This window comes from Scytonema sp. HK-05 (assembly GCF_963872035.1).
In the GTDB taxonomy this organism is placed as follows: domain Bacteria; phylum Cyanobacteriota; class Cyanobacteriia; order Cyanobacteriales; family Nostocaceae; genus Kalymmatonema.
Window position 1 is genome coordinate 57,672 of the sequence record NZ_CAWMYC010000002.1, and the last position, 57,671, is coordinate 115,342.

General features: G+C 44.2%; 60 protein-coding genes and 1 pseudogene (2 of these 61 cut by a window edge). 29 read left to right on the plus strand and 32 right to left on the minus strand.

The genetic code is table 11. From position 1 onward, the window contains the following. The 5 genes from AACT52_RS01280 to AACT52_RS01300 form a co-directional block, all read left to right on the plus strand. On the plus strand, positions 1–833 hold the 3' portion of the coding sequence (locus AACT52_RS01280; RefSeq protein ID WP_198940857.1) for a helix-turn-helix domain-containing protein. 22 nt of this gene lie to the left of the window's left edge; the window shows 833 of its 855 coding nt (coding positions 23–855); its start codon lies beyond the left edge, outside the window; it ends in the stop codon at positions 831–833. Positions 834–941: 108 nt separating this feature from the next. Then, complete coding sequence (locus tag AACT52_RS01285) at positions 942–1,535, plus strand: hypothetical protein (RefSeq protein WP_073629040.1); 594 nt, start codon at positions 942–944, stop codon at positions 1,533–1,535. Positions 1,536–1,976: 441 nt separating this feature from the next. Beyond that, a complete protein-coding gene (locus tag AACT52_RS01290) occupies positions 1,977–2,546 on the plus strand; it encodes an LOG family protein (RefSeq protein ID WP_445263913.1) in 570 nt (189 codons plus the stop codon). 161 nt (positions 2,547–2,707) lie between these two features. Next, complete coding sequence (locus tag AACT52_RS01295; RefSeq protein ID WP_073629044.1) at positions 2,708–3,499, plus strand: Rpn family recombination-promoting nuclease/putative transposase; 792 nt, start codon at positions 2,708–2,710, stop codon at positions 3,497–3,499. Positions 3,500–3,523: 24 nt separating this feature from the next. Further along, positions 3,524–3,715 carry a hypothetical protein gene (locus AACT52_RS01300; protein ID WP_073629046.1) on the plus strand — a complete coding sequence of 64 codons (192 nt, stop codon included), beginning with the start codon at positions 3,524–3,526 and terminating at the stop codon, positions 3,713–3,715. Positions 3,716–3,770: 55 nt separating this feature from the next. Here AACT52_RS01300 and AACT52_RS01305 read toward each other — a convergent pair whose 3' ends face one another. From AACT52_RS01305 to AACT52_RS01315, 3 genes are all read right to left on the minus strand, one after another. Beyond that, positions 3,771–5,009, minus strand: coding sequence for a DUF445 domain-containing protein (locus tag AACT52_RS01305; protein WP_198940863.1), 1,239 nt, complete (start codon positions 5,007–5,009; stop codon positions 3,771–3,773). Between the two features lie 75 nt (positions 5,010–5,084). Then, entirely contained in the window at positions 5,085–5,777 is a 693-nt protein-coding gene (ubiE, locus tag AACT52_RS01310) for a bifunctional demethylmenaquinone methyltransferase/2-methoxy-6-polyprenyl-1,4-benzoquinol methylase UbiE (RefSeq protein WP_073629050.1), read from the minus strand. Between the two features lie 109 nt (positions 5,778–5,886). Then, positions 5,887–6,873: a response regulator gene (locus tag AACT52_RS01315; protein ID WP_073629052.1), complete on the minus strand. Its 987-nt coding sequence runs from the start codon at positions 6,871–6,873 to the stop codon at positions 5,887–5,889. Between the two features lie 348 nt (positions 6,874–7,221). On the opposite strand from AACT52_RS01315, the gene AACT52_RS01320 reads away from it, so the two are divergent. The 3 genes from AACT52_RS01320 to AACT52_RS41140 all read left to right on the plus strand — a co-directional run bounded on the left by AACT52_RS01320 (position 7,222) and on the right by AACT52_RS41140 (position 9,539). Continuing rightward, positions 7,222–8,301, plus strand: a complete 1,080-nt coding sequence (locus AACT52_RS01320; protein ID WP_073629054.1) for a RuBisCO accumulation factor 1 — start codon at positions 7,222–7,224, stop codon at positions 8,299–8,301. A gap of 203 nt (positions 8,302–8,504) precedes the next feature. Beyond that, complete coding sequence (locus AACT52_RS01325; RefSeq protein ID WP_233153841.1) at positions 8,505–9,143, plus strand: DUF1963 domain-containing protein; 639 nt, start codon at positions 8,505–8,507, stop codon at positions 9,141–9,143. Between the two features lie 273 nt (positions 9,144–9,416). Beyond that, complete coding sequence (locus tag AACT52_RS41140) at positions 9,417–9,539, plus strand: hypothetical protein (RefSeq protein WP_445263912.1); 123 nt, start codon at positions 9,417–9,419, stop codon at positions 9,537–9,539. Positions 9,540–10,097: 558 nt separating this feature from the next. Here AACT52_RS41140 and AACT52_RS01335 read toward each other — a convergent pair. After that, complete coding sequence (locus tag AACT52_RS01335; RefSeq protein ID WP_073629058.1) at positions 10,098–12,566, minus strand: ATP-dependent Clp protease ATP-binding subunit; 2,469 nt, start codon at positions 12,564–12,566, stop codon at positions 10,098–10,100. 608 nt (positions 12,567–13,174) lie between these two features. Further along, entirely contained in the window at positions 13,175–13,708 is a 534-nt protein-coding gene (rimI, locus tag AACT52_RS01340; protein ID WP_073629060.1) for a ribosomal protein S18-alanine N-acetyltransferase, read from the minus strand. A gap of 90 nt (positions 13,709–13,798) precedes the next feature. Here rimI and lysA point away from each other — a divergent pair, with 90 nt between their 5' ends. From lysA to AACT52_RS01355, 3 genes are all read left to right on the plus strand, one after another. After that, positions 13,799–15,343 (plus strand): diaminopimelate decarboxylase, encoded by a 1,545-nt coding sequence (gene lysA, locus AACT52_RS01345; protein WP_073629062.1) that lies wholly within the window; start codon positions 13,799–13,801, stop codon positions 15,341–15,343. A 203-nt stretch (positions 15,344–15,546) separates the two neighbouring features. Beyond that, complete coding sequence (cdaA, locus tag AACT52_RS01350; RefSeq protein WP_073629064.1) at positions 15,547–16,473, plus strand: diadenylate cyclase CdaA; 927 nt, start codon at positions 15,547–15,549, stop codon at positions 16,471–16,473. Beyond that, positions 16,470–17,219, plus strand: a complete 750-nt coding sequence (locus tag AACT52_RS01355) for an isoprenyl transferase (protein WP_073629066.1) — start codon at positions 16,470–16,472, stop codon at positions 17,217–17,219. Before cdaA ends, AACT52_RS01355 begins: the two co-directional genes overlap by 4 nt. Before the next feature lie 189 nt (positions 17,220–17,408). Here the strand turns inward: AACT52_RS01355 and AACT52_RS01360 are convergent, their stop codons facing one another. From AACT52_RS01360 to dnaK, 4 genes are all read right to left on the minus strand, one after another. After that, positions 17,409–17,681 (minus strand): DUF3143 domain-containing protein, encoded by a 273-nt coding sequence (locus tag AACT52_RS01360; RefSeq protein WP_073629068.1) that lies wholly within the window; start codon positions 17,679–17,681, stop codon positions 17,409–17,411. A 54-nt stretch (positions 17,682–17,735) separates the two neighbouring features. Beyond that, on the minus strand, positions 17,736–18,260 hold the full coding sequence (locus AACT52_RS01365; protein ID WP_073629070.1) for a J domain-containing protein: 525 nt from the start codon (positions 18,258–18,260) through the stop codon (positions 17,736–17,738). Positions 18,261–18,427: 167 nt separating this feature from the next. Continuing rightward, positions 18,428–19,423 carry a J domain-containing protein gene (locus tag AACT52_RS01370; RefSeq protein WP_073629072.1) on the minus strand — a complete coding sequence of 332 codons (996 nt, stop codon included), beginning with the start codon at positions 19,421–19,423 and terminating at the stop codon, positions 18,428–18,430. Positions 19,424–19,653: 230 nt separating this feature from the next. After that, complete coding sequence (gene dnaK / locus AACT52_RS01375) at positions 19,654–21,810, minus strand: molecular chaperone DnaK (RefSeq protein WP_073629074.1); 2,157 nt, start codon at positions 21,808–21,810, stop codon at positions 19,654–19,656. Positions 21,811–21,926: 116 nt separating this feature from the next. Here dnaK and AACT52_RS01380 point away from each other — a divergent pair, with 116 nt between their 5' ends. Then, entirely contained in the window at positions 21,927–22,772 is an 846-nt protein-coding gene (locus AACT52_RS01380; RefSeq protein ID WP_073629076.1) for a M28 family peptidase, read from the plus strand. 28 nt (positions 22,773–22,800) lie between these two features. Here AACT52_RS01380 and AACT52_RS01385 read toward each other — a convergent pair whose 3' ends face one another. After that, a complete protein-coding gene (locus AACT52_RS01385; protein WP_073629078.1) occupies positions 22,801–23,739 on the minus strand; it encodes a bestrophin family protein in 939 nt (312 codons plus the stop codon). Between the two features lie 642 nt (positions 23,740–24,381). Here AACT52_RS01385 and psb34 point away from each other — a divergent pair. Further along, positions 24,382–24,552: a photosystem II assembly protein Psb34 gene (gene psb34, locus AACT52_RS01390; RefSeq protein ID WP_143172729.1), complete on the plus strand. Its 171-nt coding sequence runs from the start codon at positions 24,382–24,384 to the stop codon at positions 24,550–24,552. Between the two features lie 295 nt (positions 24,553–24,847). On the opposite strand, the gene AACT52_RS01395 is transcribed toward psb34, so the two are convergent. The 3 genes from AACT52_RS01395 to AACT52_RS01405 all read right to left on the minus strand — a co-directional run bounded on the left by AACT52_RS01395 (position 24,848) and on the right by AACT52_RS01405 (position 25,811). Then, a complete protein-coding gene (locus tag AACT52_RS01395; RefSeq protein ID WP_198940858.1) occupies positions 24,848–25,099 on the minus strand; it encodes a hypothetical protein in 252 nt (83 codons plus the stop codon). Positions 25,100–25,245: 146 nt separating this feature from the next. Continuing rightward, positions 25,246–25,464 carry a hypothetical protein gene (locus tag AACT52_RS01400; RefSeq protein ID WP_143172730.1) on the minus strand — a complete coding sequence of 73 codons (219 nt, stop codon included), beginning with the start codon at positions 25,462–25,464 and terminating at the stop codon, positions 25,246–25,248. A 131-nt stretch (positions 25,465–25,595) separates the two neighbouring features. Then, on the minus strand, positions 25,596–25,811 hold the full coding sequence (locus tag AACT52_RS01405; protein ID WP_198940859.1) for a hypothetical protein: 216 nt from the start codon (positions 25,809–25,811) through the stop codon (positions 25,596–25,598). A 268-nt stretch (positions 25,812–26,079) separates the two neighbouring features. Here AACT52_RS01405 and AACT52_RS01410 point away from each other — a divergent pair, with 268 nt between their 5' ends. Together AACT52_RS01410 and AACT52_RS01415 are read left to right on the plus strand one after the other, a co-directional pair. Further along, entirely contained in the window at positions 26,080–26,295 is a 216-nt protein-coding gene (locus tag AACT52_RS01410) for a hypervirulence associated TUDOR domain-containing protein (protein ID WP_073629082.1), read from the plus strand. Positions 26,296–26,304: 9 nt separating this feature from the next. Beyond that, positions 26,305–26,634, plus strand: a complete 330-nt coding sequence (locus AACT52_RS01415; RefSeq protein ID WP_073629084.1) for a DUF3140 domain-containing protein — start codon at positions 26,305–26,307, stop codon at positions 26,632–26,634. Between the two features lie 130 nt (positions 26,635–26,764). On the opposite strand, the gene AACT52_RS01420 is transcribed toward AACT52_RS01415, so the two are convergent. After that, a complete protein-coding gene (locus AACT52_RS01420) occupies positions 26,765–27,832 on the minus strand; it encodes an NAD(P)/FAD-dependent oxidoreductase (protein ID WP_073629086.1) in 1,068 nt (355 codons plus the stop codon). Between the two features lie 110 nt (positions 27,833–27,942). Between AACT52_RS01420 and AACT52_RS01425 the strand changes: the two genes are divergently transcribed. The 3 genes from AACT52_RS01425 (at position 27,943) to AACT52_RS01435 (ending at position 31,489) form a co-directional block, all read left to right on the plus strand. After that, positions 27,943–28,785 carry a YaaW family protein gene (locus tag AACT52_RS01425; protein ID WP_073629088.1) on the plus strand — a complete coding sequence of 281 codons (843 nt, stop codon included), beginning with the start codon at positions 27,943–27,945 and terminating at the stop codon, positions 28,783–28,785. After that, a complete protein-coding gene (locus tag AACT52_RS01430; protein WP_073629090.1) occupies positions 28,767–30,146 on the plus strand; it encodes an O-antigen ligase family protein in 1,380 nt (459 codons plus the stop codon). Before AACT52_RS01425 ends, AACT52_RS01430 begins: the two co-directional genes overlap by 19 nt. A 158-nt stretch (positions 30,147–30,304) precedes the next feature. Then, the gene (locus AACT52_RS01435) at positions 30,305–31,489 is read left to right on the plus strand and encodes a serine/threonine protein kinase (RefSeq protein ID WP_073629092.1); all 1,185 of its coding nucleotides are present in this window, start codon (positions 30,305–30,307) and stop codon (positions 31,487–31,489) included. Positions 31,490–31,535: 46 nt separating this feature from the next. On the opposite strand, the gene msrA is transcribed toward AACT52_RS01435, so the two are convergent. Then, positions 31,536–32,195, minus strand: a complete 660-nt coding sequence (gene msrA, locus AACT52_RS01440; RefSeq protein ID WP_073629094.1) for a peptide-methionine (S)-S-oxide reductase MsrA — start codon at positions 32,193–32,195, stop codon at positions 31,536–31,538. A gap of 446 nt (positions 32,196–32,641) precedes the next feature. Beyond that, positions 32,642–34,981, minus strand: coding sequence for a hypothetical protein (locus AACT52_RS01445; RefSeq protein WP_073629096.1), 2,340 nt, complete (start codon positions 34,979–34,981; stop codon positions 32,642–32,644). An 87-nt stretch (positions 34,982–35,068) separates the two neighbouring features. On the opposite strand from AACT52_RS01445, the gene AACT52_RS01450 reads away from it, so the two are divergent. The 3 genes from AACT52_RS01450 to AACT52_RS01460 all read left to right on the plus strand — a co-directional run bounded on the left by AACT52_RS01450 (position 35,069) and on the right by AACT52_RS01460 (position 39,196). After that, complete coding sequence (locus tag AACT52_RS01450) at positions 35,069–36,388, plus strand: proton extrusion protein PcxA (RefSeq protein WP_073629098.1); 1,320 nt, start codon at positions 35,069–35,071, stop codon at positions 36,386–36,388. Between the two features lie 105 nt (positions 36,389–36,493). After that, positions 36,494–37,789 (plus strand): murein transglycosylase A, encoded by a 1,296-nt coding sequence (gene mltA / locus AACT52_RS01455; protein WP_096549305.1) that lies wholly within the window; start codon positions 36,494–36,496, stop codon positions 37,787–37,789. 954 nt (positions 37,790–38,743) lie between these two features. Next, positions 38,744–39,196 (plus strand): PIN domain-containing protein, encoded by a 453-nt coding sequence (locus AACT52_RS01460; protein WP_073629100.1) that lies wholly within the window; start codon positions 38,744–38,746, stop codon positions 39,194–39,196. A gap of 216 nt (positions 39,197–39,412) precedes the next feature. Here AACT52_RS01460 and AACT52_RS01465 read toward each other — a convergent pair whose 3' ends face one another. The 7 genes from AACT52_RS01465 to AACT52_RS01495 form a co-directional block, all read right to left on the minus strand. After that, positions 39,413–40,138 carry a hypothetical protein gene (locus AACT52_RS01465; protein WP_198940860.1) on the minus strand — a complete coding sequence of 242 codons (726 nt, stop codon included), beginning with the start codon at positions 40,136–40,138 and terminating at the stop codon, positions 39,413–39,415. Between the two features lie 254 nt (positions 40,139–40,392). Then, complete coding sequence (locus AACT52_RS01470) at positions 40,393–40,758, minus strand: hypothetical protein (protein ID WP_073629102.1); 366 nt, start codon at positions 40,756–40,758, stop codon at positions 40,393–40,395. A gap of 16 nt (positions 40,759–40,774) precedes the next feature. Further along, positions 40,775–41,143 (minus strand): hypothetical protein, encoded by a 369-nt coding sequence (locus AACT52_RS01475; protein WP_073629104.1) that lies wholly within the window; start codon positions 41,141–41,143, stop codon positions 40,775–40,777. Between the two features lie 299 nt (positions 41,144–41,442). After that, a complete protein-coding gene (locus tag AACT52_RS01480) occupies positions 41,443–41,772 on the minus strand; it encodes a hypothetical protein (RefSeq protein WP_073629106.1) in 330 nt (109 codons plus the stop codon). 116 nt (positions 41,773–41,888) lie between these two features. Beyond that, a complete protein-coding gene (locus AACT52_RS01485) occupies positions 41,889–42,245 on the minus strand; it encodes a hypothetical protein (protein ID WP_073629108.1) in 357 nt (118 codons plus the stop codon). 111 nt (positions 42,246–42,356) lie between these two features. Further along, a complete protein-coding gene (locus tag AACT52_RS01490; RefSeq protein WP_073629110.1) occupies positions 42,357–42,707 on the minus strand; it encodes a hypothetical protein in 351 nt (116 codons plus the stop codon). A gap of 114 nt (positions 42,708–42,821) precedes the next feature. Next, positions 42,822–43,196: a hypothetical protein gene (locus AACT52_RS01495; RefSeq protein ID WP_073629112.1), complete on the minus strand. Its 375-nt coding sequence runs from the start codon at positions 43,194–43,196 to the stop codon at positions 42,822–42,824. Between the two features lie 421 nt (positions 43,197–43,617). On the opposite strand from AACT52_RS01495, the gene AACT52_RS01500 reads away from it, so the two are divergent. Continuing rightward, complete coding sequence (locus tag AACT52_RS01500) at positions 43,618–43,956, plus strand: helix-turn-helix transcriptional regulator (RefSeq protein WP_073629114.1); 339 nt, start codon at positions 43,618–43,620, stop codon at positions 43,954–43,956. Positions 43,957–43,987: 31 nt separating this feature from the next. Here the strand turns inward: AACT52_RS01500 and AACT52_RS01505 are convergent, their stop codons facing one another. Both AACT52_RS01505 and AACT52_RS01510 read right to left on the minus strand, forming a co-directional pair. Then, entirely contained in the window at positions 43,988–44,731 is a 744-nt protein-coding gene (locus AACT52_RS01505) for a polysaccharide deacetylase family protein (RefSeq protein WP_233153842.1), read from the minus strand. A 169-nt stretch (positions 44,732–44,900) separates the two neighbouring features. Further along, a complete protein-coding gene (locus AACT52_RS01510; protein WP_073629116.1) occupies positions 44,901–45,683 on the minus strand; it encodes a nucleoside phosphorylase in 783 nt (260 codons plus the stop codon). 309 nt (positions 45,684–45,992) lie between these two features. On the opposite strand from AACT52_RS01510, the gene AACT52_RS01515 reads away from it, so the two are divergent. From AACT52_RS01515 to AACT52_RS01530, 4 genes are all read left to right on the plus strand, one after another. After that, positions 45,993–46,370 (plus strand): ion channel, encoded by a 378-nt coding sequence (locus tag AACT52_RS01515; RefSeq protein ID WP_073629117.1) that lies wholly within the window; start codon positions 45,993–45,995, stop codon positions 46,368–46,370. A 35-nt stretch (positions 46,371–46,405) separates the two neighbouring features. Continuing rightward, entirely contained in the window at positions 46,406–47,989 is a 1,584-nt protein-coding gene (locus AACT52_RS01520) for a Na+/H+ antiporter (protein WP_073629119.1), read from the plus strand. A 73-nt stretch (positions 47,990–48,062) separates the two neighbouring features. Further along, positions 48,063–48,740, plus strand: coding sequence for a potassium channel family protein (locus AACT52_RS01525; protein WP_073629121.1), 678 nt, complete (start codon positions 48,063–48,065; stop codon positions 48,738–48,740). A gap of 9 nt (positions 48,741–48,749) precedes the next feature. Next, entirely contained in the window at positions 48,750–49,319 is a 570-nt protein-coding gene (locus AACT52_RS01530; protein WP_073629123.1) for a DUF3124 domain-containing protein, read from the plus strand. 4 nt (positions 49,320–49,323) lie between these two features. Here AACT52_RS01530 and AACT52_RS01535 read toward each other — a convergent pair whose 3' ends face one another. The 3 genes from AACT52_RS01535 to AACT52_RS01545 form a co-directional block, all read right to left on the minus strand. Then, positions 49,324–50,877: a cation:proton antiporter gene (locus tag AACT52_RS01535; RefSeq protein WP_073629125.1), complete on the minus strand. Its 1,554-nt coding sequence runs from the start codon at positions 50,875–50,877 to the stop codon at positions 49,324–49,326. Positions 50,878–51,387: 510 nt separating this feature from the next. After that, entirely contained in the window at positions 51,388–53,784 is a 2,397-nt protein-coding gene (locus tag AACT52_RS01540) for a S9 family peptidase (RefSeq protein WP_073629127.1), read from the minus strand. Between the two features lie 150 nt (positions 53,785–53,934). Beyond that, positions 53,935–54,408 carry a hemerythrin domain-containing protein gene (locus tag AACT52_RS01545; RefSeq protein ID WP_073629129.1) on the minus strand — a complete coding sequence of 158 codons (474 nt, stop codon included), beginning with the start codon at positions 54,406–54,408 and terminating at the stop codon, positions 53,935–53,937. A gap of 273 nt (positions 54,409–54,681) precedes the next feature. On the opposite strand from AACT52_RS01545, the gene AACT52_RS01550 reads away from it, so the two are divergent. From AACT52_RS01550 to AACT52_RS01560, 3 genes are all read left to right on the plus strand, one after another. After that, positions 54,682–54,951, plus strand: a complete 270-nt coding sequence (locus AACT52_RS01550) for a GlsB/YeaQ/YmgE family stress response membrane protein (protein WP_073629131.1) — start codon at positions 54,682–54,684, stop codon at positions 54,949–54,951. 653 nt (positions 54,952–55,604) lie between these two features. Further along, positions 55,605–55,778 (plus strand): hypothetical protein, encoded by a 174-nt coding sequence (locus tag AACT52_RS01555; protein WP_198940862.1) that lies wholly within the window; start codon positions 55,605–55,607, stop codon positions 55,776–55,778. A gap of 208 nt (positions 55,779–55,986) precedes the next feature. After that, the gene (locus tag AACT52_RS01560; RefSeq protein ID WP_073629133.1) at positions 55,987–56,322 is read left to right on the plus strand and encodes a DUF760 domain-containing protein; all 336 of its coding nucleotides are present in this window, start codon (positions 55,987–55,989) and stop codon (positions 56,320–56,322) included. Between the two features lie 111 nt (positions 56,323–56,433). Here the strand turns inward: AACT52_RS01560 and AACT52_RS01565 are convergent, their stop codons facing one another. The 4 genes and pseudogenes from AACT52_RS01565 to AACT52_RS01580 form a co-directional block, all read right to left on the minus strand. After that, complete coding sequence (locus tag AACT52_RS01565) at positions 56,434–56,748, minus strand: threonine dehydratase (protein ID WP_073629135.1); 315 nt, start codon at positions 56,746–56,748, stop codon at positions 56,434–56,436. Positions 56,749–56,921: 173 nt separating this feature from the next. Next, on the minus strand, positions 56,922–57,260 hold the full coding sequence (locus tag AACT52_RS01570) for a hypothetical protein (protein ID WP_073629137.1): 339 nt from the start codon (positions 57,258–57,260) through the stop codon (positions 56,922–56,924). Between the two features lie 108 nt (positions 57,261–57,368). Beyond that, positions 57,369–57,464: pseudogene (locus AACT52_RS01575) on the minus strand (nuclear transport factor 2 family protein); the annotation flags it as partial. A 168-nt stretch (positions 57,465–57,632) separates the two neighbouring features. Further along, positions 57,633–57,671 carry the 3' end of an RNA-guided endonuclease InsQ/TnpB family protein gene (locus AACT52_RS01580; protein ID WP_073629139.1) on the minus strand. The gene runs 1,050 nt beyond the window's last position, so the window shows 39 of its 1,089 coding nt (coding positions 1,051–1,089); its start codon lies off the right edge, out of view; the stop codon is at positions 57,633–57,635.

Here is a 57,671-nt window from a genome sequence, read left to right on the forward strand (position 1 = left end):
AGCATTTACACTTATTAGAAAGCTTTGAGGCAGGATGGGATGGCTTGCACCTCATTTATGAGCTAGAACCCGCTGACGAAATACCTGAAACTCAGTTTGCTCAGCATCTTATTATCATCGCTCTTGATGATTTTCGTGGCAGCTATACGCTGAACGGACGTTGGCAGCATATAGATTATACCAAGGGTGATATTGGCATTTTCCCAGCTAGCCAACCTTTCCCCAAGGCACAGGTTGATCGCGAAGTCCCAATCATCGATTTGTTTGTTGAAAAAGCAACGCTTACCGGTGCTGCTCACGAATTTGTGAATCCAGACCAAATCGAACTTGTGCCGCAGTTGAAGTTACGCGACCCGTTGATTGAGCACATGGGTTTGGCACTCTTAGCTGAGCTAGAAGCAGGAGGCGCAGACAGTCGGCTATACGCAGAGTCAATGGCAACAGCACTCTCCGTGCATTTACTACGGCGATACTCGTCACGCGAACAGCATTTCAAGCACTATACTGGGGGATTACCTAAATATAAGCTCAGGCAAGTGGTCAGCTACATCCATGAAAATTTAGACCAAAACTTGACCTTAGCTGAACTAAGTGCGGTAGTGCAGATGAGTCCACATTATTTTGCAAGTTTATTCAAGCAATCCACGGGACTGACTCCTCATCAGTATGTGACGAAAAGCCGAATTGAGAAAGCAAAACAGTTGTTGGTTAGGCGAGATTTGACACTTGTAGAAATCTGTCAGGAAGTTGGCTTTGAAAGTCAGAGTCATTTCACAAGGGTCTTTCGTCAACATACCAAAACAACACCAAAGATATATCGAGACAGGCTGTGAAGTTTAAAGGAAGATTAGGACATTTTTCGGAAGAATAGGCAAGACAGCGATAGAGGGCGATCGCTAATTTAGTACCTGTCAGCAATTTTCTCCAAGGAGTAGCAAAGTATGGCAGGTGCTAAATCTTTACAAGGATGGAATATCGTTGGTTTTTCAGCAGTAGTCATTGGCACGATAGTTGCTGTTATTTGGCTTGTTCATGGAATCGATGAGCAAGGAATGCGGATGGCAATTCGAGCAACTGCTCGTACCTCATGTGTCCTGTTTCTTTGTGCGTTTATGGCTTCACCACTTCACAGAATTTGGTCAACGCCTCTAACGCCGTGGCTTCTGAGGAATCGCCGCTACCTGGGGCTATCCTTTGCGGTGTCGCATACTTATCATGCGATCGCGATTCTCGGCTTATGGTTTGTAACCTCTGGATCTGCTCTCAAATTTGACCCTTTGGGAACATTAGGGTATATTTTCCTCATTGCCATGACTGTGACCTCGTTTAAGCGCCCAGCCGCCTGGATAGGTCAACCTGCCTGGAAGATTTTGCACACTACCGGAATGCACTATTTCTGGCTAGGTTTTACCCTGGAATTCAGTCTGAGGATTTCCCAGTCAATGTTGATCTATTTGCCGCTTTCGGTTTTGCTAGTTGTAGCAATGATGCTTCGCCTAGTAGCTCCCAGAATGCAGAGGAAGTTAGCCAGTTAGAAACTCAGTGTGCTAGCTTTTTTACCGAAAATTTGGGTTTAAAGCCCCGCCCATAAGAGTGCGGCTTTTTCAAGGTTGACAGCGCATCGCTCATCATGAGATTATACCATTGCCCGTAGTCTAAAAGACTCTTGTGTTAGCGTTCGCGCAGCGTGTCCCCTTGGGACTCAGCGGGACGAAGTCCGGCAAGATTGGGTACTCCCCAACTACAATGCTCAGCTGAGTGCGACATACTGTAGGAAAGAGACAACAGCAATTAATAAATCGTTTCAAACGCGGTCGGGCAGTCCGTGTACGCTTGTGGACGTATCCAAACGGGGATATTTGAATGCTTGCATTTGGGTATTTAGGGAGGACGGTTGAAGCAAGAATCCTCATGCATCGACGGCTGAGGAGTGTCAAAGTATCAAGGAGGCTAGCTGAACAGTGAAGTACGTCTGCGTGTTTTGCGGTTCTAGTATGGGTGTACAACCAGCTTACCAACAAGCGGCTCTTGCAATGGGCGAAGCGCTAGCACGACGGGAGTTGGGTTTGGTGTATGGGGGTGGCAATGTTGGGTTAATGGGTACAATTGCTGATGCCACCTTAGCAGCTGGTGGTGAGGTCATTGGAGTGATTCCAGATTTTATGGTGGCAAAGGAAATTGCTCACGCTGGACTCACACAACTCCACATTGTCAAATCTATGCACGAACGTAAAACTATGATGGCGCAACTGTCCGATGCTTTTGTAGCACTTCCTGGAGGCTACGGAACGCTGGAGGAATTTTGCGAAGTCCTGACTTGGGCACAATTGGGGTTACATCAAAAGCCTTTTGGTCTACTTAATGTCAATGGCTACTATAGCCCACTACTGAAATTTTTTGACCAGGCTGTCACTGAAGAATTTTTACGTCCTATCAATCGCTCTCTGGTATTGGAAGCATCCGAACCAGAAAATTTACTTGATTTATTAGCGAATTATCAACCTCAATACGTTGATAAGTGGATAAGGAAAGAGGTTAAGCCTTGATAGATAAACCAAGATTAAAAGAATAATTTCATTGTAGGCAAGGATTACATTGTCATTTTGGAACAGTACCAAATATTGCTTTTGAAACGGTTGCAACAACCAGAAGCCGGATATTCGAGCATTCAAGGTGGAGCAAACGTATCAAATGGTAGGATTTTGGAATGTTTGATAACGTCTGTAAATTCCTTGCCGAAACTTTCTCCACCGACTTTGCCACTTGGCTATTAGGAGAACCAATTGCCTTAACAGAGTTAAGTCCAAATGAACTGTCGCTAGAACCCATTCGAGCCGATGCACTAATTTTGCTGCAATCATCAGAGGTTGTGCTTCATCTAGAGTTCCAAACTCAACCTGATGCTGATATGCCATTTCGCATGATTGACTATCGACTGCGAGTGTACCGTCGCTTTCCCCACAAGCGGATGCGTCAAGTGGTGATTTATCTTAAACAAACAAGCTCAGAACTCGTGCAGAAAAATATATTTGCCATTCCTGGTACTCGCCATGAATTCGAGGTGATTCGACTGTGGGAGCAGCCAACAGAAATATTGTTACAGTATGCAGGTTTGTTGCCGTTGGCAGTGTTAGGTGCCACAGAGGACCGTAGTAGGATATTACGGCAGGTGGCACAGGAAATAGAAGCGGTTAATGACCGACGGCAACAGAGCAATGTGGCAGCGGCAACATCTATTTTGGCTGGTTTAGTATTAGATCAAAGGTTGATTCAAAGAATATTGCGGCAGGACGTTATGAAGGAATCCGTGATTTATCAAGAAATCAAGGCAGAAGGTCTAGCAGAAGGTCGCGCTGAAGGTCTTCAACAGGGCATTCAAGAAGGGATTAGGCGGGTTGCTATGAATTTGCTTAAAACTGGTATGCCTGTGGAAGAGATAGTCAAGGTGACTGGGTTATCTGTTGAACAGATACAGTCTTTGCAGCAAGACACAGAGTGAGCTAAAAATTCCGTACCCTGGAATATGAAGGAATCCGTGATTTATCAAGAAATCAAAGCTGAAGGTCGCGCTGAAGGTCTTCAACAGGGCATTGAAGAGGGTATTAGGCGAGTTGCTGTGAATTTGCTAAAAAGCGGAATGGCTGTGGAAGAGGTAGTAAAAATGACTGAGTTATCTGTTGAACAAGTACATTCGTTGCAACAACAGACAGAGTGAGCCAGAAGGCGTATTTGAATTGAATTGCGTACCCTGGAAAAGCCAAGGTACGAGTTTATAACGATTGACTAAAGAACAAAAACGTTACTTGCACCAATCCCACAATAAAGCCTAAAACACCGCCTAAATTCACAATTGCCTGCAATTCATTTTTGACAATTCCCTCAATTGCCGCTTCTAAATCAGCAGGTGAAGTTGATTTTACGCGGTCAACAATCACTTGATCAATTGCCAAAATTGGAATTACCTGAGTCACAATTGCTTCTAAGTCTCTTTCCAAATACCGCTCTAAAACAAGAGCCAGTTCCTTGCTGACGACTTCCAGCGAACTAGTTACAACGGGTGACGTGCTGAGGCGATTCACCAGCAACATGGCAGTATTCTCCCAGTCAACGGAACCACTTAATCCTTGGAGTAAGTCGCTACCGCGTGTTTGCAGGTAATGGCGGACGCTATCGCGTGTCGTCTTTCGCAGTTGCCGTACTGTGCCTATTGGTAAATTTTGTAAAGATAAACTTAGCAGAAATCGCTTGATGCGATCGCGTACCTGCAATTCTTGTATCAATTCCTGCAAGCGTGCATTGGTAGCGTCTTTTTCATCCAAACAATAAGTCCGCAGCCGACTCAAAGTATTGCGTAAGCCTAAGAGATTAGCCACCACCCAATAGGTACCGCTGGTTTTTTCCCGAAAACTTTCGTCAATAGTTTGAATCGTGCGATCCGTCAAAAAGTCAATAACTGCTTGTCGCAGCACATCCGGCGGTACAACGACTTGTAGCAGCCACTCAGCAAGACGACCAGCTTGTTCTTCAGTTAGTTGAAAGTCCAGTAATATTTGGTCAAAAATTTGATTGACCTGCGCCTCTAAAAAGTCTTCTCGCCGCGCTAAAACCTTCAGAAGACGTGGCAAGGATTCCCCTAACAAATCCCGCAATATTCCCGCCAAAATCTTGGCAGTTTTCTGCTCTTTATCGGATTTTAACTGGTCAAGGGCAAGTCGCAATATCCAGATAATTGCTCCTTGCACGCGTTCGGTTTGCAACAATCGCCGCGCCAATTTTTGCAACTCATCTGGTGTCAGCAGCGACCCCATGATGGTATCTGAGACATTCTTGGCAAGCCGTTCCTGATTACGGGGAATCAATCCAGGTGTAAAAGGTACTCTTCGTCCACTGATGTAAATTGCGCGGTAGGGACGAAATAACATTTTGATGGCTATATCGTTAGTGAAATAGCCAATAACTCCACCCACTATCGGGGGAGACACATAAAGCCAAAGGTGAGACCAATCCACAGTCATTAATTATTAGTTATTAGTCATGAGTTATCAGTTATCAGCGAACGACTTATAACTAATAACAAACAACTACTAAGCTTTCGTTATCACTAACACTCCCATCATACCGTTCGCAATGGGGTAGTGTGTTGCTGCTGCAAAACCAACTTGACGAGCTATCTGTACTTGCTCATTTCCTGTGGGAAAGCGGTCTAAGCTGGGACTAATGTAGGCGTATTCTTCCTTGAGACCTAGGTTATTGGCGAGTGGGACGACAAGATTGTCCAGATACCACTGCTGAAAGGCACGGAGTTGGGGATTGCTGGGACGATGAAAATCCAAAATCGCAGCTTTAGCACCCGCTTTCAGAATGCGGTGTAACTCTTTCAAACTACGCTTAATATCTGTTACATTTCTTAAACCATACCCCATTGTGGCGGCATCAAATTTATGATCCTCAAATGGTAAGGAAAGAACATCAGCTTCCACCCAAGTGATCTTAGGTTGGGCATACTGAGTTTGAGAACGAAAGCTGGCAATTTCTAGTAATTTTGAAGAAAAATCCACTCCATACACCTGTCCGGTTCTTCCTACACGTCGCGCTAACCGAAAAGATAAGTCTCCACTACCGCAACACAAATCAAGAGTTGTATCTCCCGGTTTAGCTGCACTCCATTTCACTGTCATTTCCTTCCATACACGGTGTTGTCCTAGACTCAACCAATCATTTAACTGGTCATAAACAGGAGCAATGCGGTTAAAAATAGTGCGAATGTTATCAGTCATTAGTCATTAGTCATTAGTCATTAGTCATTAGTCATTAGTCATTAGTCATTAGTCATTGGTCATTAGTAAACAGGTATTTGACAAACGACGAAGAACAAATAACCAATGACTATTTTCTAGGTTGATAGTAACGAGTGCAAGTAAGCGCGATCGCCACCAGTTGAGCTGATAAATCAATGAGTTTCAGTTCATCTTGACGCAAAGTGCTCTTTTGTTTCCACTGTATTGACAACACCGCCAACACTTCGTGACGATAGGTTATTGGAACAATGAGATGTGCTTGAACTCCGTGAGCTGGGTAGTGAGCAACACCAGCCAACTTTTGGTCGTTAAGTATATTACCTGAGACTTGCATTTGCTGAGTAGCGATTGCGCGGAGCGCAGCGCCCTTAAGGGCGATCGCCTCTGTTGTCAGTGGGTCTTGAGCCAGCCAGTTTTCTACTGTACCTGAAATACTGTAAGTCCCTTGATTGGCAACTAAGGCATTACCTTCTACTAGCTGTAATATACAGCTATCAGCGGCAAAACCTTCACCAAAAGCCCTAGCGATGGGGTTGAGAGTTGCCTCCAAACAGGTAGATTCTTGAGCCACCTGCACTAGAACCCTCAGCAGCGCCATTTGAGCATCAGCACGGCGCAATTCTTCTGTTGGTTGCTTGAGCAAATCGTAGGTTTGAGCCGCTTGCTGCACCACCGCTTTCAATTCCCCTGGGTCCCAAGGCTTGGTAATATACTTGTACACTTGTCCTGTATTTATAGCCTCTACTAAGTCTTCAATATCAGTAAAACCAGTGAGGATAATTCTTACGGTATCCGGAAACTGAGGCACAGTCTTGCTGAGAAACTCAGTTCCCTTCATTTGTGGCATCCGCTGGTCGGATATAATAACAGCGACTTCTCCTTCTGCTGCCAACACTTCTAGAGCGTTCATGCCACTCTCTGCTTTCAAGACATTAAAGTCGCGGCGGAAGGTGCGGTAAAGCAAATCCAGATTATCTTGTTCGTCATCAACTACCAAGATTTTCTGCTTTTTTGGTTTCTCTATTGTCATTAATTGACACCGAATCTTATCTAGTTCCGGAATTTCATTATTCATAAAAGCAATGCCGTGAACTACCCCGCCGCTCCCGGCGGACGGGGCTTCTGTACTCGCGGGGGAATGCCTCAACTTGGACTTTCGCCAACTAACATATATTGACTCTCTAAACCTTTATTTGTAATTTATACAACAAAATAAGAGACTATTTCAAGTTTTTTTTAAGTGTTATTACGTAAAAACAAGGACGAGAAACTGTTTTTTTATTGAGAACTGAAAAATCGGCTTCACAATAGACTATTGAAACCCCATCTGTACTTGAAGAGTCAGGTGCGGGAAGATTCATAATACAATGAGATTTGCTGCATAAGTATTAACCGCCTTCTGTTGAAGCTCGAACCGTGAATTATGACTGACCTACCACCCAATGCTCAAAATTCTGATAATAACGATGTGGCACCAGAGTTGCTGCGCAAGCTGAGACAAAAGCAAGGCACCTGGGTGGAATGGGGAGCTGCTATAGCCCAACTGCAAAAACTCGGTTACGATCCCCAAGCCATTTTTGAGGCAACTGGATTTGAGCAAATACAACAAAATCAGGTCGTTGTTGGCTCTCAAGTTTACAATTCTATAGAAAAGGCTGGTGCATCTGTTGCAGTGCGATCGCATTACGCCACGCGCGGAAGTGATGTTTTGTACGAACTGCGGCTGCTCACCCAAGAAGAACGCGCCGCTGCTGCAGAACTCAGCTTCCAACACAAAATTGATGTTGATGAGGCGCGGGAAGTCGCCAAAGCAATAAAAGATTTTTCCCGCTTTCGTACCTTACCTGAGGGGTTTGAAAATCATCCAGGAGACGCAGTTGCCTATCAATGTTGGAAACTAGCACGCCAAAACTCAGACTTACAACAACGCTCGCGCCTGATAGCCAAAGGTTTGCGTTTTGCTCACTCACAAACAGCAAGGAAACAAATCGAACAGTTATTGACTGATTTTACGGTCGTACCTAAACGTCCTGCCCCTATTTTACCCTTTTACCGCCTAGACTCAGAGGAAGAATTGCCTCGGCTCGTGCCAGTGGTCGGTGAGTTGCCATTGGCACCAAAAGACCTGCAAGCAGTACCCGTAATAGAAGAGATAGAACCATTTCGCATGGTCAAGTTTGCAGGAGAGCAAGCTTGGGTACCATTACCAGGTTGGCAGGTTTTGTTGAATGCCGAAGAACCAGTGGTGATTTTGTGCAAGAGCGATCGCTTTCCCAACCAAACACAAAATGTTTCACAACCGGTGTTGGTTGTTATAGATCGGCAACAGCGAGAATGGGACGCTAATAGTTATTTTGTGGTTGATAACTCTGGGGAGTTAGACTTTCAATGGTTTGAAACCGCACCGGAAATTCCGCTACTTGGGCGAATCATTGTGATTGTGCGACCGAAGAAGATTTTGGATGAAAATGTAACCAAGGATGTTTGGCAAATAGACGAATAGATATTAGCTATCAGTAAAAGTTTTCTTATCAATGAGGAAATGTTTACGTATCCTCAGTATCTCGGCTTTGTTTTTGCAATACTGCTCATTTTCTGTATAGAAACAAAGATAACAAGAATAATCAGGAGAGGAACGAATAACCTAAGAACTATAGTAAGATACTTGCCTACATGGATTTGATTCCTGCATCCATAAGACCGTTCATGCGTGCTGCTTTTTTACCAAAAGTGAGTGAGGGTGACGGTGCGCTCAAAGCCTCCAAGTTTTCGGGAAAACCGTGGTTGAACAAGAACGAACACTGGCCCGTCTGTCAACATTGCGGTAAACCTATGCAACTGTTTTTGCAACTTAATCTCAACTCTTTGGCAGAATCCATACAGGGAGAGTTCGGCACCGGATTACTCCAACTGTTTTACTGTACAAGCACAGATACTGATTGTGAAGCCGAGTGTGAAGCTTGGTTACCCTTTGCTAAAAGCACGCTTGTCCGAGTTGTTCAACCTGACACGGAAGCGCTAGATATTGAAATACCGGACATAGAGAATTACTTTCCCCCAAAAGAAATTGTAAGCTGGGAGGAAATACAAGATTATCCCGGCTCTGAAGAACTCACAGAACTTGGAATAGACTTAACTGATAATGAGTGGGATAACATCGAGTTGGAATATCCGCACTACTCCGGCGACAAACTCTCAGGTTGGCCATGCTGGGTTCAAGGAATCGAATATCCCAATTGCCCAGTATGCAATCAAAGAATGCGGTTAGTGTTTCAGCTGGACTCATTACTAGAAAACACAATTTCGGAGTTAAATGGAGTGAGTCATACTATTTTTTCACCCTGATGTATTTATCTCCGATTCAAGTTCAAAAACGATTTGGGTATCATCCGAAAACATTAGCTGACTCGCAGAACAATCTGCCGTTTATGTTTGGCGATGTCGGGTGTGGTCACATCACACAGTGTAAGACGCACAAAACCCAGGTCGCCTTTGGTTGGGCTTGTGGTTAATCAGGTAGGTAGTGCACCTACTTGGGGTGTTTGTGATGTTTGAATCCCAGCATTCAAAACACTAGAAGTCGTAGAAAAGCGCTCTCAACTCGATATTTTAAGCGATTTGCTGACATCAGTGCCAAATTTAGAAATTCAGAGAATGGTGATTGAAGTTCCATCCGATGTCACTGGCTATATCACCTTGATGAGCGTTGTCTTAGGGACACTTCGTCAACTCGTAGGTTAAACAAGTTGCGGTCATATGCAGCAAGTAAAGATAAGACGATTACCCAAATTGTTGAAGACGCTTGTTGACAGGTTACCCAACACGGAGATTAACAAAAACGAGGGTACCCCACTCCCGCATTAACCGACGGTCAACATAGGGAGGCAGCGCGTTGGACGGGTTCCCCGGCTTGAAGCGCCTGCCGTTCGGGGCGGGGGTCTAACACGAAGAAATTGAGCCAGCCCTTGTAATGTTTATCTGTCTTCCAAGTCGAGTATTCGTTGTAATAGGGCTGGCTCAATTTCTAGGGGACAATGCGTCGGGTACGCCTCGTTTTTGTCCGGCTATTCATCCCGACACCAAGCTTTCAGCGGGCGGTGCGGGATGAATAGCCGCTCAAGCTAAAAAATCCCCGCAACTTTAGTCTGTTAGGGTGAAGGACAAACTTCCAAGCCGTGGAAATTGTTGGACAACAAAAAAGGTAGAGCAATTGTCTACTCTACCATTTATTAAAAGAGTGAAGAGTGAAGAAAGAAAAGAGAAGAATTATTTAATCTTCTTTCTTTTTCTTCTTTCTTCCTATTCAACGACAGGGGTTAACAATTCCCGGCGCTGTTCAGATCTGACAACCACATTGCCAGTGTCATCGACATCAACGATCGCTGTATCACCATCCTTAATGCGACCAGATAGAATCTCTTCAGCGAGGCTATCTTCTAACAAGCGCATAATTGCCCGACGTAATGGTCTTGCGCCGTAGCTGGGGCTGTAACCTTCTTGGATGAGGCGGTCTTTGAATTTGTCGGTAACTTCCAGTGTGATGCCTTTTTCTGTGAGGCGACCAAACACTTCCTTGAGCATGATGTCGGAGATTTCGGAGACCTCTTCTTTGCTCAATTGACGGAAGACGATGATTTCATCCAAACGGTTGAGGAACTCAGGACGGAAGTACTGCTTGAGTTCTTCGTTGACCAGAGATTTAATCCGGTTGTACTGCGCTTCTGTTTGGTCTTCAGCAACATCAAAGCCGAAACCGCTACCACTCTTCTCAATCACCTTAGAACCGATATTAGATGTTAAAATCAGCAAGGTGTTCTTGAAGTCTACGGTGCGACCTTTAGCATCCGTTAAGCGACCGTCTTCCAAAATTTGCAGCAGCATATTGAAGACGTCGGGGTGTGCTTTTTCGATTTCGTCGAACAGCACTACCGTGTAAGGACGACGCCGCACAGCTTCGGTCAGTTGACCGCCTTCGTTATATCCGACATAACCAGGAGGCGAACCAATCAGCTTGCTGACGGTGTGGCGCTCCATGTATTCCGACATATCTAGGCGAATCATCGCTTCTTCGGAACCGAAGAAGTAAGAAGCCAAAGCTTTTGCCAACTCGGTTTTACCTACACCTGTAGGACCAGAGAAGACAAAGCTAGCAATGGGTCGATTAGGATTCTTCAAACCGACACGAGCACGACGAATTGCCCGCGAAACCGCTTTCACAGCATCTTCTTGACCAATCAAGCGCTGATGGAGGGTGTCTTCCATGTGCAGCAGCTTCTCGGATTCGGATTCGGTGAGTTTGTTCACCGGAACTCCAGTCCAGGAAGCGACAATGTGAGCAATGTCTTCTTCCGTTACAACAGGTTCGTCACCTTCAGTGCGGGTAGAATTCGTTTTGCTTTGAGCAATGGCGCGAATTTCGGCTTTGATTTCCATTTCGCGATCGCGCAATTCGCCAGCTCGGTCAAAGTCTTGAGCGCGGACTGCATCGTCTTTTTCTTTCAAAATCTGACGCAGTTCTTTGTCCAACTCTTTCGCTGCCGGGGGCAGTTGGGAGTTAATCAAGCGAACCCGGCTTCCTGCTTCGTCAATCAAGTCGATTGCCTTATCTGGGAGATAACGATCACTGATGTAACGGTCAGACAACTTCGCCGCTGCAACCAAAGCTTCATCGGAGATTTTCAGCTTGTGGTGCTGTTCGTAGCGATCGCGTAGACCATAGAGAATCTCAATTGTCTCATCTACTGATGGTTCACCCACCATGACTGGCTGGAAGCGACGCTCAAGAGCTGCATCCCGCTCGATGTGCTTGCGGTATTCATCTAGAGTTGTGGCTCCGATGCACTGTAGTTCTCCTCGCGCCAAGGCGGGTTTGAGGATATTTGCTGCATCGATTGCGCCTTCTGCCGCACCTGCACCAATTAAGGTGTGGACCTCGTCAATCACGAGAACGACATTGCCCGCCTGACGAATTTCATCCATGATTTTCTTCAGGCGTTCTTCAAATTCACCCCGGTACTTGGTTCCTGCGACAAGTAGACCGATATCCAGAGTCACCACACGCTTGTCTTCTAGGATGTCCGGGACATCTTTGTTGGCAATGCGTTGTGCTAAACCTTCGGCGATCGCGGTTTTACCTACCCCTGGTTCCCCAATCAGCACGGGATTATTTTTTGTCCGGCGACCCAAAATCTGGATCACGCGTTCAATTTCTTTGGCACGTCCCACCACTGGATCGAGCTTGCCGTCAGCTGCCATTTGGGTCAGATTTGAGCCAAACTCGTCCAATGTTGGGGTTTTGTTCCCGCGTGGTTGACCACCACCAGTTACCTCAGCTGTTTCGCCCAGCATTCGGATGACTTGGGTTCTTACTTTAGATAGATCTACCCCTAGGTTTTCTAGCACTCTGGCTGCTACACCTTCCCCTTCTCGGATCAAGCCCAACAGCAGATGCTCGGTGCCAATATAGTTATGGCCTAATTGGCGCGCTTCTTCCAAGGATAGTTCTAGAACCCGCTTTGCCCGTGGGGTAAACGGAATTTCCACAGCGACAAAGCCTGAGCCTCGACCTATGATTTTTTCTACTTCAATCCGAGCGTCTTTGAGATTGACGCCCATAGACTTCAGTACCTTAGCCGCCACTCCGGTACCTTCTCCAATCAGACCCAAGAGGATCTGTTCGGTACCCACGAAATTATGCCCAAGACGGCGAGCTTCTTCCTGGGCTAGCATTATTACCTTTATGGCTTTTTCTGTGAAGCGTTCAAACATATGGCATTCGTCCCATCACCTGCGTCGTGCCGGTACGCTGATTTTAGCACAGGCTAAGCGGACGGATGCTTGTATAAAGAAATAGACATCCGCCATCACTCACCCAGCTTTATGGGGCGATTGCTAAATTTTCATGATTTTTATTTAATTTTCTTTACTTTTGTGCGGTCAGTGTGCTGAGGAGCGTAACTTTGTTTACCTTTTTTAGGGTTGACCACGAACAATTGATGGTTGGATTGAAAAGTTTTTATTCAATCCCAAATAAACACTAATACCAGAGTTGAGTATTCGTGTCAAGAAGCTTTGAAACTTTATGATAATTTCTTATATAACGAGCATAGACAAAATTGTCGGAGTGTAAGCGCCAAACGCTTGCTGAGGCTAGGGTATACGCCTCCAGATATATTTTGCATCCAATCGAAAATCATTATAAAGAGAAAAAGAAAATAATAAATTCAATAAAAAAAGCTAATCAAAAGCTAATGACCCTTACGGGTTCGCCAGTTGCCTAGGTCGGGAAACCCTCCTATGGCACTTCGTGCCACGCTGCGCGTTAGCGAAGCTCCTCCCTTAGGAGGCACAGCACTGGACTCACCAATGACTAATGATCAAGAGGCTTTTGTTAAGCGATCGCTAATTATGGTACACCAGTTCTCTAAAGTTTGTTGAAATTCCGGGTGTTGCAAGTCTGGCAGCCAAAGTATCAGCGCGTCCTCATCATTATCTTTGTAGTAGCGCCGCCGCCGCCCAGCTGTTTTGAAGCCAAATTTTTGATATAAGGAAATTGCCGCCGAGTTGGAAGCTCGGACTTCGAGAGTTGCTCGTTCCAAGCCGCGATCGCAAGCAGTTTTTAGCACAGAGTATAGTAAAGCCTGTCCGAAGCCTTGATGGTGGTATTGGGGATGAACCGCCAAAATTGTGATGTGTGCTTCATCTAAAATTGACCAAAAGCAACATATTCCCAGTAGTCTGTTGACAGAAACAGAGGAAAACAAACCGAGTAAGTCACTGTTAGGGCTATCTAACTCTCGTTGATAGGCTTCTAAAGTCCACAAACCACCAAAACAGGCTTGATCAAGTTCCAGCACTGCATTCAAATCTGCTGGAGTTAGATGTCTAATTTCTAATGGTAATTTGGTCACACTTGTTCGTAATGGTACAAGCCCTTTGTAAACTGGGAAGCGGAGGACTTACTCACGCCCGTAATTTAGACAAGGACAACTTTTATAGTTATGGTATCGACACACCCTACTGGGGTTCAACATTTTGGTAGTCAGTATTTGCCTGCATCAAGCACTTCAAACACAAGTCTTTCACCAAATCAGGAACTTCTACCGCTGAGTGCCAGAATAAACAGTCATAACAATTTGGAAATAGGAGGCTGTGATGTCACAACCTTAGTTGAGCAATTTGGTTCACCATTATATATTTTAGATGAAGAAACCCTCACAATAGCTTGTCAGCAGTACCGGGACAGCTTCAAGCGCTACTACAAGGGAGAATCTCAGGTACTGTACGCTTCCAAGGCGTGGAGTTGCTTAGCTGTTTGCGCTGTAGTAGCTTCCGTTGGTTTAGGAATAGATGTCGTTTCTGGAGGCGAACTCTACACAGCCTTAACTGCGGGCGTGAGTCCCGAAAAAATCTACTTCCACGGCAATAATAAATCCCGCCAAGAGCTGATTTATGCCATTGAGTCTGGCTGCACCATCGTAGTGGATAACTGGCATGAGTTGCACACTTTGGTTTCCCTAGGAATTGGGGATTCGGGATTAGGGATTGGGAGTAGTTCCCAGTCCCCAGTCGCTAGTCGCCCTTCGGGTATCTCCTTCGGAGACGCTGCGCGAACGCCAGTCGCCTCAACGGGGGGAACCCCCGCACGGCGCTGGACTCACCAGTCGCTAGCCCCCATCCGCATCATGCTGCGTTTAACGCCTGGTATAGAATGTCATACACACGAGTATATTCGCACGGGACACCTGGATAGTAAATTTGGCTTTGATCCCAATCAACTCGATGACTTGTTTACTTTTGTGAGTCAACAATCTGTGATTGACTGTGTGGGATTACACGCCCATATTGGTTCTCAGATTTTTGAACGCCAACCGCATCAGGATTTAGCTGCGGTTATGGTGCAGTGGATGAGTAAAGCTGCTGGATACGGTTTATCGGTCAAAGAGTTGAATGTGGGAGGCGGCTTAGGGATTAAGTACACAGAATCGGACGATCCACCTAGCATCGAAGAGTGGGTAAAACCGATTTGTGAAGTGATTCAAGAAGCTTGTGAGGCAGCAAATTTGCCTTTGCCAAAATTATTATCTGAACCGGGGCGTTCCCTGATTGGAACAGCTTGTGTGACAGCTTACACCATTGGCTCTTCCAAGGTCGTTCCAGAAATACGTACCTACGTAGCAGTTGATGGGGGAATGTCTGATAACCCACGCCCAATTACATATCAGTCAGTGTATCGCGCCGTCGTTGCCAATCGATTGTCTGCTCCACTTACAGAAACTGTAACAATTGCCGGAAAGCATTGTGAATCAGGGGATATTGTAATAAAGGATGCCCAGGTACCAAAAACGGAACCAGGGGATATTCTCGTAGTCATGGCAACTGGTGCTTACAATTACAGTATGGCATCTAACTACAACCGCTTGCCTCGACCGGCAGCTGTTATAGTAGCCAATGGCGAAGCAAATTTGATTTTGCAACGCGAAACTTATCAAGACTTGATTCGACAGGATCGTCTACCAGAAAGACTTAAGAAGGATGAAGGATGAAACGAAGGTAGAAGGATAGAGAAAGAAAGAAACAAAGAAGGATAAAGGATGAAAGGAAGGTAGAACAGTAAAGGATGAAAATTTTATACTTCATACTTGATACTTCATCCTTTATCCTTCATTCTTCATTCTTCATTCTTGATTCTTCCTTCTTCATTCTTCATTCTTCACACTTCATACTTCATACTTTCACGCCAGATGTCATGGAAGATTGGTGGACGCAATGGCTGATAAACCTAGGAAGGTCACAGTCCTTGCTGGTTGAGACTCTGGATATTGTGTTAGTACTGGCGCTGACGTACATGATACTCGTTATTATTAGTGAGCGCCGGACACTTTGGATGGTGCGAGGATTTATTATTCTGATGCTGGCATCAGCAATAAGTAGCAGATTGCACCTACAACTGCTGAACTTTGTGCTGGAGAAGTTAGTAATTGGCTGTGCTGTAGCAATGGCGGTTGCTCTCCAGTCAGAGTTTCGCCGTTTTTTGGAACAATTGGGACGTGGTGAATTCCGGCAGTTGTTTCAACCGTCCCGTCTGGCGGTTCCTAAATCTGATAGTGTAATTGATGAAATTGTCGATGCTGTTAAAGAACTGTCGAAAAACCGGATTGGAGCTTTGCTAATTTTGGAAACCACTGGTCCTATTGACGAGCGGGATTTTTCTGTGCCGGGAGTAAAGCTGAATGCCGAAGTTTCAAAAGAACTTATACAGACGATTTTTCAGCCGAAAACTTTATTACACGATGGGGCAACGTTAATTCGTGGCTCGCGCATCGTGGCATCAGGTATAATTTTACCGCTATCGGGACGCACAGCCTCACGCCAATTGGGAACACGCCACCGGGCGGCGATGGGAATTACTGAGCGGGTCGAAAATTGCATTTGTGTGGTTGTATCAGAAGAAACAGGTTCCATTTCTTTAGCGGAACGAGGAACCCTAAACAGACCACTGACCATTACGAAGCTGAAAGAGTCATTAGAGGCTCGATTTTCCCCAACTGTTGATCGGGAGAATGTTGCTCCTGATTTGTTAAGTTTGGGTCGTCAGATTCGTGGTAAAGCATTAGCACTGATTTCACGTTTACTAGGATTACCATCGACTGCTTCACGACGAGATAAGAAATGACAGCACAACACACTGAACTGCAAGAGTTGCCCCCTGATTTAAAACGAGAACTATTGCCCAAGCACGTTGCGGTGATTTGTGATGGCAATGGTCGATGGGCTAAAAGTCGAGGACTCCCCCGATTTATAGGACATCAGCGGGGAGTAGATGCTCTGAAAAATTTGCTTCGCTGTTGCGATGATTGGGGAATTGGGGCGCTGACGGCTTATGCTTTTTCGACTGAAAACTGGGGAAGACCGAGCGAAGAAGTAGATTTTTTGATGACTCTATTTCAGCGGGTTTTGCGCCAAGAACTGCGGGAAATGATGGAGGAGAATGTTCAAATTAGATTTGTGGGCAATTTGAGCGCCTTACCCAGTTCGCTGCAAGAAGAAATTTCCCGTTCAATGGAAGAAACTAGAAACAATCGCGGTATTAAATTCACAGTCGCAACCAATTATGGGGCAAGACAGGAAATTTTACAGGCATGCCGCGCAATTGCCCATAAAGTAGAGCAAGGTCTACTTCAACCAGATGAAATTGATGAGGCGACATTTGAACGTCACCTCTACACTCAGGGCATTTGTGACCCAGATTTATTAATTCGTACAAGTGGGGAAATGCGGGTATCGAATTTCCTTCTGTGGCAAATAGCTTATGCAGAAATTTATATAACTGAAGCTTTCTGGCCTGATTTTAACCGCAATGAGTTTCATCGCGCTTTATGCGCCTATCAGCAACGGGATCGTAGATTTGGCAAAGTGTGAAGATTGGGGACTGGGGACTGGCGACTGGTGAGTCCAGCGCCGTGCGGGGGTTCCCCCCGTTGAGGCGACTGGCGTTCGCGCAGCGTCTCCGAAGGAGATACCCGAAGGGCGACTGGCGACTGGACAATACTCGCACCTTACCTTAATCCCTAATCCCTAATCCCTAATCCCCAATCCCTAATCGCTTATTCAAGGTCCAGAAAAAACAGCTCGTTCTATATCTTGTCGGCTGAGGGAATACTTGAACGCGCGTTGGATATCTTGCCCACCTTCTCCGGCTTGGACATATCGCACGATGATTTGCTCGATATCTAGCCAAAGTTCTGCTTGCCAATTCGATCGCTGTACGCGCCAGCAATGCAGTTGTGTTTCATCTTGTTGACAGCCTTGCTCTCTCAGCCACTGTTCAATTTGGGGAAGGGGATGGTTATACAAGGGTGTTTCCGGGGAAGGAGTAAGCATATTTTCAGTCACAAGTCAACAATTAAGAGTGAAAAGATAATTTTTATTTAATTTTTATTTTGGAATTTGTGAAGGGATATTAAGTTGTGAAATACTGGTATCGGGTTGTTGTACTGCTGGAGTATTTTGTAGCAGTTGCATTTGAAAGGCAGCCTCTCCACGAGTTAAACCGATGGCGATCGCCAGCAGCAAGCAAACTAAAAATGTTAATCCCAGAATAAACAAAGCAAAGATTTCACCTGTTGACAGGGGGCGATCGCTGGCGTCGAGGTAAGCTGATTTAGACCAGTCATGGGAATAGGAAACAGGACGGTTCAAGTCAGGGGGTGCTTGGATGACCCCAAAGCGGGAATAGCCAATTTTCAGGTCGTAGCTAAATCGTCGTTCTGGACTGCTGAGGGTGGCGTACGCTTCGTTAAGTTGCTGAAATTTGGCAGTAGCCAAAGCAGTCGGCAATTTTGTCGTATCTGGATGATAGTGCTTGCTCAGTTCCCGGTAAGCGCGACGGATGTCGATTGGCGATGCTGAGGGATGCAGTCCTAGCAGGGAGTAATAGGTCGGTTCGCTGCTTTGTGCCATTGCCCCATTCTGATTTACGGCTGTTTGAGTCACGTGGCAATAAAGTTTTTTCTAATATTCTAAACCTAACCAACCCGGCAAGCAGACGATGACAGTGAGTTTGTCAGTTATTGGTTGTTAGTTGTTAGTTATTAACATTTCCTAATAACCACTCACTCTCACAATCCCTATCTCACCAAATCAGCGCGGGGTTTAAAGCTTTCTATCTGCCGTAACTTTTCGTAAAGTTCACGTTCTTGCTGACTAATATTTTTCGGAGCAACGATCTGAATTTCCACCAATTGGTCACCACGTTCACCGTTTTCCTTGGGGTAGCCTTTATTTGCCAGACGGAAGCGTTGACCAGATCTCACACCAGGGGGAATAGACATTTTGACTGGTCCGTCTAGGGTTGGTGCTTCTATTTGTCCTCCCAAGACGGCTTCCGTAGGAGTGACCGGCACTTGAGTGAAGACATTTGAGCCTTCTACTTTAAATAAAGAATGTGGTTCTACAGTAATTTTTAAGTATAAGTCGCCACCATTGATGCCTTGGTTTTTTAGGCGGATGGTTTGACCTGTAACCATCGCTGGGGGCATACTGACTTCAAGCGATCGCCCATCTTCCAAGCGAATCCTTTCCGAACCACCTTTATAAGCTTTTTCGAGTGGCAGGGTCAATCTTGCTTCTATATCCCGACGAGTGGGGCGGGAGTTGACTGTATATTGAACTTTTCTATTCGGAGAACTAAACGGATCGCTCTCCGCGCCATTGCTGGAGTTTCCATTTCTATTGTCTTTGCGAACGCCTACACCAATGACTTGATTAATAAAACTATCAAAATCAGCATATTTCCCTGGGTCTACCTCAGCAGTGCTGGCGCGACCGTTAGAGCGATTTTCCCAGGTTTTCCCTCCTCGTGGTGCCTGTTTACCCGCAAAGCCTTTTTGTTGCCAGAAGCGACTGAACTCGTCGTAACGTGCCCGCTTAGTTGGATCGCTAAGGACTTCATATGCCTCACCGATATCCTTAAATTTTTCCTCTGCTGCTTTGTTTCCTGGATTGAGGTCTGGGTGATACTGACGCGCTAACCGTCGATAGTTCTTTTTAATATCTTCATTTGTTGCCTCTTTAGTGACTCCCAAAATCTCGTAATAATCGCGAAAATTCTGCAAATTTTGCATAGTTCTGTTGTTTATCTTTAGCTTTTAGATTTTAGATTTTTGAATGACGATTCATTAATTATTGAACGACTAACTAATTACTTATTACCTATTACTTATGATCAAATCCGAATTCGGAATCAACCTCTTTCATCTTTATTTTGCGTTAGAGATGTCATTTTAGGAATTAAGGGCGGGAAACCCCGCCGGGAAAGTTATAACTTTATTTCCTAAAAACATCCACTTCTATGTCATAACCAATCATCGTCATCGTCCCAGTTATCTTGGTAGCTAGGACGGGGTTTGCGTGAAGAACCGGTGTCATAGGAGGAACGACCTCTTCTGTCATAGTCCCTGTCATCATCCCTGTCGTAGTTTTTGCCGTAGTAATCGCGTTCGCCCCTTGGGCGGCTTCCTCCGGAAGCATCATCTCTGTAGGGTGGGCGTTCTGCGCCATCGCCTCTTGGGCGGCTTCCGTAGGGAGGATCGCGGAACGTATCCCTTGGAGATTCGCGTTCGCGTTCCCGGTCTTTATCGCCAGTAAACAAGTCACGAATAGTGCCGAACAAGTCATCTTCTTCGTCGTCAACGTAGTACTGGCGGACTTCCCGGTTTAGGTCATACAAAGCATCTTGCAGGTCGGCGTGAGCTTGGTCAATGCCTCTGTCGTCGTTTTCTTGCAAACTCTCGCGCAGTTCTCGGCAGATATTATCAATTCTTTGGCGACGGCTGCGGGCAAACTGCATCCCAAAATCCAACGCCACTTCTCTGAGTTGTCGTTCTGCTTGTATGATCAGCGCCTCTGCACGAGTGCGCTTTTCTACCCGTTCTTTGCGTTCTCGGTCGATTTCGGCGTATTTCTCAGCATCTTGAATTGCCTGCCTGATTTCGCCTTCGCTCAACGTAGAAGCGCCTTGAACTGTGATACTCTGCTCTCTACCTGTGGTTCTATCCAGAGCCGTCACTTGTAGAATCCCGTTGGCGTCTATATCAAATGATACTTGAATCTGTGGTATGCCACGTGGTGCTGGCGGAATGCCATACAGCTTGAACCGTCCCAGGGACTTGTTATCTGCTGCCATCTCCCGTTCACCTTGGATGACGTGGATTTCCACAGTATTTTGGTTATTTTCGGATGTCGAAAAGATGTCAGAGCGACGGACTGGTATAGTTGTGTTGCGGGGAATAAGTTTTTTCATCACGCCGTTGACGGTTTCTAATCCGAAAGATAAAGGCGTGACATCCAACAGCAGGACATCCTTGAGTTCGCCAGCGAGAATACCCGCCTGTATTGCTGCACCCACCGCCACCACTTCATCAGGATTGACGTTTTGGTTGGGTTCTTTGCCAATCATCGCCCGCACGAGCTGCTGTACCATTGGCATACGGGTGCAACCACCCACCAACACGACTTCATCAATGTCTGCGGGTGTCAACCCAGCATCTTTGAGTGCGCGTTTGACTGGAAGGCGCACACGCCCAAGTAAGTCATCGCACAAACCTTCAAATTCGGAACGAGTTAACCGAGTTTCGAGATGTTTGGGACCATCTTCTGTAGCGGTGATGAAGGGTAAGTTAATATCGGTAACGCTGACAGAAGAAAGTTCGATTTTAGCTTTTTCCGCTGCTTCTAATAGGCGTTGTAAAGCTGAGCGATCGCGTCTTAAGTCTACCCCTTCTTCTTCTAAAAATTTCTCCGCCAACCAATCGACTATTTTTTTGTCAAAATCATTACCACCAAGCTGTGTATCTCCACTTGTGGATCTGACTTCAAACACGCCATCGCCAACATCCAAAATCGACACGTCAAACGTGCCACCACCCAAGTCAAATACTAATATGGTTTCACTGTTGCCGCGATCCAATCCATAAGCCAAAGAAGCCGCGGTGGGTTCATTGAGAATCCGTAGCACTTCTAAACCTGCAATTCTGCCAGCATCTCGTGTGGCTTGCCGTTGGGAATCATTAAAATAAGCAGGCACGGTAATCACTGCGCCTGTGACAGGTTCACCCAGGTATTTACTGGCGTCCTCTGCCAATTTCTTCAGCACCATTGCGGAAATTTCTTCTGGGGCAAAATCTTTATCGAGACGAGGACAAGAAATTTTGATATTACCAACTTCGTCTTTGCGGATGGTGTAGGGGACTCGCTTTGATTCTGGGCTGAGTTCGGCATACCTGCGCCCAATGAAGCGTTTCACGGCGAAAAATGTATTTTGTGGGTTGAGGACGGTTTGTCGCCGTGCCATTTGCCCAACCACTCTTTCGCCTTCTTTACTACTAAAACCGACGACGGAGGGAGTCGTTCGCATTCCTTCTGCATTGGCAATCACCACCGGCTTGCCACCCTCCATGACGGCAACTACTGAGTTGGTTGTACCCAAGTCAATGCCGACTACCTTGCCCATGCGTTACTGTTCTCCTATAGTGTCTTATAAATTAATTGTTTAGAGCTAATGCTTGATTTATTGTATCTTGCTGTTGAGAATTACACGGTCAAACAGTGTTCACCATTAGTTAATTTGTGAATCTCAAGAATCAACTCGAAACTCACCTAAGTCAAATAGCGCGCGATCGCGATCCCTATTTGGCGACTGCTGGACATTTTTTTGTCCAAGAATACATTCGTCAACAATTTGGACAATTGGGAAGTGTGGAAATCCACACCTTTAGCGTCAGGGGAAAAACCTGTCAAAATCTCATATTGAATTTACCATCACAACCTGGCTCACAAAAGGGATTGCCACCAATTTTAATCGGTGCCCATTACGATGCCGTACCCGGAACACCAGGGGCTGATGATAATGCCACAGGTATGGCAGTCTTGCTGGAATTGGCAAGAATGTTTGCTGCCCAACCGACAAAACATCCCCTGCGGCTGGTAGCTTTTGATATGGAAGAATACGGCTTACTAGGTAGTACTGAGTATGCCGCTAAGCTGAAGCAAGAACAGCAACCCTTACGCTTAATGATTTCTCTGGAAATGCTGGGATATTGTGATCCGACTCCAGGTACTCAAAATTACCCATCTCCTTTAGAACGCTTTTATCCTAATCGCGGTGATTTTATTGCTTTAATTGGTAATTGGCGGACAATTCGCGACTTAATAAGTATTAGCCGTAGTATCCGCAAAGTTGGCGTACCCAGTCAGTGGCTACCAGTGCCGAATAGAGGTAAGATAGTGCCTCAAACTCGAAGGAGTGACCATGCACCTTTTTGGGATGCAGGTTATCCAGCGATCATGGTGACAGATACAGCCAATATGCGCAATCCCAACTATCACAAACCCAGCGATACTATTGCTACTTTGGATTTAGATTTTCTGACTGGTGTGTGTCAAGGTTTGGAAAGTGGTATTCGGCGTTTGTGAAAAAGGGGTGTAGTGTGGAGATTTTCAGTTAACCATTTCCAACTTCCGACTCCCGATTCCTGATTTCCTTGCCTGTATACACATGAACGCTGGGAGTCAGACTGATCAAGTCCTCGATATTCCGCTTCATCGTGTTGCAAATAGTGTCTAATGGCAAATCGTTAGGATCGTAACCAAAGGGATTTTCAATTTCCAAGCCAATCGCTTCAATACCAAATAAGGTAAAACTAACCAAGGCGACAATGGCACCTGTCCACCAACCAAGATTATGGACAAGTTGAAAAGGCAACAAGAGGCAATAAAGTAACAATAATTGCTTCAAATGAATCGCATATGCTAGGGGAATGGGTGTTTTTAAGATACGTTCGCAAGCCCCTAAACTATCTACCAAACTATTCAACAATTCTTGTATGGCTATCAACTGATAGCTGTTTATACAATTGCGGTTGTACTGTAGCTGTAGATAATCTCCAATCCAAAACGCTATCTCTAGAGGAGGATTGTTCATTGTCTTCAGCGTTAGGTATTTAGAAATAGACATTAATTCTTCTAACTCTTTATTGACACGTTCTCCCCGTAAATGTAACTTTGTCGCTACGGCAAAAGCTACCACTAATCGTAAAATCCTAATTTTTTTGTCTCTATCCTCTGGGTTAATTTCATCTATTGATACCCAAATTTGCCGCGCCAGATTTCGGACATCGTTGACGATACTACCCCAGATTTTTCTTCCTTCCCAAAAGCGTTCGTAAGCCGTATTAGTGCGAAAAACCAGTAATAAACCTAAAACAATACTGGGAATAACACTTTCTAAAATAGGTTGAGAGACAGGAAGTTTAAAATGGTAAAGTAGAGAAATAAAAACACCAAAAATACCACATGCGAGAACGCGTTTGTAAATTGCTGTGATAACTGAACCTTTAAGCTGGAAAGCTATTCGCAACCATTGCATTTTTTCTGCAGTCATGTTCTCCTAAATAAATCTTTAATGAAGAAATGAGAATAACGCAGAACGCACAACTCGGAATGATTTCACAGATAAATCCAAAGGTTATAGGGAGTAGCAAAAAATAAATTATCCATTATGTAGGGTGGGTTAGGCGCATGACAGATGAGGTTTTACATGGTAACTAAAGTGCGCCGTAACCCACCATTGTTTCGGTGCATCACTACAAATTGGAGATTTTTTTAGTTGGAAGTCCCATAAAGAAGAAAGAATTCCATTTTTTGAATTCAGCTAAAGCTAGTGTTTGATACCTTCAAAAATATAACTCAAATTTACCAAGAGTCATAACCCTGAACCTGGTTGACTGGCATCGACGAGGAAATTACCATCAATGGGGCGTTCTCACAGTTTTATAACATCATTCGCAAAGTATTCCCAGATGCTTTCTGCAACGGGATAAAGGGTGTAGTAGTTCACCCAAGTCTTGCGTCACGCTTGCAAACTAATTCTATATTTTTCTATGGAATTAGGGACTATAACCCCATTTTCAGATAAGTGATTCCTATTAACCCCATCAGCCTTTGGTTGTCAAGCCCTGTTGACTTTTTGTAATAAAATTGTTAAATTTGTTTACATAAGTTAAAAACTAAAAAGAAAACAGCTATGTATACCACTGTTAATGAAGACGGTATCCTCAACAACTACGCAACTGAACCCAAAATGTACTATGCCGAGTACCCTGCAATTTGGGAACAACGCAAATACGTTGTACAAGGCGTGTTCGCTTCCTTAATCGTCACCACTCTAGTTTTGGTTGCCTTGGGCGTTAGCTAAAATTTTTGGATTTCAGTATCTGTAATTGTCATTCGGACTTCTCCTAATCGCTTAGTTGCCTCGGTTGCTTTCACCGGGGTTTTTTGTTGTTTCCCTAATGTAATATTTATACTTATAAAGACAAGCGCTCCACCCTTACAAAGGAGATAGAGCGCCTCGAAACATCACATCTGTTCTGTTATAAACAATGAAAAGATACCTAGCCTCCTTCTTCTTATAGAAGTGAGGCTTTTCACTTGAAGGTAATACTTGACCCATAGATAGAGATGCCCCCCTCGTGTGACCAGAGGTGGGACTAATGAGAATGCCGTTTATGTTTTGCTAGAAGCGGGTTCAAGTTCTTATAACGCTTGTGTTTTGACAACCACGCTTCACAAACTTCATTCACTCGTTCTATCTCTTTCTCAGTCAAAAGCTCATCTGGTTTTCCTGATGCTAGGATTTTAGCTGCTTCTGCTGCTTTATCAAAAGTAACGCCATATCTCACTAGTTCAGAGTGGTATAGCTCCTTTTTCTCCTTATTCGATATCGAAAATCGTTGTTCCATGACAATCCAATCCAAGGGACACAACACTACATTGTTAATTCCTTAATGTGATGAAAACTACAAATATAAGTAACAATAATTCAACCTTGATATAGATGCTGTACAGAAGAAAAAATTATCCTGATTTTTGGATTTCACTAATTTTACTAATTTTCAATCACTAGCATAGGTAGAATTTCAGGGTTATCCTGTGGAACTAATCTGCCTTTGACTACCATTCCTACTCGCATTCGTTGATTAGCACGACACCAGCAAGGTTTACTGCTTGATGGATTTTCAGGAACTATAAAGCAGATTCGGTCATTTTTACCATCTAAGGCTAAGACTTGGAAATGCTCAATAAACTCAGTATCCTTCTGTTTCATTATTAAATGCGGAAATAAGGGATTTAAGCTAAAAAGTGACCCCGGCATATTGAGGTCACTAAAAAAGCCGATGGAATTTACACCCTTTTTTTCTGACTTTTAGTTTAGTTATGATTATTAATTATCTGTCATTATTGACTTTTACCATATGTGTTATGTGGCAAAACTTTAAATATACTAAACGACTGCAAGATGATACAAAGATGACTACCACTGGTGTGGATTCGCACTGCACTAGCAACTTGGGTTAATAATTCAGCCTCTGCTTGGGGCAAACTAGAAGCTTTCCGCTGTGCTTGTAGCGCAAGGACTTGAGATACAAAAAGCTCTAAATCTGGCTGGTTCAACTACTCAACAGCCTTAAGTCACTCTTTTGAAGACAGTTGTACTTCAACTTTCACTGTTGGCATTTTGGGTCTTTTGCCTACTAAGTAAGTCGCCATTCTATTCAGCTACGAGATTTGCTACTGTCATCAAAAGACAGTAAACCGCTTCAAACCGCTTCGCATAGGACAAGCTAACATTGCCCCACTTTTTCTGTCAACAGAAAGATTAATTCGTCTATTTCCGTACACATAATTAAGGGGTGTAAAACTTCAAATAGGAGAAAACCCCGTGACTGACGAGTTGAAAAAAGGCGATCGCGTGAAGTGGAATACCTCGCGAGGAGAAACAACTGGAGAGGTGGAAAAGAAACTCACTTCACCTACAGATATTAAAGGACATCATGTCGCCGCCTCCAAAGATAACCCTGAGTACTTGGTTAAAAGTGACAAAACTGGAAAAGAAGCCGCTCACAAACCTGAGTCCTTAGAGAAAATTGAGGAGTAATGCAACGTTATGAGTAAAGATGTCAAATCAGTGATAGACGAGTTCAACTCCTCAGTCAATATGACAACAAAGGAACTGGAATCTTGGCTAGAAACTGAAGATTCTCAATCGGTTGGGCAAAAAGATGGAGACGATGAATCCATCGGACATAAATCTGGTAAGCGCATCGTCGAATTATTGCAAAAGAAAAAAGATGACTACACTGATGATGATTTAGCGCATATGAAAAAAGTCATCAGTTACATCCACCGCCATTCAGCACAGCAACCGGATGGCGATGTTGAGCATACACGCTGGCGCTACTCGTTAATGAATTGGGGACACGACCCGTTAAAATAAAAGATAATCTTAAACCCGTAGTAGCGTTTCTACTCTAAATTGATGCATTTAGTCAATTTCAGACTTCATTAGGCACCATTTTTAGGATAGACGCGCAACTACAATAGACCGAAAAAGTAAATAAAATTATTCAAGACAAAAAGTTTAAAAAACTCTCTTTGGGTAGAGGTAAATGACGTAGGTAATTGTTAATTTCCTCAGCAGCCGCTAGCCCAGAAAGCATTGCACCTTCCACAAGATTTCCGCCACACCAATCACCACAACATATCAAAGGTAAAGAAGAGTTAGCAGGTAAACACGCTTCCTGCAAAGAACGGCTAGGAAAGGCATACCGCCAGCGATGTACTTGTATCCATTCGGGGGTATCTAGCCAAGGAAGCAGCCACTCAGATGCACGTTGCACTATATACTGTCCTACTGGGTGTAAATCCTGGGTTTGATCATGACGCTGAGCAAAAGCAGCGCTACTTTGCACGACGAAAACGGGTTGTTCAGGGCTTGGACGTTTGCTGCTATCTAAGCCAATCCATGCTAAATCAGCATCATCTACAAAATTCAGGGCTTTCCAATGTGGAAGTGGTTGGGAAGTGGAAGGATATCCAGCCATAACACTGAGGCAGGGGTAGAATTCTACAGAACGCAGGTTATTCAGAAATGCTGTGCCTAGTAGAGTTTCCCCTAAGGGTTCCAACAGCATTAAAGCTTGTGGTGCAGGAATGGCGACAACTACGGAAGTAGCTGTTAATTCTTCATTGCTGGATTCTAAAGTCAGACGCCAAGAGTTTTCGGGGGTAGGAGTGATGGCTATGACACGCTGATTCAGCAAGATTTCTAAATCTTGAGCCAGAAATTTGGCAATAGCACTCATTCCCCCAGGGGCAACATATCGAGGAGTGGGGGGTGAGGTGTTGGCAATAGTAAGCCCTGAACCAGATTTGAAATCGTAAACCGTATCTGTCCAGACTTCGAGGACATGACGTTGGTGTAACAATTCAAGTAAACGTCCGAAAAGTTCGCCTTTTGGCTTGAGGTAACACGCCCCATGATCCGCGCAAGTGCCATATAATCGGCGTGTGGCGACTCGTCCTCCTAAACCACGGGATTTTTCTACAATTCGCACGGAATAGCCAGCTTGAGTTAATTGCTGGGCGCAAACTAAACCCGCTATGCCGGCACCAATTACTGCAACGTCAGTCATTAGTCAAAGAATAAAGAATATAAGGACAAGTGACACGACTACTTATGAGTCCAGAAAGCTAATAGTAGAATAAGGTACAGAAAAAGCTGTATGGAAGGGAGGAAGGGAAATTGGATGAACTAAGGGCGGTATTAGAGCTAGCAACCGAGGAAGAATTGCAGGATTTGACCGCAATTCTGTTTAGTCGTAAGTTTAATCCCCTAGATTATGTTCACACACCAGAACCGATAGACGTGCAAAGCCAAGGTCGCAAAGCGTGGTTAGATGCACTAGAACAGCGCTTTCGTTTTTTGGCAGCAGATGGGATGACAGTCTTGCGGGGACGCACAAAGCAGGTGACTTACCGACAAGCGCTGATTCAAGTGTGTAAGTATTTGAAAATACCTTATTCTAGTGAACTGACAACAGTTGATTTAGAAGCTGAGGTGTTTTTGCACCTTTTGGGACACGTATGGAAAAAATTGCCGGCGAAGGATAAGCAAAAATTGACCGTGCGGATACAGCGCCAGCTTGCTAAAGCAGAATTAAGTCAACCGCTGCCACTGACATTGCAGCGAGATCCCCTAGGATTACTTTTCAAAGGCGGTAGCGCCCTCGCTGTCACCTCTGTCGTCCAGCCATTGTTGCTCAAACAAATCGCTAGTCAATTTGCGCTGCATTTTGCTACATATCAAGTTGCCAAAGAAGCGGCAATTCAAGGTTCTGGGGTGGTTACCAACCAGTTTCAAAACTATGTCGCAGCGCAGATGGCAAAACGAGGTATGGCTGTTAGTGCGGCTCGATATGGGGTAGTTCGCAGCGTGTTTGCTGTTGTAGGACCAGTGATGTGGGGTTGGTTTTTTGCGGATTTGGGATGGAGAGCGATCGCCACTAACTACGGTCGGATCATACCTACCATATTCGCCTTAGCTCAAATTCGTCTGACTCGTGCTGAATGTTGGGAGCCTGCTTGAAAACAGCTTTTCGTCATCCCAAACCTAGTTTGCAATCCTTGTGGAATTACGCCCAACTGGGACTGCTCATCTTCCCACTGAGTCCATTTTTTGGAGCTGTGGGTATAGTTTTGGCATCCTTAGGAACTTGGATCGCTCAATACCGCACTATTATTCGCCGCCCCCTTAACTGGGGGTTTGCTCTGCTGAGTGTATTGCTGATCATCACCGCTGGCTTTGCTTATGACAAAACGGCGGCGTTCCTAGGTTTATTTAATTTCTTACCGTATTTTATAGTTTTTGCTGGCTTCAACGCCCTGATTCAGACTCCTGCACAATTGCGGCAAATGTCTTGGATTTTGGTGTTCAGTTCGCTACCAGTGGTGATTCTTGGATTTGGGCAGTTGTTTTTGGATTGGTCTTTTAAGATAAGAATTTTATGGTTTGTCGTGGAATGGGACATAGAACCTGGAGGACAACCACTAGGTCGCATGGCTTCCATATTCATGTACGCCAACACGTTGGCTGGTTATTTGATGATAGTTTTTATCCTAGGGTTAGGGTTGTGGGTGGAAAACTATCGGCGTATAAGGGGAATAAGGGAGATAAAAGAGATGAGGGAGATAAGGGGGAAAACTTCCTCATCCTCCTCATCTTCTCCATCTCCCCATCTCACCTTGCTCTTCCTGACTGTGGCGGTGATTGCCAATTTAGTGGCATTAATTTTGACTGACTCGCGGAATGCTTGGGCGATCGCTATTGTTGCTTGTTTAGCTTATGCCTTTTACGAAGGCTGGCGGATTCTTGTGGCTGGCGTCGCTGGTATCGCCACTAGCGTGCTTTTGGCTGCTTTTGCTCCTTCGCCTGTGGCTCAATTGTTTCGTAAGGTCGTTCCTGCTTTCTTCTGGGCACGGTTAAACGACCAAATGTATCCTGATAGACCAGTCGCGTTACTACGCAAAACACAGTGGCAATTTGCTTTGTCTTTGACTGGGCAGCGTCCTTGGACTGGTTGGGGGTTACGCAATTTCACTCTACTTTATCAAGCAAAGATGGACGTTTGGTTGGGACATCCCCACAATTTGTTTTTGATGGTATTTGCTGAAACTGGGTTTCCCACCGCTCTTTTATTTTGTGGCTTACTCGTTTGGATATTTATTGCAGGTGTCCAAGTATTGCGAAAGTCAGAATATCTAGAGGAGGCAGAAGATAAATTGATATTTTTCAGTTATCTTCTGGTTTTTGTAGGCTGGGTGCTATTCAATACAGCAGATGTCAGTCTCTTTGATTTTCGCTTAAATACGCTCTCGTGGTTGTTATTTTCTGCAATTTCTGGAGTCGTGTATCGCTACAACCAGTACGAAAGGCTTCAAGTTAGATAAAAACTTAGTGTGGAGTAACAACGCAGAATACATCGCCATAAATAAATGATGCTGGAGCGCGAATTCATAGGGTGTGGGCATTAAACAATTTCTGTTACCACTCTTAGAGAGTTATAGCTAGATTAGAGACATTAGGCTGGTGATGAAGCAGGTGCTAGATGCTGCAAGCAGAACAATTGTTACAAAATCGTTACCAACTCCAATGCCTACTTGGTAACAATGGAATTCGCCAAACTTGGTTAGCATTGGATTTACAAGCTGCTGATGTACAAAAGAAGCAAGTTGTGGTTAAAATTCTTGCTTTTGGCGGTGCTGTACAGTGGGACGACCTCAAACTCTTTGAACGAGAAGCACAAATTCTCCAACAACTCAATCATCCCCGCATTCCCAAGTATGTTGATTACTTTTGTATTGATGACCAGGCACTCTGGTTTGGCTTAGTGCAAGAATATATACCTGGTGAGTCTCTCAAGGAATTGCTAGTTCTTGGTAAAAGGTTTACACAAAAGCAAGCGCGGAAAATCGCTGTTGAAGTTTTAAATATTCTCACGGTTTTACATGAGTTAAATCCAGTGGTACTGCATCGGGATATCAAGCCGAGCAATTTAATTTGGGGTGAAGACGATCAGATTTATTTAGTTGATTTTGGCGCAGTTCAAGATAAAGCCGCAAAGGAGGGAGCTTCCTTCACTGTGGTAGGAACTTATGGTTATGCGCCAATGGAACAATTTGGCGGTAGGGCAGTTGCTGCATCGGATCTCTACGCATTGGGAGCCAGTTTGATTCATCTGTTAACTGGTACTTCGCCCTCTGATTTGCCTCAGCGCGATTTGCGAATTCAGTTTACTGACCGAGTCAACCTCAGTCCGAGTTTTGTCTCCTGGTTGGAAAAAATGACGGAACCAGCACCAGAGCAACGCTTTGCCACAGCTCAGGAAGCACTCATTGCTCTCAAGTCTGGTCTGACTACCAAAAAGCAAGAGTCACAACTACCAGAAGTCATTAATAATTCTGGCTGCGGTATAAATAATATGACAGAACAAATTCCCGATGAAATTAAAGGGTGGAATTGGGGAGCATTTCTGTTACCTTGGTTGTGGTTATGGACTAATCAAGTATGGGTTGGCTTGTTCTGTTTTACACCGCAAGTGGGTTGGATAGCCACCATTGCACTTGGTGCTAAAGGCAATGAATGGGCTTGGAAAAGCAGACGCTGGCGCAGCATTCAACACTTTAAAGAACACCAAAGAGGTTGGGCGATCGCCGGGCTTCTCGTAGGCGCACCCGTCAGCATTATTTTGTGGCTCACCGCTCTTGGTTTGCTCAACCGTGCATTTGGTTGAAAATCCCAACTGTGTAGAGACGTAGTATACTACGTCTCTACATTGATTAATCCTTGACAGCAATTCCTACAGGACAAGCAACGTTGGTTCCCCCTAACCCACAATAGCCATTGGGGTTTTTCGCCAGATACTGCTGATGGTAATCTTCTGCATAGTAAAACTCAGGAGCATCCAGAATTTCAGTGGTAATCTCCCCATAACCTGAGGCGGTTAAGGCTTGCTGATAAGCGTCCCGCGATGCTTCTGCTTGCTTCTTTTGTTCTTCTGAATATACGTAAATTCCTGAACGGTACTGGGTACCCACGTCGTTACCCTGACGCATTCCTTGGGTGGGATTGTGGTTTTCCCAAAAGACTTTGAGTAATTCAGAATAACTGATCACGTTCGGGTCAAAGACGACTAGCACCACTTCATTATGACCTGTGCGTCCGCTACACACTTCTTTATAGGTGGGGTTGGGCGTTATTCCAGCCGCGTAACCCACTGCTGTGCTGAAAACTCCCTCAAGTTCCCAGAATTTGCGTTCTGCACCCCAAAAGCACCCCATGCCAAAAACTGCCACTTCCATACCTCCTGGATATGGGGGCTTGAGTGAATTACCGTTGACATAGTGACGCTTAGGTACTGGCATTTCTTCTGCCCGTCCTGGTAAAGCTTCCTCAGGAGTGGGTAGGGTTAGTTTTTTACCAAATCCGAATAGTACCATTGATTTTTACTTTGATTTCTCATAAATACGTTTACCTTACTTAACATTGTAAATATTTTGGAATCTATTTGTCCTATATTGTCAACTTCCAGCACGGAAAATCTCTTCAGCCATCAGTTTTAACTCCAGGAGGATTTTCACTCACAGGCAAGGAGCGTGCAAGTATCGGTTAACTGAGATCAAGCCTCGAGTTGCAACAGTGAGTCGCCAGAGCCTCCAAACCCTCGTTACCTCTTTCAACCTGGTAACGAGATATTAGAGCCTCTGGCTCTTGTTGGGTGGAAGATCTGAGTTAATGAACTAATGTTCATCTGTGTCCATCTGTGTCCATCTGTGGTTCTAAACATCTATTCATCATGCTTCTACAAGAATTTACTCACAATAATTCAATTTTTGACTACCCAATTGCAGATTGCCGTTATAAAGGAAGACAAAGGGGGATCATCCTAAACCCCAGCAGGCTCAGAAACAACCGCTACACACGCATGTACTAATGGTAACAGCCGACCAAGTTGCTCTTGCCCATTGACAGCTAAATCGCTGTGACACAGATAGACTTTCTCAGACACGCGAGCTAGCAAATCTGCCAGAATTCTTCGTAGTCGTTGTTCTTCTGCCAATTGTTCATCTTCTACTGTCCAAGGTGCGCCCAGTCTTTCTTGAAGAAAGAATGGCGCACCGAACAAAGTTGCTGCACCGCCTTTTGCCCACAAAGGCGAACCAGCATCCAGCCAGAAATGCCAACGGTGCGATCGCCTGCTTGAGCGGTACTGGAAGATAGTAGCCAATGTGACAGCGTTTGCTTGAGGTCCTAAAGGACGAACAGGGTATGGGTTGGCAGTAATGGTGCCACGCCGCAGGAGTTGTATGAACTCGGCAATTGTTTCATGTGATGACTTAGAAACATTTCCTCTCTGGGCGTCTGAGTGTTCCCGCGTCGCCGTGTCCGTATATGTGTGGGTTTGCCGCAATCTTGTATCAATTTGCCAGTAGTGTTGGGCAGTTTCCAGTAATTCTCGCAGTGCTGCCAATTGGTCATAAGCGAGATTGCTTCCATTCCACAAAAAGCGCTGAATTGCCCTGTCTAAAAGAGAAATCGGACTGGGTATCAAACGCATCTCCTGCTGCGCTCTCTGCTCCTCTAACCACTGCAAAATCTCACTATAAGCCGTAGTAGCTGCATAGCCAAGTCTATCCCAACGGTCAAACGCTGTTACGGGCAGCAAATTGGGTTTATCTGGATGCGGTACAAAGCAGTAATCTGCTATCAATCCCGCCCTGACGGGGTCAATGTGTGGGAATGAGGGGGATGAGGAGGATGAGGAGGATGGGGGAGATGAGGAGGATGGGGGAGATGAGGGAGATGAAGGAGAAATTTCTCCCGCTACTCCAGAAACTCTCCGACTCAACACAACCAACATCTGGGCCACAGCATCTCGATCCACTAAGCGTCCCAAGCCGGGATAAACGAACGCAAGGACGGTGAGCAATCCTCTGATGATGGGCGAACTTATCAGGGGGCGTTGGTCGTTGACAGGCTGTACTGGGATATTTTGCTTGGTGAGGATTTCTGTGAGGGTGTAACGGGCGATCGCATCCAAGCCTGGTGCAATGATCGCCACTTCGTTCGGCTGTACACGCCCAAGTTTTACAGCTTTAACAATCACCTCAGCCGTTTGCCGTAATAATTGGGCGCGGGAGGTCGTTTGAATTGACTGCACTGCCTGTGGTAAGCTTAAGCCGAATGCCTGTTCTGTGATGAGCTCCAGCATCGGTGTCGTTAAGCTATCTGCCAGGCATGAAAACGGAGGTTGAGTTAAAGTTTCTTGCTGACAACCTGTTGATAGTCCTTCCAAGTAGTTGGGGTCGGCTCCCAGTCCCAAACGTACCACACTATCGGGATTGTAGCTAAACGCCCCCACTGCACCCCCCTTTAGGAGCAACTCAAACAGATGACGCGATAGGGCGGGGTAATCTTGCACGTCATCAGCCAAGAGTGCCTGATAGCGTTTTGTCAGCTGTTGCTGGTAAATCGGGTTTGGCAGGAGGTATTTGCCGTAAAGTTCGGTGATAATTCCATATGTCAAGAATCCCCTCTCCAGACACCAGTTACGCCAATTGAGTAGCAAAGATGCTATAAATTCGGGTTCTAGGTTTATGCCATTGTCCTGCTGTGCTATTGCACTTACCAAAACATTGTCAATTCTTTCACAAGCTGTGCCACTGTAAGCCGCTAATTGCAGTAAATCCAAGATGCGGCGTACCAATCGGTACTCATTCTCTCCGGAAGTTCTGAGTACCGGAAGGCGCTGCTGTGCGTCTACAGACGTTTCTCCAGCGCGACGCAAAGCCATCTCGTCCAATTGGGAACGCCAAAGCTTGGTTGCTAGTTCCTGTTCAGTTTCTGGACGCAGTCGTACTGGAAATTGCGCCTTCAACTTCAACGACTCAATCAGCAAAGGCCAAAATAAAATAACTTCATCCTGAATAAAACCTAAAGGTGTCTTGCAACGTACTGGATATTTTCCCTCAGTTGCCGTGACAATTCTATCCGCCAAATCTCGGCGATTTTCGTCATTAGCAGCCAAAGCTAAGACCCCTGGTTCTGTTTGATGAAGATACAAGCGTTTTAGTATAATCTCGCTATTTTTTTGTCCTCGGTTTTTCGTATAATATGATTCTTTACTGCCAGTTTCACTGAATACCCAATTACAAAACTGCTTCACCAAGCGAGCAGTCTTACCGCTGCGGCTAGGTCCTGTTATCCAGAGGGAATCAGAATTCACAAATTATCTCCTTGGAGATTTGTTAATATACTTCGTACGTTAACTTATGTTTAAGACTCTTAAAACAATGCTGGATTATTGCCTACAATGATTAGTTCTGTTTTTCGTCAAAAAATATACCCCTTTTTAGTAAGAACTTACCAGTGGTACTTACGCACATCAGAGCGTTCTCTAGACCAAGCTTACAGAGAGGCATTGCAGATTAAGGCGATAGAAGACGAACATTTTAATGGTAATAAAATAGACTTTGACTCAACTAGGTATAGCCGCAGTGTTATGGATTATTTTGAGTCAGACGTTAAAAAACACTTGAAAATTATCCGAATGCGGCTAACAGAGTTTAAGGCAAGTCGTTTGTTTCTGAACGATAAGAATGAAAAAGCCGCAAGGGAATTTGGTATAGAGTATCCGCACCTTTCCTTGATTCTAGAAAAGCTCAAATTCATTGATGAAGTCACAGCAAAATATAAATTTGACGAAATCTATACCAATGATTCAAAAGTTGCAAACAATAGCTTAACGGTAGTAGAACCCTCAAAAAATCAATTAAAACAACCAAATTTATCAATTCCGAAATTAAATAATCAATCAGTTACAAGTAAAACAAATACAACAGGAGTCCTACCGCGTTCGATTTTCAATACCTTTAGTCGTCTGCAAATTGAGTTAGATCCCAAGGCGGAACAAGATGTTGTTAAAAATTTCCGTAGTACACAAAGAAGAACAATAATATCTGTCAGATTTCTTCTTCTGCTCATCATAGTTCCTATCCTGACTCATCAATTATCAAAAGCCTTGGTCGTTGGACCAATTGTTGACCGCTTTTTTAATAGGAATTCGGAAGAAACTGCCATCTTCCTCAATTATGAAATGGAAGAGGAAGCACTACAAGAACTAGAAAGATTTGAAGAAAGAGTAAAGTTTAATAACTTACTTGGTACTAGCGAATTACTATCTCCTGAGCAGCTAGAACATGAGATCAAAACAAAGGCTCATGAGATTGCTGAAGAGTTTCGTGGCGCAAGTTCTAATGCTATTAAAAACGTTTTTGCAGATATATTATCGATTGTGACTTTCACCTGGCTTTTGCTCGTTAGCAAACGAGAAATAGCCGTACTCAAAGACTTCTTCGACCATGTCGTCTATGGTTTGAGTGATAGTGCCAAGGCATTTATTATCATTTTGTTCACGGATATTTTTGTCGGTTTCCACTCTCCTCATGGTTGGGAAGTCATTCTAGATGGCATTTCGCGCCATTGGGGATTACCAGCAAATCATGATTTCATTTTCTTATTTATCGCCACATTCCCGGTGATTTTAGATACGATATTCAAATACTGGATATTCCGGTACTTAAATCGCATATCGCCTTCTGCTGTTGCTACATATCACAACATGAATGAGTGATGAAATGGGTTAGTGGTTAGTCGTTCGGGGTAGGATGTAGGCAATTTTCATCACACCCCACACTTAACAAATAATCAGCATTAGCCAGCCACTAACTCGCAATGTATGAAAAAGACACTTGCAGCCATCTTTATTAGCCTTCCTATAGTTCCTGCAATTGTGTTATTACCTATGCAACCTTTGGGGCATTTAGCACTGAGTAGGTTGGAGTGTAGGGTGACAAAATGGGAATTACCAGTATCCTCTCAAACACAATTACAGGATGCCGCAGTTCAACAGCAAGCAGCGCAACCTCCACTGCTACCTATCCAGAAGTCACCGTTTCCTTGTTGCAAGGGCGATAGTTCTTGTCTAGATAACCAGTTATGGGGCGAAAACAGTCAAGCACCAGATAAAAAGGCTTTGTTGACAGCTGTAGATAGAAGTTTGCAATATCTGTTTTCTACCAATGCAGCTACGGCGTATCAACGGTATCAGGTGGCGGATATTACAAACGTTCATGTGATCAAAAGTTTGCAAAGATTCCGGGAACTGGTACTTAAGTCTAAATCAGCCGCCGAACTTAATGCAGCGATCGCAAAGGAATTTGTCTTTTATCAGTCGGTGGGGAGAGACAAGAAAGGTTCAGTGTTGTTTACCGCGTATTATGAACCAGTTTATGCTGCAAGTCGCGTTCCCACCGCAGAATATCGCTATCCTGTTTATCGCTTACCACCTGACATTGACTCATGGCAAAAACCTCATCCTACACGCTTGGAACTAGAAGGAGCTGATGGTTTGCAAGTATCAAAAGGTCGGTTGCGGGGATTAGAGTTGTTTTGGTTTCGCGATCGCCTCGAACCATACCAAGCACAAATTCAAGGTTCGGCTAAACTTCAGCTTCCTGATGGAACTCAAACAACAATCGGTTATGCCGGTAACACTGCTTACAACTATAAGAGTATTGGGCGAGAACTCGCGAACGATGGTAAGTTACAGCTTGAGGGTCTGACTATGCCAAAGATCCTCGACTATTTTCAGAAGTATCCACAAGAGTTAAATGTCTATATTCCTCGCGATCCCAGCTTTGTGTTTTTTCAAGAAAACCACGGTGCGCCGGCTCAAGGTTCGATTAGAGTACAGCTGACACCAGAACGCTCAATAGCAACAGATAAATCCCTTATGCCCCCTGGTGCTTTGGCGTTGATTCGCGCTCCCTTTCCCTTTGTCAATAATCTTACCGGAAAGATGGAGCATCGTATTGTAAGTAGATATGTTCTTGACCAAGATACCGGAGGCGCAATTAAAGGTGCGGGGAGAGTGGATTATTTTCTAGGTTCTGGTAAGGTGGCGGGCGATCGCTCTGGCGTGACCGTTAGTTATGGGCAGTTATATTATTTATTACTTAAGTCTAATAAATAGTATTTACTAAGAGGATGTTTTAAAAGTGATTAGTTATGTATCAAAAACTTTTCGATCCCCCTAAATCCCCCGTCAGAAGGAGGACTTTGAGATTATTTTCCCCCTTTTTAAGGGGAGCCAGCCTTGTTTTGGGGGTTCGGTGAGGACAGTTGCAAGGAGGGTTTCCCTCTGGGGCAAACTGTCCGTCCCGCCCCTGCGGACTGGTGTGGGCTAGGGGGGATCTCGATACAACTCGGTACTTTACAAACATCGTCTAAAAATGAGGAATGAGGAATGAGGAAGAAGAATTTCATCCTTGTTAAGGACAGGCGTCTTGCCTATCCCGTAAGATCATTGGAAACGACAAAAGTCTGTACAAGGAGACTTTGTTTGTTTAGCCATGACTTTAGTCATTGTTCGTCTTGACATATCACACTTATAATAAAGGGGCAACCATATTTATATGGTTATTTTAAATTCATTATTTAAACTTATGTTCATATTATTAATTGATAATTCCAATAAAAGTTGATAGTGTGAACAGGGTATTTTTAATGAATTGTGACGTCTTTGACATATTTATGATATAATAGCTAATCCTAGCTATTGTTATAATTCTCAGATCTAGACAATATGTAAGCTTGTGAAAATTAAATAACGCCAAAATGATATAATATCAAGCTTGCTTAAAATTTGAGTGTAAATAACTTTAGTTCCAGTTTGGAACTACAAAAATTTATCTGGCGTCATACGTACCTAGTGTTACTGATCCAACTAAATGGGGATCATCTTTGCCAAACAGCAAAATGGTACCAAAGCGAGTGTACGTTTCCCAGCATTGGGCATTTTACGAATTCTTGTATGTAAATCTGAAATACTCTCCTTTGAGTTTGTATGTAAGTATATTCCTACCGAGGTGAGATACAATACTTTGTTTCTCACAATATATTAATTGGTTAATCATGGGGTTTTAAAGTGTTCAGGATATTAGTTGATGCTGACTTAGTATTAGAGGCTTTAATGAATCGTAACGGGTGTGTCGCAGAAGTCAGTGAATTATTGGATAGAGTGCATCCGTTGATTCAAATGTATGTTACAGATATTGGTTGGCAAAAAATATATACATATGCAAGCCGTTTGCGAAATACAAAGATTGCTGAAATAGTCGTAAATTGGTTGCAAGATAAAATCCAAATTTGTACTGTAGATCAGACTATTCTTCAGCAAGCACGCTCTTCACCTATTAAAGATTTTGAATCTGCTGTAGAGCTAGTTTGTGCTAGTGATCAAAAACTAGATGCAATTGTCACTCACAACTATGATGATTTTGCCGAAGTTCCAAACAAGTTTTGGGTTTGGTCAGTCGCAGAATTGTGGGTGCGTGCCAATCTAGAAAACCAACTGCGTACAACTAGGTCTATTTCATAGCAATTCAAAATTCCAAATCAATAAAACCAGTATTGACAAGTATGCCATTTGGTAGCTGTATGCACATTAAAAGAGCGACAGCTTATAACCAACGTAACGCACGCAAGCACGAAAAAACCCTAAGGAATTCCTCAAAAATAGGGGCAGCAAACCTTTCATTATTTTTTCTCCTAGAGACTTTAAATTCAGGCTTGCTACACAATTGACCGCATCATCCTAGCGTACGCTGACATCCATACTGTAGTTCAAAGCACCATTGCCACTGTTTTGCTGGGTGACATTGGTGCCAGGACCACTTAGTTCTACGCTGACGGAAGATGATGGAGGATTATAACGGGCTGAAATTTCAACCTTTTGTTCTCCAACCGAAAGATAACGTGATAAATCAATATTGACGTTTTTGTCGTTGCTGATTTGTTTAACAACTTTACCATTGACAGTAATTTCACCTGTCATTTGAGCACCTGATGTATTAATGCTCAAGATATGGGGTTTACTGAGATTAGCCGCACTTAGAGTGAGTGAGCTTTTTTGATATCCGAAGGAATCACCGGAACTAGAGTGCTGGCTAGAAAATGTCCTGGATCTGTTCATATCACTACTGCTACCTGATGAAATAACAACGGAAGAATCTTGGATGTTTTCGTCTTCATCGTCGTCTGTTGGAACAACAAAAGAATCTTCGCTGCTTTCGTCGTCGTCACTGCTATCTGTTTGAACAACAACAGACGAAGTACTCTGGTTGCTGTGGCTGTTGTGGCTGCTACCACGATCTGTCTGAACAACAACTGAGGAAGTACTTTGGTTGCTGTGGCTGTTACCATTGTCTGTCTGAACAACAACAGAGGAAGTACTCTGATTGCTACGGACAAAAGTTTGTGCTACAGCTGTGCTTACAGTTACAAGAACTAGGCAACCTGCAAGAATCACTAATTTACTCATGATCATATAACCAGATTTAGGAAACAGCAGGTACCAGGGCAAACCAACTTATTTGTTTGTTAAATTTCCTGTACCTGCTGAATACTGAAAAAAGAAATTAGGCGAGAAGAAAAATTTTAGTTGGTGCTGTAAACTCAACAAAAAAAATTCGCCAAAGAAAAGTTGTCCCTAGCAATGAAGCCGAAGTTCCCGCCTGCTAGGGACTTCGGATAGCTGAAATTAGTGGTGAGCAGTCTGTTTGACTATGTTATCTACTACCTAGGTGCTCTTGGTGATTTAACGTGTACGGGAACGTTGACATCAACTTCAATGTTTTTTACAGGGTCATAACCTGTGCGGTTACCACCTTGAATGCTTTGGTTGACAGTGCGACGTTGTTCGCAGCGACCATTATTCACACAAACTTGGGTTGCTGTGCTAGTAGCACTGTTACCGCTACAATTTGGACTAAATTGGCGATTGACTCTTGTAGATTGCTGTGCTTCTCTGGAAATCGATATTTGTGTTCCAGCACTAACACCTACACATCCTGCTGATGCAGAAGGGGTTAAGGAAGGAATAAACAAGGGAGATACAGCTGTCAAAGAGAACAAGCCGAGAGAAAGTAATTTGGATTTCATGTATGCATCCTTAGAATTATTGACAAGTTGTTGTAGTTGTCGAACTGTAAGTACTATTTCCGCTATTAGAGCCACTGCGTACAGTGCTGTTTCGGACTACTCTTCTGCCGTTACAAAGGTTCTGTGTTGTGCGAGGATATCTCAAACTCCGGAGACGCTGCTCAAGATTGTATTGTCGAGTCTGTCTTCTAGAACTGGGGTACCGCGAAGGATAAGTGGTTCTGTAAGTCGGACTTCTCCTGATTGTGATACCACCGTCGTCATCGATTGTTACCCTACTGGTACTACCTTCGACATCAATGTCACCTGCGGTAGCAATTCCAACAGGTAATGCAATCAGCGCAGAGAGTATTACTAGTAATGAAATTGTTTGTCTGGCAGGCATGGCTTAATTCCTCTCTTCTTAAAAAACAACCGACTTTTACATAGCAAGCTAGGAAATCGGTAAAACCTCTGTCAACTCCTCACCAATAACACACCATCGCACTGCGAACAAACACTGGCAATTTTCTACAAGCGGGTGAGTCATTAGGCGTTGTGTCAATAGATTTAGCAACGCCTAATGGCTAATTAGCCGGAAGCCTCATGTATCTCGGAAGTTGAACTCATCAGAAGTTTAGCAGATGCGTAACCCAGCACTAACAGTAGATTGAAACAGCAAAAACACAGACTGGTAGTTGAGGCTTAACGGCGGAAAGAACGCACTTTATATTGTCTATTTTGTTGCCGCTGCTCGCTGTTTTGAGAAGCGTATTGGTCAACAGTACTGTTATCGATAGCGGCACCATTTTGGTCTATGCGCTGATTAGCATTTTGTCTTCCAGCATTTGGGTAACCGGCTCTTTGCTGGATGCTTCTTTGATCAGCCTTTTGATTCACTCGGCTATTTTCTCCGCTAACAGCAGCATTTTGATTAATCTCTTGCCGAGTAACGGCTTCGCCTGCGAAAGCTGCAGTTGGCATGACCATCACAGCAGCGGCTAGGAGAGCCAGGCTATAGGTTTTCTTCACCATACTATTTTTGTCTCAAATTATAATTGGATTGTTGCAAACAGATCTGGCGTTGCTTGAATAGCGAAAGAATTAGCTTTTACCAAAGATTTAGCAACGCCTTTGCACGACATCAATGACTAGCGAGCGTTTTGGCGCTGGCGGTTGTTAGTGCGGCTGTCTTGGTCAGTGTAAGAACCATCAGTAGCGGCACCATTTTGAACGGTGGTTTGCTTAGCATCTTGAGCTTGGTTAGTTCTGCCAGTGGGAACATAACCGCGACCATGACCGTACTTGTAGACAGGGCGAGCGCTTCTTGCGTTTTGCACTTGGCTGCTGTTGGTTTTGGAGGTTTGAACTGTAGTACTACCGTTGGTAGCAGCACCGTTTTGCTCAGTGTATTGGTCAACACTCTGTGACTGACCTGCGAATGCAGCGGTAGGAGCAATCATCAAACCAGCAGCCAGCAAACCGAAAGCGATAGACTTGTTAAACATTTTGATGTGACCTTGTGAGTTGTGTGTGTGTTGTGATTATGTGTTGTAGTCAGGGAAGGGCGTTGCGCTTTTACCAGTCAAGTGTGCAACGCCTTTGCACGAAATCAAAGACTAGCGAGCGTTTTGGCGCTGGCGGTTGTTGGTGCGGCTGTCTTGGTTAGTGTAAGAACCATCAGTAGCGGCACCATTTTGAGCGGTGGTTTGCTTAGCATCTTGAGCTTGGTTAGTTCTGCCAGTGCGAACATAACCGCGACCGTGGTTGTAGACAGGGCGAGCGCTTCTTGCATTTTGCACTTGGCTGCTGTTGGTTTTGGAAGTTTGAACTGTAGTACTACCGTTGACAGCAGCACCATTTTGCTCAGTGTATTGGTCAACACTCTGTGACTGACCTGCGAATGCAGCGGTAGGAGCAATCATCAAACCAGCAGCCAGCAAACCGAAAGCGATAGATTTGTTCAACATAATTTTTTTGACCTTGTTAGTTGTGTGTGTGTTGTGAAAGTTATATGTTGTAAGAACATAAGGGCGTTGCGCTTCTTGCTTTGATTGTGCAACGCCTTTGCACGAAATCAATGATTAACGATAGTAGCGACGGACGCCATTACGACCACGAGCATCTTGGCGCTGGTTGTTGTTGGTTTCGCTGTATTGGTCAGTGCTAGAACCATCAACAGCCGCACCATTTTGAACGGTGGTTTGGCGAGCATCTTGACCTTGGCGAACATTGCCAGAGCGATCGTAGCTGCGACCGTAGCCAGAGCGAGAGTTTCTCTGATTTTGCACTTGGTTGCTGTTGGTTGTGGAGGTTTGAACCGTAGAACTACCGTTGGTAGCAGCACCATTTTGCTCAGTGTACTGGTCAACGCTCTGGGATTGTTGCGCAAATGCAGCGGTAGGAGCAATCATCAAACCAGCAGCGAGTAAACCAAAAGCAATAGACTTGTTCAACATTTTGATGTGACCTTGTTAGTTGTGTGTGAGTTGTTGTAGTTGTTTGTTGTTTTTCTAAGAGTGAACACCCTTGTTTCCGTAGGTAAGTATTTAGATGTTTCTTTACCTCTAGGAGTTCCTTCGGGTGTTTCTCTTTTTGTTTTCCTATTGAGAGCTACATAATCGAATCGCATCATTTCGGATTTCTCTTTTGAGACTTTTGAAAAATTCGCGAATCGCCCTTCTTCTGCCCTCAGTTCACCTTTCCCCCCCCCTCCCAGAGATTACTAGAGATAGAGGTGAACTCTATACTTAATTGTTTTAACCAAAGAAACTGGGTGCGTCAAGAGCTAACCTGAAATTTTTAGACAAAATTTTTTGGGCACAATTTTTTTTTGGTGCTAGAATCTACGGCTAAAGGTTAGATATATACGCTGTAACTGTGAAACAGAAGGCAAAACCACGGATCGCTTTTCTACGTGAAAAAGCAGGGCTAACCCAGCTCGAGCTTTCACGCCTCGTAGGCGTGACCGAAAGTACCATTCAGAACTGGGAAAGCGGAAGGACTGGAACAGAACACATTGAGAGAATCATCAGGTTTTGCAAAGCTCTGAATTGCGAAGTACAAGATTTGATTGATTACGTAAGCGATTCACCTGATGAGCCTGCTGCAAAACTTAGCTCCCTGAGCGAGATCCATCATCTATTGGGGACTGACGAACCTTCCCTAACTCCTAGCCCTAATTCTGAAGTTGCTCAAAAGCAGCAAGTGAGTCATTAGTCAGGAGTCAACACTCAAGAGTCATCAGTTATTATTTGTCTCCCCCCCACTGCCCCCACTCCCCATCTCTCCCACCCCCCCCAACACCAGAGCGAACCCCTAGCTCCCTAGCTTGCCGCCATAAAGTATCTACACTCACAAATTGATAGCCTTGTTGTATGAGTTGAGGAATGAGGATTCCTGTTGTTGCGGCAATATCTTGTCCGCCGCAAGCACCGTCATGCAACACAATCAGTGAGCCATTACAGACCTGGTGGAGAATTCGCTGCACCACTGTGGCGGCTCCCGGTCTCACCCAATCCTCCGGTACAACACTCCACATAACGGGTCGATAATTCCAGTCCTTCAATAGTTTTAATGTTGTGGGTGTAAACAAACCGTTGGGAGGACGAACATCACGTACTTTTTCGGGTGCAAGATCACAGGCATTGTAGATAGCAGTTTGGGTTTTTTCTAAGCTGTGCTTGAGTTCCATCGGGGACAGCATGGGAAAATTTTGATGGTCATACCCATGCAACCCAATCCAATGCCCGCGATCGCACACCTCTTTAGCTAGACCTGGTGAACGGTTGACGCAAGCACCTAACCAGAAGAAACTAGCTGTGATGTTGTAACGGTCTAAAACTTTCAAGAGTTGCGGCGTGTATTGAGGATGGGGACCATCATCAAACGTCAATGCGATCATTTTGGAATTTGCATCACCACACCAAAGGCAGTTAGGAAACGTTGGTTTGAGGATGCGGTAGAAAATTGGAAATAGGGGAGCCAGTTGCATTTAGAGCCTACTTGCTGTTTTTAGTTTTATGTACTTGCACTGAAATCAAAGCTGAGTCATCTGTTGCCTATTTTTCAACTTCATCATAAAATTTCCGTGAAAAATATTAGCCATCCGCTTAAAGATGCAGGAACTTTCAGGAATTTTATTGTAAATATTTATGAATATTCTATTTTTCAAATTCCCATTGTTCTGCGGCTTGTAGGGCTACCTTGATAGCATTGTCAATCGCAACGTCTTTCTGTTCTAAAATCACTTCTTCACCAACTGTACGTTGAGCCACGACACCACATACGCAGCCTGCTCTAAAACCATACACGCCTGCCATTTTTAACAAAGTGCCACACTCCATTTCGTAGTTCAGCACGTTCAAAGAGCGATATTCTTCTGTTATACCGCGTAGAGAGCGCAACAAGTGTCGGTTCACAGACTGGGTTCGCTCTTGTCCCTCATAGAATGTATCGACTGACGCAGTAATACCCATATAATGTTTCACCTTCAATTCCCGTGCAGCCTTTACCAAGGCTACCGTCACAAACGGATCGGCTGCTGCGGGATACTCTACAGGTGCAATATCGTTAGCGGCTCCTTGCCGACACAAGGCAGCATTCGTAATTACGATGCTACCCACCGGCACGTGTTCTTGAATAGAGCCGCAAGTGCCGACGCGAATAATCAGCTCAATGCCAACTTGTATCAACTCATTAACAACAATACTTGTGGATGGCGCTCCCATACCACTCGTCGCGGATAACAGCGTTTTCCCGTTGGGCAAAATGCCCAGATAACTGTTCAACCCGCGATTTTCAGACAAAAGACGTACAGAGTGTAAATAGGAGTGGGCAATGAGCCGCGCCCGTTCCGGATCACCGGATAATAAGGCAATGGTTGGCGATCGCTCTCCAAGGTCATCTCTTCCGAACCCGATATGGTACAACTTGGCATGAGTCATTCTTACTGATTCCTCAGTACTGAATTTCAAGTAAATCCCCACATAAAAATTTTGGGAATTGAACTAAGAGCCTTGCAAAAGTAACTAGAACACTTTTGAGAGGCTAGCGTTGCTCACAGCCTATTCCAGATTAAATTTGTACTACTTATTTTTGCATAATGCCTAATACGTTTTTTAGAAGTGAGAATGCCATTAGGAAATAAAATACAAATAGACCAGTCCGGAAATTAAGGTGCAGCCCCTATTGGACAAGCATTCTACATTAATTTGCGGACGAGTTTAATCATAATCATAGAGTTTTCTTTTGTGATGAATTCCCCTTGGACAATACGTTGGCATTTTTACCTGCCTCAGCTACTGCTTATTTGCTTGGGAATTATAATTTTTTTTGCTGTTTGCTACTGGAGTATAGACACCATCAACTGGGGATGGCTGTTGAACAGAAATGGAGACCGGGAAAAAGAGTTTTTAGCAATGCTGTATTTTAGTATGGGTACTTTTTTTAGAATTGGCTATGGTGACCAGGTACCAATCGGCTTGAGCCGCTGGATTGTAGGACTGGAAGCTTTTAGTAACTATTTGATTGAGGTGATTTTTATTGCTCGATTAGTTACCAGTATTTTGGGAAAATTCATCTCGTTTAGCATTAGAGAGCGCTTGGAAGCTCTTCTTAATCTTCACGAATAAACAGATAATACCCAAGTAACACGTGTTTATCTACCATGCATGAAATCGAGGTTATTCTCGGACTACTTTTGGTTGTCGCCGCCCTTGCAGTCGTTGCCCAAAGGCTTGCGGTACCCTACCCCATTCTACTTGTTATCGGTGGGCTTGTCCTTGGCTTCGTACCTGGTCTTCCCAAAGTTGAACTCGACCCTGAATTCGTCTTTGTGCTCTTTTTACCGCCACTACTTACCTCTGCAGCTTGGTATACCTCGTGGCGCGACTTCCAAGCAAATCTAAGACCTATCTTACTACTTGCTATTGGTCTTGTGTTATTTACCACGACTGCTGTTGCTGTGGTGGCGCATATAGCTATCGGCGGATTTACATGGGCTGTGGCTTTTGTGCTTGGAGCTATTGTTTCACCACCTGATGCAGTTGCTGCCACCGCTATCACCCAGCGACTTAGTGTTCCTCGACGCATTATAACTATCTTAGAAGGCGAGAGTCTAGTTAATGATGCCACGGGGTTGGTCGCGTACCGCTTTGCTGTAGCTGCTGTTGTTACCGGTATGTTCTCACTCTGGGACGCCAGTCTGCGGTTTTTTGTTATGGGGATAGGTGGGGTGCTCATCGGGTTGGCAACTGGATGGCTCATTGTGTGGATACACAAAGTTATGGATGATTCTTTAGTAGAGATCACCAGCACAATCTTGATGGGCTTTGTTGCCTATTTACTAGCTGAACATCTTGGTGTATCGGGGGTGCTGGCAGTAGTTGCAAATGGGATCTACCACCGTTGGCACAGTTCCGAAGTGCTTTCACCCACAACTCGTATCCAGACTATTGCCGTTTGGGATATCATCGTCTTTCTCTTAAATGGTCTCATCTTTATTCTCATTGGTCTTCAGCTACCGAGCATCCTCAACGAGATTTCTGAATATTCGACAGCTACTCTCGTTTGGTACGCCGTCCTCGTCAGTGCCGTTGTCATTGGTGTGCGTTTACTCTGGATATTCCCAGCCACTTACATTCCAAGGATGGTCAATCGCAAACTGGGCGAAACAGACCCGACGCCTCCCTGGCAGACACTCTTGATCTTAGGCTGGACTGGTATGCGTGGCGTTGTTTCACTTGCTGCGGCTTTAGCATTACCCCTGACAACCAACAATGGAACTCCCTTCCCTGGGCGCGACTTGATTATCTTCCTCACCTTCTGCGTCATCTTGGTTACATTGGTGCTACAAGGACTCACCCTGCCAATACTGATTCGCTGGCTCAAGATTGTAGATGATGTTGGTAGCGAGAGGGAGGAGATGGAAGCTCGACTTACAGCAGCCCAAGCTGCGATGGTACGTATCGAGGAACTCTCTGCTCAAGATAATGTGCTTGCACAAGCCCAGATGGTTGCATGGCTGCAGACTCAGTACAAAGACCGCATCCAACGTTTAAGTGCTTGCTGTGAAGCTTTGGATGAGGGAAGCTACGAGCAACTAGCCGCCTTCCGGAGGCTACAGCACGAGGTGCTTGCTACTGAGCGGAGAACTACCATTAGACTGCGTAATCAGGGGATCATCAATGACGAAGTGCTGCACCGAATCGAGCGCGAACTTGACTTGGAGGAGGCGAGGCTTGGAAGTTAAGAGCTATCACACCCTAATCATACTTTAATTAACTTCAAGTAAAGTAAGAAATCAAAGAACATCAGGAGTTACCATGTACGTGCTAATTGGTGGAGCAGGTTTGATAGGGCTATGTTTAGCACAGAAATTGGTAGAACTAGGACATACCATAGCTGTGATTGACATTGACCCTAACGCTTGTCATTATGCCCGTGAACAAGTGGGAGCAATGGCTTTTGAAGGCAGTGCTGTCAGTACAGAAGTCTTGTTAGAAGCTGGGATTCGTAAAGCTGATGCCCTAGCAGCCGTTCTCCAGGATGATGCTTTAAACTTAGCGATGGTAACTCTTGCCAGACACTACGGTGTTCCCCATATTCTGTCTCGGATGCGCCACCCCGATTTTGTGGAACCGCTGCGTTTAGCTGGAGCTAATCATATTATCAGTACCGTCGATCTGGCAGTTTCAACAATGGTGAATGCTATTGAGTATCCGCAAGTAGAATCAATGATGCATTTTGAGCAGGGACAGATTGAGGTTTTAAAACTTTCCATCTCAAACAATTGCTATGTTGTCGGTCGTAGCGTTGCCGAAATTGCTCAGGATTCCCGGTTTCCTACTGGCTCTTTAATAATTGGCTATCAACCCCATCCCCACGAAGATTTAATGATTCCTAACGGCAGTACAGTACTGGAACCCGATTCAACTGTGCTGATTGTGACTAAACCAGGGACATTACATCAAGTCATTGATTTTATCGAAGGTTGTAAATGATTCATTTAAATGAACCTATATCCGCTTTTTTATTCAGCGATCGCTGTTATTGTACTGACATCCTGCAAATCAGAGATTCCACCACCGCCAAAAGCTGATACTAATCAGGTCTCTCAATCTCAAAAGGTGGTAACTTTAGATGAAAATTTTAAGACAGTGACGGGTCAAACTATTTATGTCCCTGTCTACTCCCACATCTATCATGGGGATGGGAAAAGGATTTTCAATTTAGCGGCTACTCTCAGTATTCGTAATACTGATTTGACCAACCCTATCATCATTTCTTCTGTGCGCTACTATGACTCAAATGGTAAATTAGTTAAACAGTATTTAGAACGCCCGATTCAACTTGCTGCTCTAGCTTCTACAGATTTTGTTGTAAATAGAACTGACACTAGTGGAGGTTCAGGGGCTAACTTTATTGTGGAGTGGGTAGCTCAAACAAAAGTTTCTGAGCCTGTGGTTGAAGCAGTTATGATTGGTACCGACTTCCAACAAGGAATTTCCTGGATCAGCCCTGGCAAGGTTATTAAAAGTCAAAATAATGACAAGCGCTCATCTTCTGTAAAGGGTTATTGAACGACTAATCATCATCTAGTCTCAGTAATTGCTCGTCAATCTTTTGTATCCGCCGTTGGACAATTTCTTCTGAGAGAATTCGCTTACGCATTGCCTCGTTAAGCGCTGCTTTCTCCGCTAGCAATAGACGGCGACGAATAGCATCGAGTTTTGTGCGATCGCCTCTGTTTTCGTCAAATTCATTCGGGCGGCGATTATAGAATTCCCGCAGTGTTCTTTCTGCTGCTGCCACTTGCACTTGATAAGCAGAACGCATCTCCTCATAGACAGATTTTGGCAACACCCCTGACTTCAACAGGCTGTCTAATTCATCTTGTGCTGCTTTACCTGCCATCAGCTGGGCTTGCAATTCTTCAACCTGCTGCTGAGCCTCTGAAAATTTAGATAATTTTAAGCGTTTTACTAGCCAGGGCAAGCTTAACCCCTGACCTACTAATGATACCAGCACACTACCAAAGACTAAAGCGATGAGACCTTCTCGCCCTGGCAGCGTGGTGGGTAAGCTCAACGCCAAAGCCATTGAGAGTGAACCTTTGATGTTGCCTAAAAAGAGTAAATGTTGCCAGCGCAATGGAATTGGACGGTCAAACCAACGAACCCCTGCTAGCAGTGGATAGACCGTAAGAACTCGCGCGGCTTGATACGCCAAAACTGCAAGGAGAATTCCAGGTAAAGCCCTCCAGAGCGTTACCAAGTTTATTTCTACACCAATCAGCAGAAAAATAAAGGTGTTGACAGTAAAACTGGCATATTCCCAGAAGCTCAACAAGGTGATGCGACTAGAAGCAGAAGTATTGCGAGAAAGCCCAAAATTGCCAAAAATTAATCCAGCTACAACTACAGCCACAGGACCTGATACACCGAGAAATTGCCCAACCTGAAAAGTTCCTAATGCAACTGCGACAGTTAGTAAGAGACTGCTAAGGGGATCATCTAAACGGGCGAATACAGGTATGCTCAAGTAGCCCAAGACTAACCCTACGAGGCAGCCTCCTAAAGCGATAAATAGTAGCTGTTGGATTCCCTGTAGTAACGTGAGCGAACCTGTCGAATAGACTTGCAAAATCAGGTTGAACGAAACTAGGGCAGCGGCATCATTGAATAGGGTTTCTCCTTCAACGATGGTGGAAAGCCGGGAGGGTACTGGTATCTCCTTAAAGACGGCAATCATTGAAACCGTATCAGTGTTTGCCAGAATGACTCCTACAAATAGAGCAGGTATCCAAGCCAGCCCCAGTCCAAATTTTAACAGGACGGCAATAATAGCACTGGACAACACAGCGCCTGGACCAGCTAGGAGGGCAATTGGTTTAAATGTGCTTCGTAGGCGACTGATATCTGTATTGATGCCAGCTTCAAAGATTAGAATTGGCAGGAAAAGATTTAAAACAAGGGTTGGATCTAAACCAATACGACGAGACAATAGCTCAGTGATCGGCAAACCTGCCAACACTAAACCTGTAACGTAAGGAACACGAAGCCGTCGCGTTAGCAGAGCAACGCCGGTGGCTAGGAGCAGGAGAATAATTGAAACAGTGACTAAGGAAGCAACATCCACTTTGGTTCTACAAATTTGTCTTGACTTCTTTGATAAAGATTCCCAAAAAGGTAATACAAATGTCAAAAAATTTTTGTAACGCTCGATGGAGAGCGTTTGAGCTATTGCACGGTGGCTCGTTGCAGTTGTCGGGTAAAAAAGCAATACGGTTCGGATAAGATCCCCCCGCCAAACGGCGACCCCCTTAAAAAGGGGGTAAAGAAGGAAAATAGCCCCCCTGTTTAAGGGGGGTTGGGGGGATCTTCGCGCGATAAACTAGCTAACCGAACCGTATTGGGTTAAAAAGCACACGTTACCGTGTCTTCCTTCCCAAAGAACTGCTCGTGACAGTTATCCCATCAGACAGTTCACGTCTTACCCAAAAATTAGACTTGGTATGTGAAAACTAATCTCCAAGGTGACATCGCTACCCGTGTGCAGAAATCTTTAGCTTTTTTTCAGTACTGAGTACACCAGAGTTAGAAAATAAAAATTTCTACATTTATGAGTTAGTACATAAGACAGTTTTGGTCATTTCAGATACTTATCGCACCAGTTCACCATTTCCCAGAGTACATGAGCAACCCCTTCACGAGAGCGATAGCCGTGGTCTTCTAAAGGTAATACCACCAAGCGAACAGTTGCTCCTAGTCCCTTCAATGCTTCATACAACCGTTCTGTTTGTAGTGGATATGTGCCAGCATTGCTGTCTTTTTCCCCGTGAATCAGTAAAAGTGGCGCTTTGACTTTAGCAGCATGAGTAAAAGGAGACATATGAATGTAAGTCTGTTGTGCCTCCCAGAAATTGCGCTGCTCTCCTTGAAAGCCAAAAGGAGTCAGGGTACGGTTATAAGCGCCACTCCTGGCAATGCCTATGCGGAATAAATCGGTGTGGGCTAGTAAATTTACGGTTGTAAAAGCACCATAAGAGTGTCCGCCAATACCAATATGATTGGGGTCGGCAATGCCACGTCCTACCACATAGTCTACTGCTGCTTGCGCTCCAGCAATCAATTGCTCTACGTAAGTATCATTTGGCTCGGCATCACCTTCACCAATAATCGGCAAAGTGGGACCAGAAAGAAGTGCATAACCCTGGGTTAGCAGAAATAAAACAGAAGCACGGCTGGGACGGCTGAAAGTGTTTTCAGGTTTCGTAATCTGTCCTGCAAATTCCTTATCTTTAAATTCCTCAGGATAAACCCAAAATAACATCGGCAAAGGACCATCTCGGGTAGGATCATAACCAGCAGGGAGGTAGAGTTTAGCCGACAGCTGCACGCCATCTGAGCGCTGATATTTCACCAACTCACTCTCGACTCCAGCCAACTGAGGAGCAGGGTCTTGATAATGAGTTAAGGCAATCGGAAGCTGGTTATCGCGAAGGTTAAACAGAAAATAATTCGGTGGCTCAGTTTGAGACTGGCGACGAGTAATCACAGTTTGTGCTTCATCATCCAGCACATAACTGATTTCCTCTAAGTAAGGATCTTGGCACTGCCATAGGCGATGCGTCTGACCTGTTTCCAAATCTAGGGAATCTAAAAACGGATATACCCCCTTGGGTGATGCTCCTCGTCCGGTGAGGTAAATGACATTGCCTTGTGGTGCAAAGCGCAGCACTCTGTACCTTAATGGTCCTACAGTCATCAATGCTGACCCAGGGTCAGTGTATTTATCTTCATAGCTGCGGTCAAATAGCAGTTGCGGCGGGGTTTCAGGCGCTTTGGGATAAATGCGCCAGATTCGCTCTTTGCGGGTATCGTACCATCGTTCCCAAACCAGGGCGACATCTTCTTTCCCCCAAGCAAGGCTATGGAAGCGATATTCAGATTGCCAGAGTTGTTTTGGCGTATCGCTAAACGGAGCATCCAATTCAAACAAAGCATCCCGTTTGGCAACGTCACAAGTCGGATCACCCTCGTCTAAAGCTTCTATCCAACACAATGTCGCTTGTACATCGCAGCGCCAAGAGACTCCCCTTCGTCCTGTCCGCACTTCGTCAAATTTGGTTGTACGACGTACAAAAAGTGGTACATCAGCGACCTCATAGACTAATTTCCCTGCATCATCAATAACCTGAATTTTTTTAGGAAAATATGAGATGGGAACTTGGTAAGAAAACGGTCGCTGCAGCGTAGCCAGTAGAATGAATTTGCTGTCAGGAGAGGGTATGGGTTGATAGATAAGACTGCTAGATACTAACAAAGTGCGGTGACCATCAAGCGTCACTTTCTCTAAAGTTGAGGTTAAGTAATATTCAAGTAGTGCCTCATCATGCCGATTTTGCAGTAGATTTGTATACGTCCGAGAGGGGCTTTTAGCGTGCAAGTTTTCTTGAATGAGAGGTCCTGGAGGAACTGCTGGTTCAGAGGGAGGCTCAGGGCGATCGCTCTCAATGAACTTGCAAATCAGTGTCTCATCCGACAGCCAACAGTACGGTTCTCCATACGCAGCGTTGAGAACTGGCTCTGTTAATCGCCTGGTGGTGCAATCAGCAACATCCACAACCCACAGTTCTAGCCCTGTTGCTTGAGTCAGGGTAAAGGCGAGTTTTTGACTATCAGGTGACCACCTTAAGAACCCAATTTGGGCGTTGTCAGGAAGCGCTACCGTTTTGCTTATTTCAGGAGAGGCGATCGCCCCTTGGCTTTGCCCAATCGCCCTTATTTTCATACTCCCGTAAGGGTTGTGGCGAGCAGGTGCGTTCGTTTTGGGATTAATGAATAATCCCGCCAAAGCAACTTCTACTTCTGCAAGTAAGGCGATCGGGAGCAATAAAGGCTTTTCTAACTCCACCATCCATTCCCTATTAGGAGAGAGCAGAATTGTGGGTGGCAATGGAGCATCGAGAATTTGGTTAATCGGTTCTGGGGGAGATTGCCAGAATTGTTCAATAATGGGGGGATTGGTGGGGAATTTGTCCATTTTGAGTCGGGTGTTGGCAAGCTCTTATTCCAAATTACCAACACCTGACTCAGAATACATCCTGAAATGGTCACTTTTCTACAGTGTACGGAGTGGACACAAAGGATGTAGTAGTTTGCAAACTTTACACTCCTACAGCCCCACATCGGGCTAAGTTGTCATTGCCACTTCAACATCTTCTTCTATTTTGGGTTTAGCTTCCTGAAATTCCTGACCTAGTTGAGTCAGTTGTTTTTGGTTCATACACTTACGGACAGCGCTAAAAATTTCCCTTTCTTCTTCTTGTACGTGGTGCTGAACCGCTTTTTTTAGCTCACTCATTTTTGTTTTAAACTCAGATTCGGTCGGTTTGAGGACCTTCAGTTCTTCTAAAAGCGCTTTCGCTTGTTCGTGTTCTTCTTGGGCTTCTTGAATATATTTTCTTGTTTCTTCATACTCTTGCATTGCTGGGTAGAAGACAAATTCTTCAGCTCTTGTGTGCAAGTTCAACATTTTGTAAATTTGATTAAAGTAATCATACAGTTTGGTGTTTTCAGCAGTTTCTATTTTTGTAAAGAGTTGTTCAACTTGACGATGCTCGGCTTCAATTAATGAAAGGATATCCTGAGTTCTAGCTGTAGTCATGTCTGTTTACTCCTTGTACTGTAGGTAACATTTGGATACATGTCACTATAGGTTTAGAACCATCTTGACTCACCAATTTCTGACAAACTTATAACCTCAGCCATAATTTCAATACTTTTTTTCCAACAGTCAAAAATCAAGCTAGTTAGTAATTGCCTTTCCTCTATACTCTTCCTTAAGGTTTTGAAATTTATTTCTTATGAAAGATGAATAAAAAATTTTCTAATGTTTCAATTAACATTATCGGCCAGAGGAATGGAAGGTATTTAAGAAATGAACATCATTGCATGGGTAGTTTTAGGGCTTTTAGCTGGTGCAATTGCTAAAGCTATCTATCCTGGTTATCAAGGTGGTGGAATTCTTGCTACTATCTTGTTGGGAATCGTTGGTGCTTTTATCGGTGGAAGTCTAGGAGTTCTTTTGGCTACTGGAAGACTAGCCCTAGCTGCTCCTACTTTTAGCCTCCCTGGTTTGGCTTTAGCTGTTATCGGCGCACTGCTTGCTATCTTCATTTGGCATTCATTCGCTCGCAGAACTATTTAATAATAATTAAAAATTGTAATTTGTAATTCGTAACTCGTAATTAGATTGATCATGATGAGTTACGAATTATTAATTATTAGTTAATATATAAATCTTTGATTTTCAGCATATTATAAATCATTAGTATATTATTTTACTCGAGATTGATTCACTTTCCAACTTGAGGAGTGGAGCAAGTAGATCAACTTATATAAATAACACAACTACCAAAACAGCTAAGCTCAACTGCAAACCTGCTGCCTTCTGTCCTGAGTTCCCTCTACCTCATAAGGCAGGGTAGATAAATATTTGTCATAGAAATCAGGCAGAAGGGAAGAGTGTTTCAAAATTTTAATCTTTCTTGACTTAATCTTTCTTCACATAGTTGTGTTTATTTGTGCCTTCCTACTTATACCAATTCTCTGTGACATTGGACTTTATTTACCCCCCGGCACTCTCCTTCCCCCAAACCATTGCGGGGACTATAGGGAGGTTAATTTTTGTGTATCTTCATAGAGCAACGGTATGAAAAGGTAAATTTCTACTGCCAAAATACTTATTATTTTTTCAGCATTTTTATACAATTTTTGATAGTCCAAAAGCTAGATGAAGTTTCTGGTAGGTGAAGCAAAATAGAAAGTGAACAGAGATAAACAATACCATATTTACAAGCCATGACAACTAACAAAGCAAGCAATTCCAACAACGCTGTGTCTACCTCCCAGCATGAGAGCAAAGAGGAACTCAATAAAAAAACCTCTGTGCAATTTGTCACCAGTGTTACAATCGGGGTTTTAACAATTATCCTTGTTGCTGCAAGTGCTTATTTCGGAATCATTCGCTTCTAATACTACTGATTAAACGATGTCTAAAATTTTGGAGTAGCCATAGAAAATTGATTATGGCTACTCCAATTCAAATATTTCTATATATTTTTAGGTTTAGTGTATAAAACCGTCATGAGTGAGTTCGGTTAAGCTCACTTAGGAATAACAACAACCTTGCTAAAGTAGTTTTTAGAAGTATAGTGAACTTTGCAATTTGCAGGTTACTACCGTGAATAATTTGTCAAATATCAACTCAGAATCTTTTGGCGAGGCTTCGGGAAACAACTTGCTGTGGCAGTATGTTCAATCTATGAGTCCACAGACAGTTACCCAACTTTCCAAGCCATCTTCTCCTGACGTGCTTCAGGCAATGGAACGTACTATTGTAAGTATGTTGGGAAACCTACCATCAGAAGACTTTAACGTACTCATTACCACCAATCGCGAAAATCTTGGAAGGCTACTAGCTGCTGCGACGATGAATGGTTACTTCCTGCGTAACGTGGAACAACTGATGGCTTTTGAAAAGTCTTTACAAGCAGCAGATGCTCATTCAGAGGATTAACAATCAAGTCATTTCGCTGCGGCTAATATATATAGAATTGAGGGGGCGATCGCCGCAAACAGCGATCGCCCCCTAACTTTTCATGAAACCTAGTCAACAGCTTTCTTTAGCCTAGCTCTTTTTCACCTCCTGAGCCATTTTCCGGTAGTAGTCCATTTGAGGATTAGGACGACGCCGATAAGCGGTAGGGGTTTCAAGAGCTTTTGTAACTTCAGCTTCAATTTTTTCTTGTGTTGTCTCTCGTTTTATACCCTGTGCTGAATCAGGTTCTAGGAAATATCCAGAACCAGAATTGGAAAGTCCAAAGAGTTTACCAAAGAAACCAAAGACATTTCCCAGGAAATTAAAGATATTTCTGAAAACAACAGAGAAAAAAGCTGCAAGGCGAATAAAAGAATTCTGAAGAATTTGTGTTAAACGAGACATAGTATAGCCTCCCGTAGCTGCACATCTTTATTGTGACTTACTAAAGTAAAGATGTGCAGCTATTTTTTTGTATATTGAGAAATTGTCTGAGTGGTTTGACAAACCAAGTTTCAACCAGTGAGAGAGCCCAAAACTGGTCTAACAAAGTTTGTCGATTTGGGCTCTCCAGATTTTTAGTCTTCGTCAAGAGCCGGGAAAGCTTCTTCAAACCGCCACAATTCATTTTTATTTTTAATGAACCAAATACGAGTTTCTGGAGTTAATTGACTCCAAACTTTTTCAATGGGTACGTGGGGAGATGCATACTGATACTCTTGACCAAGCGCTTTCAAATTTTGTGCGACATCATCAGGAACGCCGAACTCTTTCCAATCAATTTCTCTGTGTATTCCAGATACTCCCTTACCAGGGTCGAAAATTAACTGTGCAGTTCTGATTAAGTCAGCGAAGTGTACTGGTCTGAGGTTATTTATCTCCTGAATCTGGAGTGATTCGTTATCGTTTTGAGACATCGTTAGGTTCGTGGTGAAGATAAGTTGTTTATTGGACTTACCGCCAGAGATATTCACCTCGATGCTTCTAGTTTAGCGCAGAGTTAAAATAGAGTATTAGTCAACTCCCTAAGAACGCAGTTGAGCTAATAGCACTGTAGGGTTCCAGTAAGCGCGAGTTGTTTGAATCTTACCAGCATCGTCAATTTCAAAAACTGTTATGCCGTTACATAAAACCTACCCAAAGCTACCCATAGCTAGACTTTTCTATACAACAAGATGACTGGAACTAGCCACAGAGGTTGAGTTTCGTTTATTTCCTGTTTCAATCTGGAGATGTCGGCATCAACCAGTCCACAGGCTATCTCCGTCTAACTGACGGTTTTCTAGTTCCTAAAAGGAACCGCTTCGCTTCAAATTGATTGCCGCGTT

Bases quoted from the DNA above. Each gene is read 5' to 3' on its own strand.
- AACT52_RS01285 (WP_073629040.1), top strand. From the start codon at position 942: ATGGCAGGTGCTAAATCTTTACAAGGATGGAATATCGTTGGTTTTTCA.
- mltA (WP_096549305.1), top strand. From the start codon at position 36,494: ATGAAAAAGACACTTGCAGCCATCTTTATTAGCCTTCCTATAGTTCCT.
- AACT52_RS01400 (WP_143172730.1), bottom strand. From the start codon at position 25,464: ATGAAACAGAAGGATACTGAGTTTATTGAGCATTTCCAAGTCTTAGCC.
- AACT52_RS01370 (WP_073629072.1), bottom strand. From the start codon at position 19,423: ATGCAAAATTTGCAGAATTTTCGCGATTATTACGAGATTTTGGGAGTC.
- AACT52_RS01415 (WP_073629084.1), top strand. From the start codon at position 26,305: ATGAGTAAAGATGTCAAATCAGTGATAGACGAGTTCAACTCCTCAGTC.
- AACT52_RS01490 (WP_073629110.1), bottom strand. From the start codon at position 42,707: ATGTTGAACAAATCTATCGCTTTCGGTTTGCTGGCTGCTGGTTTGATG.
- dnaK (WP_073629074.1), bottom strand. From the start codon at position 21,810: ATGGGCAAGGTAGTCGGCATTGACTTGGGTACAACCAACTCAGTAGTT.
- AACT52_RS01295 (WP_073629044.1), top strand. From the start codon at position 2,708: ATGTTTGATAACGTCTGTAAATTCCTTGCCGAAACTTTCTCCACCGAC.
- AACT52_RS01385 (WP_073629078.1), bottom strand. From the start codon at position 23,739: ATGACTGCAGAAAAAATGCAATGGTTGCGAATAGCTTTCCAGCTTAAA.
- msrA (WP_073629094.1), bottom strand. From the start codon at position 32,195: ATGGTACTATTCGGATTTGGTAAAAAACTAACCCTACCCACTCCTGAG.
- ubiE (WP_073629050.1), bottom strand. From the start codon at position 5,777: ATGACTGATAACATTCGCACTATTTTTAACCGCATTGCTCCTGTTTAT.
- AACT52_RS01475 (WP_073629104.1), bottom strand. From the start codon at position 41,143: ATGCCTGCCAGACAAACAATTTCATTACTAGTAATACTCTCTGCGCTG.
- AACT52_RS01360 (WP_073629068.1), bottom strand. From the start codon at position 17,681: ATGCTTACTCCTTCCCCGGAAACACCCTTGTATAACCATCCCCTTCCC.
- psb34 (WP_143172729.1), top strand. From the start codon at position 24,382: ATGTATACCACTGTTAATGAAGACGGTATCCTCAACAACTACGCAACT.
- AACT52_RS01570 (WP_073629137.1), bottom strand. From the start codon at position 57,260: ATGTCTCAAAACGATAACGAATCACTCCAGATTCAGGAGATAAATAAC.
- cdaA (WP_073629064.1), top strand. From the start codon at position 15,547: ATGGAAGATTGGTGGACGCAATGGCTGATAAACCTAGGAAGGTCACAG.
- AACT52_RS01565 (WP_073629135.1), bottom strand. From the start codon at position 56,748: ATGTCTCGTTTAACACAAATTCTTCAGAATTCTTTTATTCGCCTTGCA.
- AACT52_RS01365 (WP_073629070.1), bottom strand. From the start codon at position 18,260: ATGGCACAAAGCAGCGAACCGACCTATTACTCCCTGCTAGGACTGCAT.
- AACT52_RS01465 (WP_198940860.1), bottom strand. From the start codon at position 40,138: ATGAGTAAATTAGTGATTCTTGCAGGTTGCCTAGTTCTTGTAACTGTA.
- AACT52_RS01420 (WP_073629086.1), bottom strand. From the start codon at position 27,832: ATGACTGACGTTGCAGTAATTGGTGCCGGCATAGCGGGTTTAGTTTGC.
- AACT52_RS01480 (WP_073629106.1), bottom strand. From the start codon at position 41,772: ATGGTGAAGAAAACCTATAGCCTGGCTCTCCTAGCCGCTGCTGTGATG.
- lysA (WP_073629062.1), top strand. From the start codon at position 13,799: ATGGTATCGACACACCCTACTGGGGTTCAACATTTTGGTAGTCAGTAT.
- AACT52_RS01320 (WP_073629054.1), top strand. From the start codon at position 7,222: ATGACTGACCTACCACCCAATGCTCAAAATTCTGATAATAACGATGTG.
- AACT52_RS01315 (WP_073629052.1), bottom strand. From the start codon at position 6,873: ATGAATAATGAAATTCCGGAACTAGATAAGATTCGGTGTCAATTAATG.
- AACT52_RS01530 (WP_073629123.1), top strand. From the start codon at position 48,750: ATGAACCTATATCCGCTTTTTTATTCAGCGATCGCTGTTATTGTACTG.
- AACT52_RS01525 (WP_073629121.1), top strand. From the start codon at position 48,063: ATGTACGTGCTAATTGGTGGAGCAGGTTTGATAGGGCTATGTTTAGCA.
- AACT52_RS01520 (WP_073629119.1), top strand. From the start codon at position 46,406: ATGCATGAAATCGAGGTTATTCTCGGACTACTTTTGGTTGTCGCCGCC.
- AACT52_RS01540 (WP_073629127.1), bottom strand. From the start codon at position 53,784: ATGGACAAATTCCCCACCAATCCCCCCATTATTGAACAATTCTGGCAA.
- AACT52_RS01470 (WP_073629102.1), bottom strand. From the start codon at position 40,758: ATGAAATCCAAATTACTTTCTCTCGGCTTGTTCTCTTTGACAGCTGTA.
- AACT52_RS01450 (WP_073629098.1), top strand. From the start codon at position 35,069: ATGATTAGTTCTGTTTTTCGTCAAAAAATATACCCCTTTTTAGTAAGA.
- AACT52_RS01495 (WP_073629112.1), bottom strand. From the start codon at position 43,196: ATGTTGAACAAGTCTATTGCTTTTGGTTTACTCGCTGCTGGTTTGATG.
- AACT52_RS01515 (WP_073629117.1), top strand. From the start codon at position 45,993: ATGAATTCCCCTTGGACAATACGTTGGCATTTTTACCTGCCTCAGCTA.
- AACT52_RS01355 (WP_073629066.1), top strand. From the start codon at position 16,470: ATGACAGCACAACACACTGAACTGCAAGAGTTGCCCCCTGATTTAAAA.
- AACT52_RS01485 (WP_073629108.1), bottom strand. From the start codon at position 42,245: ATGTTTAACAAGTCTATCGCTTTCGGTTTGCTGGCTGCTGGTTTGATG.
- AACT52_RS01505 (WP_233153842.1), bottom strand. From the start codon at position 44,731: ATGCAACTGGCTCCCCTATTTCCAATTTTCTACCGCATCCTCAAACCA.
- AACT52_RS01550 (WP_073629131.1), top strand. From the start codon at position 54,682: ATGAACATCATTGCATGGGTAGTTTTAGGGCTTTTAGCTGGTGCAATT.
- AACT52_RS01510 (WP_073629116.1), bottom strand. From the start codon at position 45,683: ATGACTCATGCCAAGTTGTACCATATCGGGTTCGGAAGAGATGACCTT.
- AACT52_RS01335 (WP_073629058.1), bottom strand. From the start codon at position 12,566: ATGTTTGAACGCTTCACAGAAAAAGCCATAAAGGTAATAATGCTAGCC.
- AACT52_RS01435 (WP_073629092.1), top strand. From the start codon at position 30,305: ATGCTGCAAGCAGAACAATTGTTACAAAATCGTTACCAACTCCAATGC.
- AACT52_RS01300 (WP_073629046.1), top strand. From the start codon at position 3,524: ATGAAGGAATCCGTGATTTATCAAGAAATCAAAGCTGAAGGTCGCGCT.
- AACT52_RS01545 (WP_073629129.1), bottom strand. From the start codon at position 54,408: ATGACTACAGCTAGAACTCAGGATATCCTTTCATTAATTGAAGCCGAG.
- AACT52_RS01395 (WP_198940858.1), bottom strand. From the start codon at position 25,099: ATGGAACAACGATTTTCGATATCGAATAAGGAGAAAAAGGAGCTATAC.
- AACT52_RS01430 (WP_073629090.1), top strand. From the start codon at position 28,767: ATGTTGGGAGCCTGCTTGAAAACAGCTTTTCGTCATCCCAAACCTAGT.
- AACT52_RS01325 (WP_233153841.1), top strand. From the start codon at position 8,505: ATGCGTGCTGCTTTTTTACCAAAAGTGAGTGAGGGTGACGGTGCGCTC.
- AACT52_RS01555 (WP_198940862.1), top strand. From the start codon at position 55,605: ATGACAACTAACAAAGCAAGCAATTCCAACAACGCTGTGTCTACCTCC.